The sequence below is a fragment of the Mesorhizobium sp. BR115XR7A genome, assembly GCF_020165315.1.
Classification (GTDB): Bacteria; Pseudomonadota; Alphaproteobacteria; order Rhizobiales; family Rhizobiaceae; genus Mesorhizobium; species Mesorhizobium australicum.
The window spans coordinates 403,701-461,371 of record NZ_JAIUHW010000002.1 but is presented as its reverse complement, the minus strand read 5'-3'; the positions used below and the strand labels follow the sequence as shown (position 1 = coordinate 461,371).

The following is a 57,671-nucleotide window of genomic DNA, read 5'->3' as shown; positions in this document are numbered from 1 at the left end:
CCGGCGACCAGCCACCGGCCGTGCTGAGGTACAGAGTGTCGGGACGAAGCTGTTCCAGCGCAGCGAGACTTAGGGCGTCGATGGCCGCCTCGGTGACGCAGAGGCGGGACGCCTCCGGGCGGCCGAAGCGGAACAGTACCTTGGCACCGGCGGTGGCAAAGCCGCGCCAGTGCAGTCCACGTTCTTCCCAGCCGGTGACGGAGCCATCTGCATCAGTGTGCGCCGCCCACATGCTGCCATGCGGCCCCTCGCGCAGGAGACCGGCCATAACCGCGGCGCGCAGAATCGGCTCGGGGAGATGGCGACCGTCTCGCAGGTAGCGCCAAGTCGCCGATCCGAGCCATGGCTTGCGCCGGGCCTGCCAGCGAGCCGCTATCGACAGTTCGGGCTGCCGCTGACGGAAGCTGCGCTGCCACACCGGCGCGGTAACCGCGATACCAACGAGGTCCGCGACTTCGTTGATCGCCGTGACGAAGGGAATGCCCTCGAGATGCTCAAGCAGCCCGAAGACATCTCCCTTGGCATCCGAGAGCGGGTCGAACCAGCCCTTGCCCTCGTGGATAACAATGATTATTGATGCGTCGCGGCGATATTTCATCGCCTTGCGCGTGCTTTCCTTGAGATCGAGGGCGAAGCCCGCGTGCTCAAGCACGGCGGCGCAGGGCACCTTGTCCTTCAGCTCTTCAAGCTTTACTTTTTCCATCTTCGCTCGCGCACCTTGTCGCGCTCCCTGTTTCGAGTCCGCCCAATATTCTCTGGACAGGGACCGGAGGCCGCGAAGAGCAAGGCAGGCAAGGGCGCGGGCGTGATGCGCATTTGTGCCGGGTTTGCGAGGCAGACGAGACCGCGGCGCCGCTTCCCTTGCCGGGCGCAGCACGCAAGCGGCAGCGATGACCAATGATTTCGGCAGCACTTCTCGTCAGCAACGCACACAGTGTGGATATGTCCGTTTTCGTCGAGGCGCGATCCGTGGCTCCTGGAGCGGTCACCTTGGCGCAGCGCGGCAACCCGGCCGCTGCCGGTGCCGGCCGGCAGCGCTACCTGTAACTGGCGCGCGCCATTAGGCCCCGACGCGGGTGCCCGGCATATTCTTGATTCCTAATGGAACAAAGAGCGCCAAGTCAGATTTGAAAAGGTCCGCTGGCTTTGGAGCCGCGGGTGGCGGCCCTCCGCCAGGCCGGCCTGCGCTGTCAGGCGCAGGCCACACGACGACAGGATTACACCCATGAAACGTCTCCCCCTTTTTCTGCTCAGTTTGGGCGCCATGATGATCCCCACAACACTGCTGGGTGCGGCGCAATGGGAGGGCTTTGGCATCAAGCATCTCGGGTTCGTATTCGACGTTCCCCCGGGGTTTGTACTTGCCCAACGCACCGATCAAGGGGCAGCCTTCGAAGGCCGACACAAAGCATTTCTTGCCGTCTGGGGGGCGCAACTCGGCAAGGCAAGCTTTCGCACCGAGATCGAGCATCGCATTGCCGTGAACGAGAACGACGGCTGGAAGGTGACCTATAAGCGAGTGACGCCGCAATGGGCCAGCTATTCAGGAGTGAAGGAGGGCCAGATCCTTTATGTCCGGGCTATCAAGATTTGCCGGAACAGAGCTGCATTGTTTACCGTCAACTATGCTCGCACCGAGAAGGTCCCTTATGATCCGCTTATCATTCGCATGGTCAAATCACTGAAGGTCCAGGGCTGCTGAGGGTCGGTTACATGGCGGCCAGCCGAATTGCGTTTTTAGAGACAGGCGGCTCGCTCTGTGTCGAACCATGCAGAACGTCAGCAACCTCGTTGTCCCGTCGCCAATGCGCAGCACCGACTCCTCGGCCGCTCCTCAAGTTCAACGGATCGGCTACGCGCTGCCAGCGGCGTCCAGCGAGGTCGGTCACCTCGGGCTCGCCAGCGGCCAACTGATGCAAGGGGCAGCCGTAGGAGCGTCAGCCCTTGCGGCGCCGCAGGCGCGACGCGGGACCGACTGCAACGACGAGACCGGTTAAAAGGGTAGCCTAAGGAGCGTCAGCATGGCGCCGCCGCAGGCGGGACGCGGGACAGACTACCCCCGGCCAGGAGTGCCGTATCGATTGCCGGAACGCTGCGCTGCGCGTTGGTCAGCCTTCTATGGCTCGGCCCGGCTGGGCTTCCTATGCAGAGGCGCGCGCTGACACGACCCCGAGAAGCTCTTGAAGCTCCCCCTTGGGCAGTGGCCTCGACAGTAGAAAGCCTTGGAGCTGGTCACAGCCGAGCTCGCGCAGGTAATCGCATTGGCTTTCGGTCTCGACCCCTTCGGCAGTTGTACTAAGTCCCGTCGCACGGGCCAGGTTGATAATCGCCTGAACGATGGCCTCGTCACCGTTGGAACGACCAAAGCCCTGCACGAAGCTTCGGTCGATCTTGATCCTGTCGACTTCCAGCGTCTGCAGTCTTCCCAAGGAGGAGAAGCCGGTGCCGAAATCGTCGAGTGCAAAGCGCACCCCGATGCTGCGCAGAGCCTCGATGTTGTTTCGGCATTCGCTCCGGCGCTCCGACAGAGCGCTTTCGGTAACTTCGATTTCGAGCCGCCGCGGGTCCATGTGCGTCTCCAACAAGATACTGGTCACCCGCATGGCGAAACTGGGATTATTCAGCTGCAGGGCCGACACATTCACCGCCAAGGTCTCGATGGGCCAGTCCGCCGCGTCAAGGCACGCCTGCCTGAGAACCAGTTCGCCAAGCTTTTCAATCAGACCGGTTTCCTCCGATAGCGGTATGAACAAATCCGGTGCAACCCAGCCCCGCTCCGGATCAGACCAGCGGGCCAGCGCTTCGACACCCGTCATCCGGTTTGTGTCAGCGTCGTATAGGGGCTGATAGTGGACCTGGATCCGACCGGTTGCATCCAGCGCGTTGCGCAGGTCTTGTTCCATGCCTTTGCGCATCGCCAGCGTCCGATCCATCTCATGCCCAAAGAAGGCGTAGCTGCTGCGGCCCCCCGCTTTGGCATGGTAGAGCGCCACGTCGGCTTTCCGCACCAACTCGACCGTGTCCAACCCGTCCTTGGGTGCAACCGCCACGCCGACACTCACGCCGACAAAGACTTGGATCCCGGCGACCTGAAACGGCCGACGGGCGGACTCGATCAAGTGCTCGCACAGCGCCTTGACCTCATCCTCGCCGCCGACCGAACGCTGAATGATGACGAATTCATCGCCGCTCAGACGCGCCACCGTGTCTCCTTCAGTCGTCAGCCGCCTTAGCCGGTCGGCGAATTCCCTGAGCAATTCGTCACCCGCTGGATGGCCAAAGCTGTCGTTGACCTGCTTGAAGCGGTCGAGGTCGAGGTAAAGAACCGCGAGCTGCTCGCCCGTCGACGGCAGGCGCGCCAATGCATCTGCCAGACGCTCGTTGAACTGACCGCGATTGGGCAGCGCGGTAAGCAGATCGTTATGAGCGAGGTGGTAGATCCGATCCTCGGTTTCGATCAGCTTTAGTGTCCGCCTGCGAAAGCCGACGAGGGCCATGATGACGCCCGCCAGCACCAGGCCGAACAAGGGGACGAGAACGGGCACGAGTTGAAAGAGGACAAATGCTCCGGGCCGGTACGGCCGCCAAACGAAGAAGCCGATAGTTCCAGATCGGTCGACAACGGGATAGGAAGCCTCTCCGGACGCAAGCTTATCGGCCCAGGAGAACCGCGCGCCATCGAGCAGATAGTCTTGGCGCAAGGCGGTGAGAAAACTGCCGTCGAGATAGCGAACGGCCACATGCAGGAATTCCTGGCCTGGCACCTGCGCGATGCGGCCACTGTCGGAAACCACGGGCTTGATGCTGACGACCGCGGGATGGCCGGCGACAACGGCCAGATCGGAGGCGCCTATGGTGAGCACCTGTTCCGTCACACCTTCGGTATCGCCTCGTTTCAACCTTGCCCTCAAAGTCTGGACCAGGGGCGTGGTGGTCGCGCGTATGGCGCGGTAGCTGCCCGGGTCAGCTGTCGACCCATCGGTGAACGCGTAGACCGGCGCATCATTGGCATCGAGAATATAAGCCTGGTCGTGACCGAAATAGGTGTGCATCCAGCTGCCGAGATTGGTATCGAGCCATTTCGCATCGCCGCTGCGCAGTGCGTTGACCGCGTCGTCCCAAACCGTGACGCTCTCCTGGTCGTGCGCTACTGCGCTCTCCAGCTTGGACGTGATCAGTCCAACCAGACTTTTCTGCCGCGCCGCGGCAACGTGGTCAGTCTGGATCGTGGACCAAAGCAATAGACCTGTCGCGGCTGCTGCAATGAGCAGTGTCAGCCCAATGACGGGCAAAGCCGTTCGCATCAGGAAGAGACGACCGGTCGGTTCGGCAAAATGTCGCAGCAGTTTCATGAGATCGCTATAAGCGATGAACACTTCTGGACCGTTAAAAGGCCCTGCGCGACAAGGGGCCGCGCGTGCCCTGCCCGGCAGGCTTGTTCGGGGTCGCTACATCGCCGCGGAGCCGACGCGCCAGTCCGGCGACGAATAGGATGAAAACCGGCGAGAGCTGGACGAGGCGGCGGCAGCCACGGCATCTGAGACCACAACGTCAACAGCTTTTCAGATCAACTGATCCGCTTCTGGGATGGTCTACCAGGACCTATCGCACGGTACAAAGCGCCTTGGGTTAAACTGTGAGGATAGGGATAGACGCGCGACGTGTCTGTCAGCAGGCACATCGCCATCCCGGATATATGCAATTTCGCTAAAATTATCGGAACTCATCGCGGTCCCACGTTTTGACTCCGATTCCAGGAGTTCGCGTGCGCATGAGCAAGACCGAATACCGCCTGTCATTCATCGAGTTCCAATCGCCAACGCTGGTCGAGAAAGCTCCTGACGGCGGCAGCTGGTTTCACGAGATCAAGTATGACGGCTACCGGACCCAACTCATTGTGGAGGGTGCAACAGCGCGAGCCTTCACGCGCCGGGGTTACGATTGGTCACATCGGTATAAGCGAATCGTTGAGACCGCCGCGAGCCTACCGGCAAAGTCCGCGATCATTGATGGCGAGGCTGTCGTTCTTGGCGAGACCGGGCTCCCTGACTACCAGGCCTTGGAACGGGAGCTAGGCAATCCGGCCTCGCCGAGGCTCATCTTCTATGCGTTCGACCTGCTTCATCTCAACGGCAGCGATCTTCGGCAGCAGCCGCTTTTGAAGCGCAAGGCGGCCTTGGAGAAGCTGCTCATGGGTTCAGCGCCGACGCTAACCTATGCAGAACATCTCGAGGTGAGCGGCATGGATATGTTCGCCCACGCCTGCCGTATGGGCTTGGAAGGCATAGTGTCAAAGCTTGCCGATTCCCCCTATCGCTCCGGCGTTCAGACAAGCTGGGTCAAGGTCAAATGCATCAAGAGCGACACCTTTCCTGTCGTGGCTTTCGTCGAGAAGCTTGGCGCTCAACCGCGCCGGATCGCCTCGCTCTACATCGGCAGGCGTGAAGGCGACCGGCTGCTTTATGCCGGCAAAGCCCAGAGCGGCTACAGCTTGAGCATCGCGCGACAGCTCCGGGAGCGACTGGACTCGCTGATTGTCGACAAGCCGCCATTGTCGGAGCCGATCGACAAGCCCAAGGCCACCTGGGTTAGGCCGGACGTTCTGGCCGAGGTGCAGTTCAGCGGCGTCACCGACCGCGGCATCTTGCGCGAAGCAGTATTCAAAGGCCTTCGCGAAGATCTCGTCACGATGCCCGCAAAGCCGCTCGCCCCGTCGAAGCGGCGGAACAGGGCCGAGGGAGACGCAGTTCCCCGTGAGAACGTTCTTCAGCTGCTGCCGGACGCGATCTCGCCTTCCAAAGAAGCCCTTATGCACTACTGGGGACAGGTTGCCGAGCAAGCGCTGGTCCATCTCGGCCACCGACCACTGAAGCTGGTCCGCCACGCGCGCGGGACCACGTTCTATCACAAGGGTCCCTTGCCCGATGTGCCGGGCGCCGTGCATCAGCTGCGCGTCCAGAAGCGCGAGGGTGGGGAGGGCGTGCGGGTGTGGGTGGATGATCTCGCCGGTTTACTCGGGCTGGTCGAGATGGATGCTATCGAACTTCATCCGTGGAACGCCACCATCGACGACATCGAGCGGGCCGACCGCGTCGTGCTGGACCTCGACCCTGGCGAGGGCGTCGAGTGGGAGCAGGTGATCGAAGCGGCGCTGGCGCTACGTGACATCCTAGAGGCTTCAGGTCTGAAGAGTTGGGCCAAGGTCACCGGTGGCAAGGGCATCCATTTGATGGCCCCTCTTGAGACAAAGATGACCCACGACAACGCCCGGCAACTCGCCAAATCGCTTGCCCGGTGCCTCGCTGATGCTCATCCCCACCGCTACCTCCTGTCTGCTGCCCCGGCGGCAAGAACGGGACGTATTTTCATCGATTACCTTCGCAACGGGAGAGGCAACACGGCCGTGGGCGCGTTCTCTCCACGAGCACGCCTCGGATTTCCCATCGCACACCCTGTGACATGGGGCCAGGTTGAACGGGGGGTGCGTCCAGACGCCTTCACCATGGATCACCCGTTCAAGGCAGTCATCAGGAAAGCAGCCTGAGGTGAAGCCAGTGCGGCGTGCTTTGGCAGTGCTGTCCAATTTTGCTGCCCTTGCCGCCTCGATTCCGGCGGTAAGGGATCGTGCCGCTTCGGTCACGCATGAGGTCGCCGGGAGCCGAGCACTGCCGGAGCGGCCTCAACGCGGCAATTGTCATTGGCCCGATCCGCGCGCCTGCAAGGCTGGTGCAAGCGATCCCCTGCCGGAGCGGTCGGCGATTACTCCCGACGTGCATTGGCCCGATGGCTTCCGCAGCCGCGCTCGGCTGGAAACGACCATCATCTTCCTTGTCTGCGACTGGATACCACCATTTGTTATGGGGGGCATACGGGAAAAATGGCAACCAAAGACTGTGCAGAACTCGATTAGCCAACCCCTGCCTGCCTGATACGGATGCCTTCGGAAAAACCCGTCGTCCTCATCCTGGAAGATGAGGCCCTTATCGCTTTCGATATCGAGGCCGCGCTGAATGACGGTGGCTTCAACGCGGTTGTGCTGGCGTCATGTGCGGAAGGTGAAACCTTTTTGGCGGCAGCCCGACCAGACGCCGCCGTGCTGGATGTCTCGTTGAAGGACGGAGAATGCTCCGCCTTGGCAAAGACGCTCGTAGCTCGCGGCGTGCCGTTCGTTGTCCACACCGGCAGTGACCCCGTGGCCCAGGATGACGTATTCAGTCGCGGCATTGCGTTCGGCAAGCCATCCAACCCGGGCTGCCATCGCGGTCAGCTCCAATGACGGGGGCGCGCCCGATGCGCTTGCAGCCAACTTCGCCAAGTCGCCGATTAAGACAGGTTGATTGCGACGTTGCGCAGCAGCGCAACGGATTTTCGCATACCTTCCATCGGGGTCAGCATCATGTCCTCGTGCTCAATTGACAAGACGTCGTCGTAGCCAACCTGCTTGAGCGCGGTACAGAACTGCCGCCACCAGGTCTCACCGTGACCGTATCCTAGTGTGATGTAATTCCACGCTCGTTCGGCATAGAGGTGTGGTGGGCGCGGGTCCAGCGTGCCGTCGATGGCTGCGACGATGGGCTCGACCCGGGTATCCTTGGCGTGGACATAGTAGATGGCCGAGCCGAGCGTGCGAATGCCGGCAATCGGATCCGCCCCCATCCACAGCGGGTGACTGGGATCATAGTTGGCCCCGACCGTCTCTCCGACAGCGTCACGCAGCTTGAACAATGTCTGGACATTGTACACGGCCTGATGGCCATGCAGTTCCAGGCATAGCTTGTGAATGCCAAGGTTCTTTGAAAACGCCACGAGGTCGCGCCAGTAGGGAATGATCCGCTCCTCCCACTGATAGCGCTGGATCTTGAGGCATTCCGGCGGCCAATCGGTGATGATCCAGTTCGGGTTGGCGTCGCCCGGTCCGCCCGGCAAGCCTGACATCATGACGACACGGTCGATCTCCATCAGGCCGGCCAAGCGAATGGTGTCCTGTGTCACACCATGATGGAGTTTCCCCTGGGGGCCCGGGTGCAGTGGGTTGCCCGAGCAATTGAGCGCTGCAATCGTCAGCCCGTGATCCCGGATCTTGGCGACGAACTCCTTGCGCGCGGCAGCGCTCGCGAGCATGGCTTGCAGGTCGATATGGGGCGCCGACGACCAGTTTCCGCACGCGAACTCCAATGTCTGAAGCCCAAGCTCGGCGGAGGCGGCTAACATCTCGTCGAATGAGAGGTCGCCGAGGCTGTCCGTAATCATGCCGATCTTCATCGGAAGCTCCTCATTTCGGTTGATCTAAAACCTGACGGTCTCGAACCGGCCCGACTTGGCGGAGGCAAGCGCTGCCTCGCATAGGATCATCGCTTTGCGGCCGTCGCTTGCCGTGACGTCAGGCCGTCGCCCCGTTTCAACGCAGGTAATGAAATGATCGATCTCGGCCGCGTAGGACTCGGCATAGCGCTCGACGAAGAAGTAGTAGGGCTTGTCGCGCGATATCGCCTTTGCGCCTGACATTTCGACCGATGTCGGCACCCTGTTGCCGGCCCTCAGCATCCCGTCCGCGCCATGCACCTCGACGCGCTGGTCGTAGCCGTAGGCGGCCCTGACGCTGTTATTGATGTGACATTGCCGGCCCGACGCCGTGCGCAGCACGAACATCGCGGTATCGTAGTCCCCCAGCTTGGCATATTGCGGCGCGACAAGCGACGACCCGGTCGCGAAGAGCTCGACCGGCTCCTCGCCCAACAGGTTTCGTGCCATGTCGAAGTCGTGAATGGTCATCTCCCGGAAGACCCCCCCTCCTCCCGCCAGCGCTTCCTCGGTTTCCGGCTCCGGATCCCGGCTGGTGATGATGACCTGTTCGACGGCACCGATCTCGCCTTGCGCAAGTCGCGCCTTCAGCGCCCGAAAGCTCGGGTCGAACCGACGGTTGAATCCGATCTGAAAGGGCACAGCTGACTTCTCGACAGCCGCCAGACATTGATCGGTGCGCTGGAGATCGAGATCGATCGGCTTTTCACAGAAGATCGCCTTGCCGCTGGCGGCCGCGGCCATGGCCAGGTCGGCATGCGTTCTCGTCGCCGAAGCAATGAACACCATGCCGATTGATGGGTCGTTCATCACAGTCTGGGTGTCGGCGATCTCGGCCCCTGTCAGGGCCGAAACCTTCGATGCAGCCTCGGGGTTCGGATCGACGATGTAGCGCAGGCGCACGCGGGGGTGGCGCGCGAGGTTGGCCGCATGTACCTGGCCGATAAGGCCCGCTCCGAACAGACAGACATCGATCATCTCTTTGATTTTCCTAAAAGGCAGCATGGTGCCGGGGCGGCCGTCAGCCTGGCCGGGACAGCGACTGATTGACGTGAGCGGCTGCCCAGCCGGGTCGTCATTTCACGGCTCCCATGGTGAGTCCGCGAACCAGGTGGCGCTGCATCAGCAGCGCGAAGACGACGATCGGCAACGCGCCGATAACGCCGGCGGCCGACATCGAGGCCCAGTCGGTGTCGATGCGGCCGATCAGCGTGGCGGTGCCGCGCGGCATCGTCATCGCGCGGGGCGTGGCCGTCAGCGCCAGAGCGAACAGGAATTCGTTGAAAGTGACAAGCACGGCAAAGATGGCGGTCGCCGCGAGGCCGGGAGCTGCCAGCGGCAGCGTGATGCGCCGGAACGCTCCGAAGCGGGAATCGCCATCGACCATGGCGGCTTCCTCGAGATCCACGGGGATCTCCCGAAAGAAGCACTCCATCATCCAGACGCAGAAAGTGATGTTGAAGGCGGTGTAGGTGGCGATCAAACCCAACCAGCTGTCGAGCAGGCCGAGCTTGAGCATCAGCAGATAGACCGGGATCAGGATCACGACCGGGGGCACGATGCGCAGCGTCAGCAGGAACAGCCCGACCTTGCGCTCCATCATGAAAGGCAGGCGGAAGCGGGCGATCGCATAGGCGCCAAGGGTGCCGCCGAGCAAGGCGATCGTCACGGAGAAGAACGTCACCACCAGCGAGTTGGTCAGATAGGCGCCGAACTGCTTATCGGTGAACAACCTGATATAATTGTCCAGCGTCGGACCGTGTGGATAGAGTGTGCCTTCCTGGGTGATCTCGCGATTGGACTTAAGCGATGTCGAGACAAGCCAGTAGACGGGCAAGAGCACGATGGCCAATACGGCACTCATCAACCCGATCCGCGCCAGACGATTGTTCATGACGCATCGACCCTGCGCAGAAGCCGCACGGCGCTCAGGGCCAGCGCAAGCACGACGAGCCCGATAGTGACGAACAGCGCGGCCGCATAGCCCGTCTGCTGGAATTTGAAGGCGGTGTCGTAGCCATAGATCGAAACCAGCCGCGTCGCCTCGCCCGGCCCGCCCCGGGTGAGCACGAACACCTGGTCGAACGTGCCGAAGGCGTCAATCGTTCGCAGCACGATGGCGATCGCCAGCACGGGCCGCATCATAGGAAAGGTAAGATCGGCAAACACCCGCCACGCGCCAGCGCCGTCGACGCGAGCGGCCTCGAAGGGTTCATGCGGCAGCGACTGCAGGCCGGCCAAAAGAATCAGGAACATCAGCGGCGTCCATTCCCAGACGTCGAGCACGACAAGGCCGATGAACGCCTTGACGGGATCTCCGAGAATTTGCACCTGGCCGCCGCCCATCCACTCGGAGACTGCCGTCAGCATGCCCGCGTCGCTGGCATAGATCAGCCGGAAGACGATGGCGACCACGACCGGCGTTATCACCATCGGGATAATCAGGATGGTTCTCAGCAGGCGAATGCCGCGAAATTCGCGCAGGCAAAACAGCGCCAGGGCAAAGCCCAGAATTGCCTCGAAGGTGACCGCCAGGGCGACGAATTTGACCGTCACCAAAAGCGAATTCAAAAACTGGGGATCGCTCCACAGTTTTATATAGTTCCCCATGCCGGCATCGGCGACCACCGAGCCATAACGATAGGCCTTGGTGCTGGCGCGCAGGCCGTCCCACAAGGGATAGACGAGCACGCCGAGCACGATCAGCACGCCTGGCGCGAGCATGAGATAAGGGAGGGCAAGGTCGAACCCCGCCCCCTGCAGACGGTACTTGCGGTTCTGCGCCCCGCGATTTGGCATCAGTAATAGCCGACTGACGACAGGTAATCCTTGACCTGCTTGGCGGCGGTGTCCAATGCGGCCCCGCCTCCCGAGCCAGCCTGCAGCGCCTTGTTGAGCTCGATGCCGAGCAGTTCCTCAACCTTGGCCCAATCTGGCGTGCGCGGCCTCGGCAGCGCGCCAGCGTCGAGCTGCTGCAAGGCGACGGGGATCAGCCGGTTGCCGGGCTTGGCGACGCCGAAGGCGCTCCGCTTGACCGGGATGGAACCTGCTTCGGACAGCTTGGCCTGGACGTCGGCGCTGACATACCATTTCAGGAACTCGATCGAGTTGGCTTTGTTGGGCGCCGATTTCGGAATGCCGGCAATGAAGATGCCCATCTGAGCGATCGCCGCCGTCTGTTTCGGCACTACGCCGAAATCGAGCTTGCCAGCCACCTTTGTCTGCGTTGGATCGTCGGCCTTCAGCGCATTGCCGGAGTATTGGATGATTGCACCTGCTTCGCCGCCGAGGATCGCCGCGCCTTCCTGGTCCGAGTCGAACTCGACGACACCGCTTGGCGCGTTTTGCTTCATGGTGCCGACGAAGAATTCGGCCGAGGCTTTGCCTTGGGCGGAATTGAAGACCGGGTTCCACTTGTCGTCGAAGAAGGAACCGCCAAACGACAGAAAGACCGGGTACCAGCTGGTCACGATCGGATTGCCTGATACGCCGCGGAAGACGACCGGATATTTGATCTTGCCCGCCGCCACGCCTGCCTTGCCTTTGGCGATGACCTCGTCCCAGGTTTTCGGCGCACCGCCTGTGTAGACATCGTTGCGGTAAGTCAGCGTCTGCAGATCGCCGACGAACGGCACGCAGATGAGCGCCGGCGCGGCGGTTTCAAAACCCTTCACGCGCGGGCCTTTCTGAGGCGGCCAGTAGCCCATGTCGATCATCGAGCCGATCCAGTCCTTGTCGCCGCCATCGATGCCGGCCCCTCCAAGATCCTCGAGCACATTGGCGGCGCCGAACTGCGGCACCCATGGATCGTCGAGAAGATAGAGGTCGTACTGGCCGGCGCTGTTCTTGGCGTCGGCGAACCACTTCTCGAGCGTTACGCCGTATTCATCCTCGAGGAATTCGATGTCGAAGCCAGCATCCTTGGCCAGTGGGATGATCTTCTGTTTGAACGGCGTCAGGCCGCCATCGGCGAAGGCGCCAATGATCACCTTCTTGCCAGCGGCGCTCGCCGGGACAGGCAGGCCGAGGGCGGTAAGGGCCGTCGTGGCAAGTGCAAGGCCAATTCCCCCCTTGAGCACGGAACGGCGAGTAAGTCTGCTAATGCTGGACTGCGTCATTTCACTCTCCATCACTGTTGACCCTGTGGACGGCCGTCAGGCCGGCGGAATTGAAGAAGCATGCATTCGACACATCGAAAGTGAGCCCGATGTTGGCGCCCACCGCCCCCCGGAAGTCGCGGCCGGCACGAACCGAGACATTGCCGCTGCCGATGCGGACATTGACCAAGGTCTCGTTGCCCATCGGTTCGACGACATAGATCTCGCCGGGTAGAGCGGCCCGCGTGCCGGGTGCTGCAACACTCATGTCTTCGGGCCGCAGCCCGATCTCGACCGCCCGGGAAGCGCGGCATGTCGCCAGCCGGGGCGCCTGTATCGGAACCATTACTCCGCCGACTGCGATGCATTGTTCAGCAAGCGCGACCGGCAGAATGTTCATCGGCGGGTTGCCGACGAAGGTGGCAACGAAACGGTTGGCCGGGCGGTCGTAGATATCGGCCGGCGGCGCCATCTGCTGCAGTTCACCGGCGTGCATGACCGCGACGAAGTCGGCCATGGTCAAGGCCTCGACCTGATCGTGCGTGACGTAGAGGGTTGTTGCGCCAAGCCGCTGGCAAAGCCGCTTGATCTCGCCGCGCATGGTCAGGCGCAGGCGTGCGTCAAGGTTCGACAGCGGCTCGTCCATCAGGAATGCGGCCGGATCGCGAACGATGGCCCGCGCAAGCGCCACGCGCTGCCTCTGCCCGCCCGAAAGCTGGCGCGGCCGGCGATCGAGCAGGTGGCCGATCTCAAGGACCGCGGCGACCTCGTCAATCTTGGCGCGGCGCGAGGCATCCGGCATGCCGCGAATCCATAGAGGATAGCCGATGTTCTCAGCGACGGTCATCTGCGGATAGAGCGCATAGCTCTGGAAGACCATGGCGATGTCGCGGTCGCGCGGCTGCAGCCGGGTTACGTCACGCTCACCGATGAAGAGCTTGCCGGCGCTCGGCATGTCGAGACCGGCAAGGATGCGCAACGCCGTCGTCTTGCCGCAACCCGAAGGACCGAGCAGGGCCAGGAACATGTGGTCGGGGACTGCGAGGTCAAGCGAGCGCAAGACGTTCAGCGCGCCGTAGTTCTTGACCACACTTTGGTACAGGACAGAACTCATTGCCGCTACCCAGCGCGCCCTAAGCGTATCAGTTCTCCCGTTCCTCGACCTCGAAACCGGCTCTGAGGGCCAGGTCGTGCAGGTTGCGATAGCCCATCGTCGCATAGGTAAGGGGATGGGCCTTACTCGGATCCTGTTCGGCCTCGACCACCAGCCAGCCGGCATAGCCATTGTCAGCCAGCACCCCTAAAAGCGTCGGATAGTCGATGGACCCATCGCCGGGCACGGTGAAGATGCCTTCCATCACCGCGCCCATGAAACTCATATCCAGGGCGCGAGCGCGCTTCAGCACATCGGGCCGCACATCCTTGCAATGCACGTGAACGACGCGACCGATGTGATGCCGCAGCAACGTCTCGGCATCGCCGCCGGAAAACAGGCAATGGCCGGTGTCATAGAGGAGGCCAACGGCTTGCCCTGAACCGGCCATCAGCCTGCCGATCTCGTGATCCGTCTCGACGATTGTCCCCATGTGGTGGTGAAAGGCCATGCCAACGCCAAAATCGGCGAACCGTTCAGCCAGTCGCGTTATCTTCTTGCCGTAGGATCTCCACTCGTCGTCGGCGAGCTTGGGACGCTGCGAGATCGGATCGTGAATGGCGCCATGGCGGCCACGCGACGTATCGGCGTAGACGACGTGCTTGGCGCCGAGGTCGCGCAGCAGCGTCAGATGCGGCAGGATGGCGTCGAATTCCTCCTCGACCTCCTTTTCGCAGATCCGGCCATCGTACCAGCCGGAGACCAGTCTAAGACCATGGGTCGCGAGAGCCACGGCGAGGTCCTTGCTGGCACGCGGGAACTTGCCGCCGAGTTCCGTTCCCGCGTAGCCGGCTTCGGCCGTTTCGGAAAGGCAGACCTCGAGTGGGGTATCCCCGCCCAGCTCGGGCACGTCGTCATTGCTCCAGGTAATCGGATTTATGCCTATGCAGACAGCCATCATCGTTCCTCATCGGACAGGCCGGGCCATTTGCTGGCGGTGCCTCATCAAAACCAATCAGGTCGATGAAGGCGTCGGCTCGTGGTGTCTGGGCCCGTTGTTCCCTCTTCCTTTCATTTAAGCGCCGATCTGTCTCCATCGCGAGAGCCAGTTCGGTGAGAAGTGAAGGTGCCAGTTTCACTTCGCGCGGCGCTCGTCTAAGCTCGATCCGCTCTCATCCCGCGAGGCTTTTCCAATGCAGCTATCGAGGCGTAAGCGCCAAGGCTTTCCGATGGACGCGCTGATGATCAATCGGACTGTGGATGAACCGATTCATCGCCAGCTCTACCGGCAGATTGCCGCGATGATCCGTGAGCGTCGTCTGGCACCGGGATCGGAATTGCCGTCGACGCGCGCGCTGGCTGAGGATCTGGGCCTCGCCCGCAACACTATCGTGGCTGCGTATGACCAACTGGCGACGGAAGGTTATCTTACGAACCGGCAGGGCGCGCGACCGGTGGTCATCGACCTGCCCGTGAACTCGACCGATCAAGGTGGCAAACCCACGGCCGTGGCGATCCGCCGCCCGCTTTCGAGGCGCGGCGAGAGCCTGATGCAGCAACCCTTCCATCATGGAGCGCCAGGGCGCTTCGCCTTTCATCCGGGCATGCCGGACCCACAAAACTTCCCGTTTGGCGTCTGGGGCAGGCTGCTCGCACGCCGGGCAACGTTTGGCGCCGACATGTTGTTCGGCACCTATCATGTGACCGGCCTGCCGGCGCTCAAGGAGGCGATTGCCGGCTACCTGACCTCGGCCAGAGGGGTGCGATGTTCTCCCGAACAGATCGTCGTAACGACGGGGGCGCAGGCGGCGTTCGATCTGCTGGCGCGTCTGCTGCTCGATCCGGGCGACACAGTCTGGCTGGAGGAACCGGGCTACTACGCGGCCAAGGCAACCTTCACCGTCGCTGGCGCCAACATTGTGCCGCTTGTTGTCGACCGCGATGGATGGCAAATGAGCCAGCCCGAGATTTCACCGCGCCTGATCTATGTGACGCCCGCCTGCCAGCACCCCTTGGGAATCACGATGCGCATGGACCAGCGGCTGCGGCTGTTCGAAATCGCCGAGCGCAACAATTCCTGGATCATTGAAGATGATTTCGACGGTGAGTACAGATTTCAAGGAAGGCCGGTGCCCGCCATACAGAGCATGGATTGCGCGGACCGGGTCATCTATGTCGGCACCTTTGCCAAGTTGCTGTTTCCGGCGCTCAGGCTGGGGTTCATGGTCCTGCCCGCCGCCTTGTGCGAGGGCATTCCGCATGCGCTGAGCACGACTGGGCAGTTCGCGCCCCTCCTGCTGCAGGCAGCACTGGCCGATTTCATCGATGAAGGCCACATGACCCGCCATCTGAAGCGCATGCGGCGCATCTACGCCGAGCGCCGCAAGCTTTTCTACGAATTGTGCCAGACCGAACTGGCCGATCACATGACCCTTTCGGCGGCGGAAGCCGGAATCCAGGTCGTTGCTTCGCTTCACGGAAGTTGCGACGATCGGGCGGTCGTGCAATGCGCCGACAAACTCGGTGTCAACGCATCGCCGCTTTCGAAATATTACTGGTCATCCTCCGGGAATGGCCTCGTGCTTGGCTATGCCGCCTGCAACAAGGCCGACAGCGAAGCGGGAATCCGACGTCTGCGCCAGGCCATCGAGCAGGTACGGACTTTGTCATAAACCCGTCGGCCTGCCAGGAAGCGGGAGCCGGCATCACCTCGAAATCCTTCGCCATGACTTGCCGAACACCTGGCTGCTGACCTCACTTGGCGGGGACGGGCGCTGAACGGTCTCGGGTCGGCGTCCGACGTCGGAGTTGTCCCGATTCAGTTCGATCTGGCCCTTGCGCAAATCGTAACATCGCATTGGCCCAGGACCTGATTGGCTCACAATGGCCAAGCAAATCCCGACCAGATACCCAGTCAACCGCCTCGCATGTGCCCCCCTGTGCAGGCATAGCGGTGTCTCTGTTCATCCGCCACAGATGCGTGGCGCATTAACATACCATCGAGCGAGCCTACCGCGCCTTCTCAATAATTGCCGTTGTAGTACCGGTCATCGCACGGCGCGGTGTAAATTCGGCCGTAGCGGTCCTGGTACCGGCAGAGCTGATCCTCACGACGCTGCGGGGTGGTGGCGGAGCCGACCACTGCTCCTAGCAACGCGCCGCCGGCCGCGCCGATCACGGTGCTCTTCGTGTTGCCGCCAATAGCCTGGCCGACCAGGGCGCCGCCGGCGCCGCCCAGCAGAGCGCCCGTAGTTGCCCGCTGCTGGCCTTCCGTCTGCGTTTCGCAGCCTGCCAGAGCTGCCGTCATCAGGACAGCCAAAACCGCTTTGTTGAGTCTCATCTGAGGAACCTCCTTGAGGCCGCGAGGGCCGATCGCGCCAAGTGCTGCGGCATTGCGGCGGAACGGCGGCGGGCTGTCTCACGAAGTGAGACATGGTTTCTCGCTGGTTGAACGTTGATCTAAAACGGGCCCTAATCAGCCAGATTGTTAGGCACGACGTTCCCGTGGCGGTGCTGACAGTTTCCCTGATTGGCGCCGGTCCGGCCATTTTCCCAGCAGCGGCGTTGCATTGCTCTCAATCACCGACGTGCCGAATATTGGGATGAGCGACGGCTCTTCAGCCTTTTTCCTACCTCCAGTTTTCAGCGCTGCGATTTCTTCATCGCGCCTCGTGATGCGGCTTTCCAAGTTCGCGATGCGCTCGGTTAGAAAGTAGCGGCCGGCGACGAATCCTCCGCTCCCGAACAGAACTGAAAAGGTGGCAAACGCTATGGGGTTGCCGATGACCAATGCGGCATTCGTTTGGAAGAAGGCGATCAGGTCGTGCATGTTGAACATCCTCTTGGGTTCCGGAGGGTGGAGTTCCGGTCCGAACGACCACGTCCTTCGAACTAGCCTCGCCGCCGCCGTTTTTTGGCGCCCGGCACAAGCCTCTCCTGCTCATCTGCTTTCAGGAATAAGGAATATATTCCTGTCTCGTCAAGGCCAATTCTTGACCTTTTGTTCTTATTTTGTTCACTGCTGGCCCATGACAGGAAGGCGAACGATGAGACTTCAGCTGGAGATCGAAGGAGGTTCCTCAACAGAGGAGCAGCGCGCCATCGAGGCTACTAAGGCTGTGTTTGCGGCGGCGCGCATCTCGTCCGAGCAGGCAGTAGATGGGATGTCCGCGGTTGAAACTTGGGGCGATGCAGGCTGTCACGACGATCAAGCTCCCGTGCAGGACGAGGATATGGATGGATGCCAACAAGGCGGCGATCGAGTTGTTGGATTGATGTGGGACTGCGATCCGCCTTCTCAGAAAGAGCCGAACTCATCGTCGTCGTGGCATTCGACCGCGGCCTAGATAGAGAACTGTTCACGGGTTACGGCCCGACTGATCGGCAAAGCGAGGAGCGGGTGATTAGGATCGCCAAGGCGCTCGCCTCGAAGCATGTCGGCGTGATTGCCTGAAGCCGAGATGCGGACGCTGCATTGGGCGACTACGGCCCACAACCCTCTTCGTCATCGCCGATGCCAGACATGGAATAAGCCCAGTCACTTTTGCGCCGCGCCTCCCGGGCGGAGTTGGCACGGCAGGATCCGGTCCCATCAAAATATCGCTGGGGGCGCGTATGACTGGAGCCGGACGAATATCGTGCCGCGGCAGACCCGGTTCCGTAGGTGGCCTGCGAGGTTCTACGGCAACAGAGCAGATCGGCTTCGCGCGTTACGCAGCATCCCTACCCGATTTTCGGCCCTTGGATTTGGTGCCGCCCTTGATGCCTTCCTTGGCAAGGCTCTTGCGAAGCACCGAGGCCAGGTCGATGACGTTTTCTTTTGGCGCCGGCGCCGGCTTGGGCGGTGCTTTGCCCTTGCGCTTCGCGTCGATCATGGCAATCAACGCATCCTCGTACGTGTCTTCGAACTTCGACGGATCGAACTTGGTGAATTTCTTGTCGATCAACAGCCCGGCTATTTCAAGAAGGTCTTCATCGTATTTAGGGCTTTCCAAGCCATTGAACACGGTCTTTTCCGACGTCATCTCGTCGTGAGTGCGCAGCTCGGTCAGCAGCATCCCCTTCTGGAAGGGCTGGATCAGCACCTCGCGCCCGCGCTGGTAGAGCACCACGCAAGAGCGCGCGGCCACGCGCTTGTTCGCCATCGCGTCACGAAGAACCGAAAAGGCTTCGAGCGAGGCGCCGTCCGCCGGGATCAGATAATAGGGCTTTTCCAGATATCGAGTGTCGACATCCTCAATTGCGACAAATGAATCCACCTCAAGTGTGTGGGCCGATGTCAGCTTGAGCTTCTTGATCTCATCGGGCTCGATCTTGATGAAATGGTCCTTGTCTACCTCGTAACCCTTGACCTGATCCTCGCCCTCGACGACATCGCCAGTCTCTTCGTCGACATAAGCGCTTTTGACGGGCAGCCCATCTTTCCGGTTCAGTATCTTGAAATGGATCTTCGAGGCCTCGTGGTTGCACCGACCATCTTCACGCCGCACGAAACCGACCCGATCTTCAGGAAGCCTTTCCAAACCGCGCGGGGTGCCGCCATGACATCGCTCCTTGTCTGCCGTCAGTAAGAACACACGAAGTCGCCACCTGTTCCGTCGGCGCGCCCCGGCTCCGCTACTCGGTCGCCGCCATCGGGCTGGTAATTAAGACAGCGCGGACATTCCCGGGGAATGCTGTGGACCGGTAGACGACCGCGTTCGCGCATGCGCGGCCGCGACCGGCGCTGCCGGTGATGTGCCCACCGTGCAACCTCATTTAAGTCAGCTCGAGCCAAGCGTAAGCCGGCCTCTCCGCGCCTGTACATGGCGCATCGACTGACCATGTCCCCAGTCGGGTTTCCCTTGCAGCATGCGAAGGGCCACCGCCTATATACAGATCCGCTTTCAACGCTCTAACCGGAGGTGTTAGAGACGTGGATTAGCTGAAACGCGAATTTCTCCTGCTAGCGTCCTTGCCTCTCCGATCGGTTGGCAAATGGCGGGGTTCAGAAGTCCTAATGCCGGCAGTGTCTTGACGCCAGCAAGGTGTTCGAGTTGCATCAAAACGGCGTCCACCAGGAGTGCAACGGCTCCAGATGACCTGCTCAGTGTCGCGGAAGCAGCCGCCTTAAGGGCGATCCCTGTCCGAAGAGATCGGTGGAAACGCGGCGGGCGAGTGCCAGGTCGTGTGCGGCCCGATTTTTCGGAGGCGCTAACATTGGTGATTCCGCTGGAGCAGCTTTCCGTGTTTGTTCGCAAACGGAAAATAGGCCGCCGTAGCGGAGCCTCAAAATGATGGACCGCATACGCCGGGTCGGAGGAAGTTTCGAGGCCGCAATGATCTTGATCATGGCCCTAGCAGCAATCGGAATCGTCTTGGTCATCACCACCGACATTTTGTGAGTTCTCAGACCTCATGGCCCTGGGCAGCGTTCGCTCGCTCGTCGAGTTGCGTTCCCAAACTGGTGGCTCGCAGACCTGATCTTGTCAGCACCGAAACTGGCAAAATGTCGACACCCGGCAGCTACGCCTCGCCGTATCACTCCGGCGGACGCGCCGGCGTGATCGCCCTCCATGGGGTTCTCCGACGCCATTGCACCGCACTGGGCTAACTCGACAGGAACAATCAACCGATCTTCTTGTTTGACGGCGATCGCGGTTGACCATCTGCCCTTTGCGCTGCGGCGGAACAAAATCCACAGGTGGCCGAGCCTGGAGACGGTCACCGCGCGGGGCGAAACTTCTGATCGTTCAGGTTTCGTAATCGGTAGCGGGAAAAAGAGATGCTGGACAAGACCTGGCGAATTACGAAATCGAGTGTGGCCGGCTTCATCGGCGACAGCGCTTTCAGTCATGGCGCCGCAATGGCGTTCTTCGCCGTGACCTCTCTGGGACCCATTCTGTTGTTGGTCGTGGCCGTAGCAGGCCTGGTATTTGGCCAAAGCGCCGCGCGCGATGCCGTCGCGGGACAATTGACGGGCCTGATGGGCGGTCAAAGCGCGGATGTCATACAAAGCGTACTGCAAAGTGCCTCCAACCGGTCGTCTGGTGCCATCGCCACGATTGTAGGCCTGGTGACATTGTTGCTGACAGCGTCGGGCGTGTTCGGTGAGATGCAGACCGCCTTGAATGAGATCTGGAAAGCAAAGCCCCAGGGGGGCTCCGTCTCTCGCTTAATCCGTGCACGGACGGCCAGCTTGGGACTGGTGATCGCCCTTGGCTTCTTGCTGATCGTTTCGCTTGCTGTGAGCGCCGCCATTACCGCGCTAGGCGACACGATAAATCGGCTTTTGCCGTTCGGATCACTCTTGATCGAAGGGCTGAATGTCTTGATTTCCTACCTGCTGATAGCAGTGCTCTTCGCCGCCATCTACAAGGTCCTGCCGGACCGCCATCTGGAGTGGCGCGACGTGTGGTTCGGAGCGTTTGTGACGGCCGCGCTGTTCACGGCTGGCAAGAGCCTGATCGGCTTGTACTTGGGTAGCAGCGCGATGGGATCGTCATTCGGAGCCGCCAGCGCGTTGATCATTGTGCTGCTCTGGATCTACTACTCCTCGCTAATTTTTCTTCTTGGTGCCGAATTCACTCACGCCTACTCTTTTGAACATGGAAGCCGGCGACCCTTGGGTGAGGCTTCATCGGGTTGAGCCACGGCCGCAGAGCGGCCGGATACGGGGCGAAGACGCGATTGGCAAAAGTGCGGGATTGTTGTTCCTGGAGCGAAGACGGATCGCCAGGGCTACGAACCATCGACTTCGCCATGGGCGACCCAGGAACCACCCGTCGTTTTCGGACCCGTCGCCAGCGGTCCCCCCGCGATACTGACACGGGTTCGAGACGACGCATGGCACAGCGGGCCTTCGTCACTTACTCTCCTATGACCCCATCGAACATGTTGCCCTACGCCTCAACGCTCAGCCTCCGGAAAAGCCGAACTGGAACCTAAACGCACAGGGCTGGTTTGATGGCAAGAAAGGAGACCTCCATGATACGCTTACTCGTTCAATTCGGCGCTCTCTGTCTGGCGTACAATTTCGGCAAACAAATTGGCCGTGAGCAGGGCCGTCTTTCACCAACGGGCCAACCGCGGCGCCGCTCCTTTTCGGAGGCGGGTGCCGCGCAGACTGGTGAGCGCAACGAACAAGGTTAGCCGCTTGCAGACTGCGGCCACCTGCGAACCGCGCAGCGCTTCTGAGGGACCACGCGACGTCGGGCCTCATGCTGGACGAGAAACCTTAGCGGCATGGCGCTCCGCGAGATTGCCCGGCAACTCATCGGGCGGGCATTGGGCAGGCTTTGCACGAGTGTCAGCGCGACGAGGGCCAACGGTGCCTCCTCAACCTGGTAATTGCAGAGCGTCCGACAGTAATTACACCCCCACAGTCAATCCGCACTGTCAGCTTGTCGGCTTTGCGATCGATACGGATGATATCCCCGACGAGAACGACCTCATCTCCAGCGCGGGTTTTGGGTGGCGGGTCAACCGAATAGGGTTGACCATAAGACGGAATGTTTACTTGGGCACGTCCGCTGGGCAGTATTGAGGCGACGGTGCCCTTCAAGGCGACCTCGTCACCGATCTCAAATTCCCGGGGCACGCTATAATGTAGCATGAGCCTCCTCCGGCGCTTCAAGATATCAATGCCGGCAAACTGACTTGGTTGCGTGAAATCGTAAGTCTCTCTCATCGCCCCGGTGAGGCCGAGCACCCTCTCCCCGGAGGGGCACAATGCGCGCGGTTAGGAACTCCAACGCTCCTGATTGACCGCCCGCGATCCAGGAACTCACAAGCGCGCGCGGTAATCGCCCGGGCGCCGTGGACGTCGTACATGTCACCCCGAGCACCGCGTTTTCTTTCCAACTCGTCTTTTCGCGGCAGCTACATGCCACTTCCTGCGAACAAACGCGGTTTCGATCCTAGCAGCCAGGCTGCCATTGCCGCGTTAGGCGCTTTGCGCCAGATAGGCCACGGTCGCAGTCCCACAGCAGAGCCGTGGTGAGGTCATTCAAGTGATCTTCTCTGAATGTGGCAGCGAAGCGACCGTTACATTCTCTTCGCCGCAAGGGCTTCGCCGTGCCGACGATCACGTCTTGACGGATTGGGTTGGCGGCCGCTGCATGCCTTCGCCGCCGGCCCGGCGGGTTCCTGACCACAACGGGGCCACGGAGTCTGTAAGGGTTTATGAAAGCAGTGGATAGTTGCCGAGCAGAGGTGTTCCGGCACGGACTGTTGTTTTAGTCTGCCTCGCCGGATAATACCAAGGCGGCCATGCTCGAACGGTTTAGCCCATGTCAGTTTCTGCCTTTCCTGTCAGCCGAGAGCGTGCATCGGTTATGATCGTCGCCGACGCAATAGCTCGGCTTCCGAATGACGAAGCGGCCGAGCTTTGGTTGGAAACGGCTACGCATCTGTTGTCAGTCGCGATTGAACGCGGAGATGACACAGACCAGGCGCGCACTGAGGTCGTTCGGTTCTTCGATGCGGTTCAACGGATGCGAACCACGGTTTCATCAAAATAGATGGAGACGACAATCGTAGGCTGTGAAAAGCCTACAACTATGAACAGTCTCGTTTCGCACATAGTTGGCGTTTACCGGTGCCCAGGTATCCCAGCATTTGTCTGCGTGAGAGAGGGAACCAGGTGCAGTTACCTATCGCAGGACGTTTACAGAGCGTCTGGATACCAGCCCGAATTCGAGGGGCTGCCTTGGGAATCGGAATACCGGACCGCCAGAAACCCGACAATCTTAGCAACCGATGATACGAAGCGGTAAGTGCCTAACCATACCATCATGGAACCAAGCCCAATCCGGCAGGTTCACCAACGTTATGCCGCTATACTTCTTCGACACGATTGAGAATGGACAGATCACCCGCGATGATCTGGGTGTCGAGATGAGTCCATGCGACATGCGCGAGGAAGCGAAGCGGCTTCTGCCTGCAATCGTGGCAGACCACCCGCTGCCGGCAGACCTCAACGATTTTGCGGTATGGGTCCGCGACAAGTCCGGGTGCTGTGTCTATGAGGCGAGCTTAACGCTAATCACAAGGACGCTGCTTGCGCCAGCGTAGGCCGCCCAGGCTTTTTGGCCGAACCGTGGTGTCACCTGTAGGTCGTCCAAGCGTTGCATGACGCAGCTTTTCTCGCGCTCGGACCTTTCCACGCCTGACAAGGTTTAGCCGTTAGCGTTGTCATTCGGACTGGTCCGCCGAGCTTTCCTTGCATGGTTTTCGCAAGCGCTTTTGTTTGCCAGCCTTGAAAGCGCCGAAGGCGCGCCGGGCGCAGCAGTCCGTCGCCATGAGCACCATGGCAGGCCTGCCGGACTCGCGCTGCACTCCATCGGTCGCGTTTTGATTATCCGGCAGTTCATCTTTGGCCCAGTGCGATAGGGGCTGGTGCGACGCTTGGCGACCATGCCTTGGTTGACGAGGTGAAAGACAAGTCCACCTCCAGTGCGGCGAAACACACAGCCCCGCGTTCCTCCGAGGCATCGGAGCCGACCAGGGAGAGCACTCATGGGTCGACATGGAATGGTTCAGCCTTCAGCTTCAGGCACTCAGCCGCCAGCATCGACGCACGTCTATGGTGATGATCAACTCCAGCAGAGCCGGGCCCGGCCGCCCACCGGTCCCGACAACGTCCGGGCAACTATTTTTGCGCTTTGGCCATTTTCGGGCGGTGCGTTCTACGGGGCTCCGTTCGACTATGGCGGCCGCTATTGCGGCCCGCGCTACCACAGTGACTATCCTGGTTATATGGCTCGGTATCCGCACCGCTACTCTAGGCATCACCACCGCCATTGCCGGGTCAAGCTGTTGCACCGGGACCATTACCAACTGGGTGTTGGAACGCGTGCAAATTTGCCCTTACTGACGGCCCGCCTCGGCTTCACTGATTTCTCTCGGTTAACTGGCCCTCGTTACTTTGGTCGCGCCGATCACCGCCAAGCGACGTGTTCGACGTGCGAAGTCCATCGACAGGCGGCAATTGTGTAAAACGGTGGCCGCCACGGCACAATGAGCGCAAGTGACATGAGCGGAGGATGGGAATGATCATCTTGGCTGGCCAGCCGCCCGGCTGAGACGAGGGTCCCCGAAACACTACGGGCAAGTTGCTATTCCTATCCGAATCTGCTCTCCTCTTCCAAGGACCAGTCGCAACGCAGTTTGCTGAATCCATGGTCCCTGTCCTTGATGGCGACCGACGTTTCCCCCGCTCCCCAACCGGCGTCGGTCGCCCTGCTCTTTGGGCAGTTCAATCGCCGATGGCCATGGTTTCCGAGAACGCGGCAGACCTCCCCGCGAGAGCCGCCGGACCGGCACAGGCAATCCATCTGAAGGCAGCATTCTCTGCGCCATCGCGGTGCTCATGGACAAAGGACATGGAGAAAATGTCCAGCTTCGTCGGAACTGCTCGCCACCGCCATCAACATTGTGGAAAGAACAAGCCGAGCGCGTCAGATGGCCCGAGATTCGACAGCCTATCCGATTAGACCGTCGGGTTTGTTGGAGCAGCCTTGAGCATTACCCGTGCGCTTTCTAACCCGGACTTTGGTCCCGGTTGCTTCCGACCGAAGACCAGCATCGGGAACCTTCGATTCTGCGTGAAGTTGGGTCGGAGCTCAAAATTTGTCCGGTGTGAGGCTGGTGGAAGATGGCACTCTCTCGACGACTGCTGATGTGCAACATGACGTTCGAATGTCCTCATTGCGGTTTCGCTCTGAAACGGGCAGGCAGTTGGTTTCAGGTCGTTTCCTCGCGCCGCTGCGAGGGATGTCAAAGCCAGTTTCGAATCACTTATCCCGACAAACTCACCCTCTTCGCCAAGCATGAGCAGGAGGCAGTGCTTGAGGCTCACAGCGCTAACCGCCAGATTGCATCGTAGTGATGCCTGTTCAAGTCACGGCATTCGAGATTACAACTCCGCCCTCCCCCCGCCGCCAGCCAAAGGATATGGAACGATGCTAAGTGGAGCTGTCACATCCCCCGTGCCTTGGGGATGCGCGTCGCCAGCCTTCGAGCCCGAATGCAGGCGGCCGAGATCACTGAAGACGAATTAATGGCCTTCCAGAAAGTCGTCGCGATCATGGAAAACGGACTAGGCCGTATCGATGGCGACGATCTTATCGCGGCCTCCTTCGTCGACGATCTTTCGCCGGAGAACGTAGCCGACCACGCCGACATTCAGCCGACTCTTTGACTCCCGTGCCGAAGCAGCGACAAAGTCGCAGGCGAACTTGTGGCAGCGGAATCGCCCACGTACAGATCGCCGTCATGGGACCCGACCGCGACGAGTTGCTGGCTAGGGGGGCGCTCCAGCTGCCATTCTTGCGGCGGTGTTCAGGCCCGCTTGGACCTTTCGGGATTGACGCTCAGAGTGCGGGTTCTCGTCGACAGCACTTGCTAGGTGGCTTGCGCCAGCATTGCTGGCGGGCTGATCGGATTAATGTGAGCTGCGACGTTGAAGTCTCGCAGGCGGCGTCTCTGCTCCTTGCGACCTCATGCAGCGCCGAAGTTCGATGTTCCTCGTATGCAATGCTGGCCGAAAACTGGCGCACAGTGGTTTATTTTTTGAGCCGTGACAGAGGCACACGTTTGAGATTGCCAACCCACCGGCCGCCCAGTCGCGCGAAATTGTGCCGTCGAGCCCAGCAATGGTTGCTTGCTCAAGCTGGGTACCGAAGCCCGAGCTGCGAGCAGGTCCATAAATCTCCGGACCTCCGGTTTCGCTCCAGATCAGAAGAAGGCTTTTGGCATCAATCATACTCAGAACATCCAATTTCCCTCCAGCGCTTGCAAAACAACCGTGTTTGGCCGCATTGGTCGCGAACTCGCTGATAATCAGCGCCAGCGATGTCATGGCACTGCTTCCGAGGGGGACATCTACCCCCTTGATGCTTGTCCCGATCTGGGGCGCATTTTTGTACGGCGCAAGAACCGCGTTGAGCAGTGCCAAGAGGGTCGTCTCGCGTTGAATTTCGGCGTCGTCCCGGAGGTCTGCCAAAATAAGATCATGGGCACGGGCCAGTGAGGCCAGCCGGTCTCGCATGTCGCCTGCCAACTCGGCCGCACTGCTCGCTGACCGCTCACTCACCGACACCAAAGCCGACGCGACAGAAAAAAGATTCTTCACTCGGTGATTCATTTCCCTCAGCAGCAGCTTTCGCCGTTTCTCGTTTCGCCTCCTCTCGGAAATATCCCTCGCGATCTTGGATGCGCCCAGAATTGTGCCACCATTCCCCAGAACAGGCGAGACAGTCACCGAAACCTCGACCAGGCTGCCGTCTTTGCGCTTCCGAATGGTGTCAAAATGTTCGACGCGCTCGCCCCGACGTATCCTCTCCAGAATGGCATCTTCCTCTTGCCGTCGATCTTCGGGAATCAGGATGAGTATCGATTGCCCGACGGCTTCTTCGGCCGAAAAACCGAAGATACGTTCGGCGCCGGTATTCCAACTGGTGATGATGCCTTCAATCGTCTTACTCAGGATCGCGTCGGTAGAGCTCTCGACGATGGAAGCAAGCCAAGCGCGTGCGTCTTCACTGCCCTTAGCGCCGATTTCTTCATCGGGCGGAGGCGGCACCAAATAGAGAGGCACAGCGGCTGGACCAATGTCACCCTGACCGAAACGCAAAAATCCATTCCTCTTGGCAGGCAAATGAACGGGCATCCGATTTCCTTGCTTCCAGAAAAATGGAAGCGTCGAACCGCGATAGCAAGTCTGCAGAGCGTCCCCAAAGCGAAAACTTGCAGTTAATTGTCGTGGAGAACGATCATGAAGGCCGCCAAGGTGACGGCGGATCAAAGGGACTCACCCGAAGGAACTACAGGATCATTGGTTCGGGGTGGTCGGTGAAGAGCAGGCTGCGGTCAGCAAATACAGTTTGGTCGGCCGGGATGGGCGTTCCGAGCACCCTTTCACATAGCTGCCGGTCGCTTCGATCTCGGTACTGCTGACCCCGATCGCCTTGGCCGCGGAGAAAAGATTGTGGATTGCGGCGGCCACCGAGATCACGTCTGGACTGGCCAAGCCTGACAAATTGCTGCTCACTCACTTGTCCACAAAATTGACGCCGGGAGTGCTCATGCAGCCCTCAGGCGACGAACGTAAGCGAAGCTTCGTTATTTCGGTGACACGCAGCCAGTTTTTTACCTTGTGCCTCAATGTGACCGGCCGGCTGAGGTGTGCTTCTGCCGCTTTGAATGGCACCTGGGCCATGACCTGCGAAGACACAACCGACCCGCCGGCCATGATCTCAACTCGATACTCGGCCACTCACGCCCCCGCGATTGTTACCCCACCGCGATATAATTAGTTCGAGCTAAAATGGTTCCGGAACTTCGGCGGAGCCAGATGTTGCAGCCCGCGTGGAAAGGCCCATTTGACCAGGGCGGCTCGGTGGCTTGATCTCGCAGGGCAAACCGCCGAGCCTAACTGGCAACGGTTGCCAGCTTATGTGAAATTAGCATCGTGGCCATTGGCCGGCGTCGTTCAAACACACGAGCAAAGAAGACAACGCGGCGTTAGGTTCCAGTGTCGCGCGTAGCGGCACCCACCCTGAAAATTTCAAGCTTCTCGCTGTAAGAGAGCCTTACCCTTTCGCCGCATCGCTTGCAGGTGAACGTCGTTACGGACTTGACCCAGGAGCCTTTCCTGACCAGTGGGTTTTTGCAGCTCGGACACTGGAAGGTCAGGTTTTTGTCAAGCAGCTGATTGGATAGAGCCATCTCATCTTCTCCCAAGATGGAGTGGCCGTGCAAGACTGGTGCCAAAAATGTGCGTATTAGAACGACACAATTGGCGGCGGATCGGGAGTCTTGCCAGGAGTCAATGTGAGGCTGGGCACTCTCGGCAGTCGAATCACTGCCTGGCCATCCCAGTTGGTAGCGGCCGCACCGGTCTCGGCGCAACCAGGCGCGCGTGCGCGAAGCTCCTGGGATCGTCTCCCGATAGATTTCACTACTTCGTCCGACACGTCACCTTTGGAGGGCCGCCTACACTATTGTTCCGGCTGAGCCTACTGGCGTGTGTCTCTGGGGCATTCTTTGAACTCGCAGGCTGGACTGGAACCAAACCGGAAAATAAGTCTTTCCCAAGGGAAGGGCTACAACGGACCCGACACAATGGATGGACATTTCGAACTGGAACTAGCCAAGGCCAGACTGAGTGTGAGCCAAGCAGAGTCGGAACTGAAACGTGTCGAGCGGACAAGCGCTAGGCGTGGGCATCGATCTCGCCCTCTGCGACACGATAAGAGGCGCCCAGCGCCGCGTCAATGAAGCAAGAGAGCACCTGGCGAGGATCAAGGTCGGCGATTCACCTGAGGTTTGCCCACGCGGGCACGGAGGCTAGTTCGTCAGGATAAGCGGTTCGGTGGATTGATCGCGCATCGGCAGGAAGACCGAGCTTAACCGGCAACCGCATCGCTTATCATCTTTCCCAGCTGAGCCTCAGATGTGCGCCATCTGCCCCCAAAGGCGCAATTGGAAGCAATTCGGATGCGACGGCTCCGTCAACTCTGGATCACAATGGCACTTCGAGTTTTGCCGCAAAATTGCCGCCGACGGCAAAGCCCGACTGCGGCGTGTAGCCGGCGGATCAACTACTAATCGGTTGCCGGCAACCCGTGAAGCGCCCTATCATCGGCACGGGGTTGGGAATGTGATGGCGCCGAGGTTCATAGCAAAACAGCTTTCTTGGCCGGCTGGGTTCGGCGGATGGCTCGTCCGAGCCGGTATGAACCGGGGCAACGCCCGCCTGAACAGCTACGCTCTCGACCAATTGCAGTTGGTTCCTGAAGACCGAGTGCTGGAAGTCGGATTCGGCGGCGGCGCAGCACTGCCGCGACTCGTTCTTGGCGCATCATTCGTCTGCGGTGTTGACCGCTCTCAGGATGTGACGAGCGCAGCCGCTCGCAAATTTGCCGATGCGGTGCGCGCCGGACGAGCCGAGTTTCACGTCGGGGCGGTTGAAAAACTGCCGTTGCGGGATGCGACATTCGACAAAGCCCTCAGCGTTCACACCGTATACTTCTGGGAAAGCCTCAAGGCCGGATCTTCGGAATTGGCACGAGTACTCACGCCTGGCGGGCGAATCGTGTTGGGCTTCCTTCCCAAGGCACGTATGGATCGGATGAACATGCCAGCAGATATCTTCACCCCACGTGAGCCTGACGAGATCATCGCTGCTTTGCAAGGAGTGGGGTTCAACGAGACGGAGCTTCGAAAACCGAACACGGAAACGGCATGGGCCGTCGCGACAGGTGTGCGAAGCTGAGCTGTCCGCGCCGATCCAGCGCGGCAAGAAAAAAGTTCGCAGGCGTGAGCCAGCGGCCTACGAGCATCTTTGCCGAAACATCGGGGTGCCGGTGGCGGCGGGATTAGCTGCAAATTGGTTTCCGTCGAGCAAGCAGGCCCGTGAGCCAGTCTGGATCCATCTGCGGCACCGAGGAGAGAAGCAGTTCGGTGTAGGCTGCGTGGGGTGGCGCGAGTACCTCGGTTTTCCAACCCTGCTCCACCACCTGCCCCTGGTGCATAACCACGACCTCGTCGGCAATTGCTCTTACCGTTGCGATATCGTGCGTAATGAAGATGTAGCTAATGCCGAGTTCGTGCTGCAAGCGCATCAGGAGCTTCAAGATCTCTTCCTGCACAATCTGATCGAGTGCCGAGGTCACCTCGTCACAAATAATAAGTTCTGGGTTCGCGGCGAGCGCGCGGGCGATGCAGATCCGCTGCTTCTGGCCACCCGACAATTCACCGGGCAGCCGGTCGAGGAAGCTTTCGTCCATCTCGATCATGTGCATGAGCTCGCCGACCCGCCGGTCGCGCTGCTGCCCCTTAACGCCCAAATAGAACTCAAGCGGGCGTGCGATTATCTCCTCGACCGTCTGGCGGGGGTTAAGCGCGCTATCCGGCGACTGATAGATCATCTGGATACGGCGCAGCAGGTCTTTCGAGCGGCGTTTCAACGAGAGGGTGAGCGGCTTGCCATCAAAGGACATCGATCCAGACAAGGCAGGCAAGAGACCCGTGACGACGCGGGCGAGGGTCGATTTCCCCGACCCTGATTCGCCGACCACTGCGACCGTTCGGCCGCGCGGAACCTTGATCGACACATCCACCAGCACCTTGACCCTTCCGGCATAAGCGGCGGTAACATTGTCGATGGTCAGTAAATGGTCCTCGGTCCGAATCTCGGGCTTCGCAAGCTTGCGCACTGCCCAAAGCGTCCGAGTGTATTCCTGGGTGGGAGCCGTAAGTATCTGCCGCGTATCGGCTTCCTCAACCGTTTGTCCGTGCCGCAAGACCATAATCCGGTCCGCCATCTGCGCCACCACGGCCAGATCGTGAGTCACATATATCGCTGCTGTGTTAAATTCCTCAACAATCCTGCGGATCGACGCAAGGACCTCGACTTGGGTGGTCACATCCAGCGCAGTTGTCGGTTCATCGAACACGATCAGGTCGGGGCGGCAGGCCATGGCCATTGCCGTCATGGCTCGCTGTAGCTGGCCGCCTGATACCTGATGCGGATACCGAAAACCAATGGTCTCAGGCTGTGGGAGTTGGAGGCGCCGATAAAGCTCCACGGCATCGCGATTAGCTTTCTCTCGGCTGGCGATCCCGTGCGCAACTGCCGTTTCAACCGTCTGGTCGAGGAGCCGGTGAGCAGGGTTGAACCAGGCGGCGGCGCTTTGCGCAACATAAGCAATGCGGGAGCCCCGAAGCCGCCGACGACGGGCTTCGCTCATTGACAAAAGATCGGCACCGTCGAAAAGCACCGCGCCTCGGCTAATACGGCAGCCCGGCTTTGCATACCCCATTGCGGCAAGGCCTATGGTCGATTTTCCGGCGCCGGATTCGCCAATCAGCCCGAGCACTTCTCCGCGTTTAAGCGAGAGATCCACGCCGCGCACGATCGGGTGCCAGCGCTCGTCGGAGAAGCCTTCAACGTGAAGATCCCGGACCTCGAGCAGATCTGTTCCCTTTTCGCGCAGGGCGGCACGGCTAGTTTTCATCACGCAGTCCGCTCGTCGAATGCAAAAACCAGTCCACGACAAAGTTCACCGCTACTGTGAGGAGCGCAATGGCGCCGGCCGGCAGTAGCGGAGTGACATCACCATAAGTGATCAGCGTGGCGTTTTCCCGCACCATCGACCCCCAATCAGCCGACGGCGGCTGTATGCCCACCCCCAGGAACGACAAGGCTGCAATCGTCAGAAACACAAAGCAGAATCGCAGACCAAATTCCGCGATGAGCGGCGGCAGAATGTTGGGCAGGATTTCCTTGCGCAGGAGCCATGCTGCACCTTCGCCGCGCAATCGCGCGACCTCAACATACTCCATCACCGCCACGTTGAGCCCGACGGCTCGCGCCAAACGGAACACGCGGGTGGAATCGAGCAGCGCTATGATCAATATAAGGCTGGGTATCGACGAACCGAATATGGAGAGGAGCATCAGCGCGAAAATCAGGCTGGGGATCGACATCAACACATCCACAGCGCGCGACAAGATCTGATCTAGCCACCCTCGGTACATTGCCGCCAGAAGCCCGAGTGTCACACCGGCTGCAAAGGATATGACGGTTGTCGCGAAGGCGATGCCGATCGTGTTGCGGGCTCCGTAGATCAGTCGAGTGAGCATGTCGCGACCGAGTTGGTCGGTGCCGAACATGAACTCGTGACTCCAGGGCGCGAACGCCTCGCTAAAGACCTGCGTTTCCCGGTACGGTGCGATCAGTGGCGCAAAAAGGGCGACGAGAACGTAGCAGAGGGTTACCCCCATACCGAACCAGGCACTGAGCGGGGCCTTCTTCAGCGATGTCGTCATGCGAGATCGGCGTGTGCGCCTTATCCTGGGCGCCCTGGGGGGCTGGATGACGGGCTCCGCGCTTGTCATCGCGGGTGCAACAGCCTCGGGTTGGTAGCGATCGAAATGATGTCGGCGATCAGGTTGAGCAAGATGTAGGTTGCGGCGAAGACGAGGGCGCAGGCCTGCACGACGGGTACGTCTCTTGATTTCACGGCATCGACCATCAGTTGGCCGACGCCAGGGTAGACGAATACAACCTCGACAACCACGACGCCGACGATGAGATAGGCAAGATTGAAGGCGACAACGGTCACGATCGGAGCCCAGGCGTTTGGCAAAGCGTGCCGAAGCACGACCACCATTGGCGTCATTCCCTTCAACCGAGCCATGTCGATATAGGGGCTTGAAAGCATGTTGATGATCGCCGCGCGCGTCATGCGCATCATGTGAGCGACGATGACGAGTGTAAGCGTGATCGACGGCAGGGCTGCGCGCCAGACGTGCTCCCAAAACGGCGTCTGATCGTTTATATTCGCCAAGGTCGGGAACTTCGGTACGACGTTCAAGGTCCAGTTGATCGAAGCCGCAAGCCATAAGGGCAGCGACTGCGCGAACTGCGTGCCCGCGAACGTATCGCGGGAGATGATCAGGAAAGCGAGCATGTAGGCGACGAAGAACTCAGGGAACGAAATTGTCGTGAGTGTCACCGTGTTTACAAGCCGATCGAACCAGCTGTTGCGGTAGAGGGCCGCAAGAATACCCAATCCCAATGCCAGCGGCACCGCGATGAGCGCCGTCATGACGGCCAGAAACATGGTGTTGTATAAACGCGGTGCGATAATCTCCACGACCGTGCGTCGGTAGCCGGTTCGACTGGCGAAGGACGACCCGAGATCCCCTCGTGCCATCTTGCCCATCCAGCTGAAGTAGCGTTCGACCGGCGGGCGATCGAGGCCCACCTCGTGCTGAAAAGCCGCTACGGTTTCGGGTGTAGCTGATTGACCAAGCATCGCCTTCGCAAAGTCGCCGGGCAGCATCGTGATCGCCGAAAAGATAATAATCGAGACGATGAACAGCGTAATCAGGCCGAGACCCAACCGTTGCAGAACCGTTTTTAAAACCGGATTCATACGCATGCTGCGCGCTTTCCCAAAAGCCCGCCGTCCATTGCGGACGGCGTGCTTGGCGAACATCTTATGCCTGTGCCATCCACCAGCGCTCGGCCATCTTCAGTCCGTCATTCTCCCAATTCGGCGCCACGTCGCCATGGGCTAGTTTCTTCGATTTGGCGCTGACGAAGTTGTTGAACACCAGCACTATGCTGCCACCATCGTCATGGGTCAGCTGCTGCATTTCGGCGTACATGGCGGCACGCTTGGCTTCGTCGGTTTCAGCTCGTGCCTTTACGAGCAACTCATTGAAGCGCGGGTTTTTCCAGAACGACTCGTTCCAACTGGATTCCGCTGCGAAGGCCTGCGTGAACATCCAGTCGGCCGTCGCGCGACCACTCCAGTAGGATGCGCACCAAGGCTTCTTCAGCCAGATGTTGTCCCAATAGGCGTCTTCGGCCTCGCGCACCACGTTGACGTCGATGCCGCACTGTGCGGCCGTCTCGCGAATGAGTGCGGCCGCGTCTACCGCACCTGCGAAAGCGGCATCTGCGACCGAAAGATCGATTTTCAGCTTCTCCATCCCCGCCTTCTTCAGATAATGGCGCGATTTCTCGGGATCGAAACTGTGTTGCGGCTCCGGGTTCTTGTAGAACTTGATCGCCGGCGCGATGGGACTGTCATTGGCAACGGTGGCATGCCCAAGGAAAATCTTGTCGGCGATCTCTTGACGGTTGATCGCCCATTTCAACGCCGTGCGCACATCCGGATTATCGAAAGGCGCCATGGTGACGTTCATCGGCAGCGTATAATGCCCGTAGCCGGTGATCTCGATGATGTCGATTTTGGGATTTCGCTTCAACATGCCGAGTGTCTTCAGATCGGCGCGGCCGATATAGTCCACCTCCCCGGTCGAGAGCGCAGCCATGCGTGCGGCCAAGTCGGTGATTGCGATGAACTCCACCTCGTCCAGGTAGGGCCTTCCGTTCTTGAAGTAGTTTGGATTGCGCTTGAGCTTGGCCGAAACGCCCGGTTGGAAGTTCTCGAGCACGAATGCGCCCGTGCGTGCGCCCGAAGCCCAATCCGCTTTCCCGTCAACGCTCGGCATGATCACGAGATGATAATCGCTCATGATGTAGGGGAAATCGGCGTTGCCGCTGTCGAGCGTGAAGACAACCGTTTGTGGGCCGTCGGCCCTGACGTCCTTGACGGAGGCAAGCAGAGACTTCGCGGCCGATTTGGTGTCGGCACCCATGTGATACCGCATGGAGGCCACGACATCGTCTGCCGTCACGCTTTTGCCATTGTGGAAGGTCGTGCCCTTGCGCAGCTTAAAGACCCAGGTCTTGGCGCCGTTGGATGCTTCGAAGCTTTCTGCAAGATCCGGCTGTACGCCACCCTTAGCGTCGACCTCCGTGAGGCCGTTGGACATCGCACCCGAAAAAGCAGTTTGGGAGAAGGTATCGGGATAGCCGGCCGGATCTACGGAATCAGTAGTCGCCCCGTGGGCCATGCCGAGCTTTGCGAAGCCTCCTTTTTGCGTTTCTGCTCGTGCCGCAGTGACAAAGAGCTGATCTGCGGCTGCGATGGCCAGACCTGCCGCCAATCCTAGATGGATGAACTCACGCCGCGAAACCTTGCCGCTCCCGACAAGACCTTTCGCGATGCGCAGTTTGTACTCTGATTCCGACATTGCCGTTCTCCCATTTGCGGATTTTCCGCGTTCTTTTTCCAACCGTCGTCGAGCACGCAATGCGTAAGTGCCCTGTCTTCGTCTTTTGTGTTCCTTCCTGTGCCTTCCGCTCTTGCCCGATCAGGCAGTCACATAGATGTTGCCGTCCTCGACCATGACGGGGAACGTTCGTGCACGCACGGTGGAATCGACCAGCGCCGAACCCGTTTTGATGTCAAACTCCCAGCCATGCCAGGCGCAGCGTACGATCTCGTTTTCCCGGTGATAGACGAAGCGCGCTTCGTCGACCGGCGCAGTGGTTCCGCATTGCGGGCCCTCACACAGCGGCGCCCCGCGATGCGGACAGATATTGAGTAGCGCGTGGAAAGTCTCTCCGATGCGAAACACGCCCACCGAAAGGCTGCGGACCTTTGCGATTACGGGTGTGCCCGTTTCGATCTCGTCGACGCGACAGATGAAGATTTTCTCGGCCATGTTCTGCTCCGTCAGGCAGCATTCGCGGTCAGGATGGGGGAAATGCGCTTGTAAACGTCGAGTGCATTTTGACCCATCACCTTCGTCCTCCAAGCGGGAGGAATGTGCAGCGTGTTGGCGTCGTCGTAGTCCCAATGCGGATAGTCTGACGCAAACATAAGCGTGTTTTCACCGTCCATTGCTTCCAGAATGGACCAGAGATGCTGCACATTCGCCGGCTGCTCCAGGGGCTGTGTGGAAAACCGAATATTTCGGCGGCAGTACTCGGACGGCAGCATCTTCAGCCAAGGCGTCTCCTTGCGAAGCGCCTTGTAATCGGCGTCGAGGCGCCACAGCACCGTCGGCACCCAGGCCACGCCGCATTCGACCACAACGAAATAGAGTTCCGGCCATTTTTCGAAGACTCCATGCGCAATCATGCTGGCGACATGGCTGATCGCCGACATGTGCAGGATGGCGTGTGTCTCCCAGAAGAATGTCGTGGGGGCAGGCGCGATGGCGTTCCAGTTGATTCCCCCATGGCCGCCGAGGTGGATGGCGAAGGGCAATCCCATTTCCGCGCAGGCTTCGTAGATCGGGTGGTAGAAGGGATCGCCGTACGGCCGCACAGAGCCTTGGGAGGCCAGAACCTGGACCATGCGCGGGTGGCTGCCGAGCCGACGGATCTCGGCCGCCGCCTGCTTCGGATCCTGAGGCGCGATGATAATCGAACCCATGAAGCGGTTGTCCTTCGGCAACCACTCCGCGACCTGATAGTCATTGTAAGCACTGACCAGCGCACTGGCATAATAGGGGTTGGCCAGCGTCGAGGCTTCAATCGGCTCGTCACCGGTGAGAATCGCCACGCCGACATTGTATTTGTCGAGATGCTTTTCTTTCATGATCCGGTAGTTGTCGGCTTCGGTCTCGGGCCGCACGTCCTTTCGCGAGAAATCTTGCGGATGGAACCAGGGCCGATGGCCATGCGGGAAGGATCCTCTAGGGCCGGTCTTTTCGCCCTCTATGAACATGTCCTTCCAAACGCCCGAGAGGTAGGGCTCGAGCACCGTGGCGCTGGACCAGTAGTTGTGGCAATCGCAGTCAACGATGAACACTTTAGCTTCGCTCCCTCTTTGCAGACCGCGTTCTGCTGGCCGTTAGTCTCTTTAGCTTCCGCCTTGACAAATGCCGGATCAAGCCAATGATCTCTGGGTAATGATCGGGTTTTTCGATTGAGGGTTAGTGCGTGCAGCTGGACCACATTGAGACGTTCCTCGACATCATCGAATCGCGGAACTTCAACCGGACTGCCGACCGGCTGAACATTACGCAGTCGACCGTCAGCAGCCGGATCAAGAGTCTCGAAAGCGCTGTAGGGTCGGAGCTTTTCCATCGTGGTCGCGCCGGTGCTGAACCGACAGCGGCGGGGCGACGTTTCGAAGCCTACGCGCGGGCGATGCTGTCGACTTGGTCGCAAGCGCGCCATGACGTGCGGGCCTTCAACCGGTTCGAAGGAACCCTGCGCGTGGCAGCGCAGGTTGGCATGACACGCTCAGTGCTGCCTGGGTGGGTGGAGGCGCTCTGTCGGGCCCTTCCCACAGCCTCGATCCATGTGGAATCCGACTATTCCAACCAGATGGTGACAGATCTGAGCATGGGGAATCTGGATATAGCCGTGCTCTACGCACCCCGCTATCTTCCCGAGATTGCTTACGAGCATCTGATGGTCGAGGAATATGTGATGGTGTCGACCTTCGCCAGGACAATGTCGCAGGTCAATCCCGACAGCTACATTCGGCCGGGCTACACCGTCGTACTCGAGAAAACGCATTCCGAGCTTATCCCCTCCCTCGCAATCTCGCGTCTCTCCATGGGATCCGAAAGCCTGGCAGAAGCGATGCTGCGGCGAACTGGGGGGAGTTGTTACATGCGCAACGACGATGCCCGCAGGTTTACGGCCGAGTGCCCTTCCTTCCTGGTCGAGGACGCACCGACGCTTTATCAGCCTGTCCACACGGCTATGCTCGCGCGGCGCAAACACGAACCGATTATTCGAAAGGGGCTTCGTGCGCTCCAGCTCGCGGTGATGTCGCTCGAGAGCTAAATCGAAATTCCCGATTGAAGACAGGGGTTCAACCCACTGTTCCCGAAACGGTCCCGCTGCCATGTTGGGGGCTCACTGAAGAGCCCGACCATGAACGCACACACTTCCTTTTCGGCTTCCGACTTCGCAACGATGCGGCAGCGGCAATGGGCCGACGATTCGTCACAGGCGATCCTCTGCCGCAGGGTCATCGACGAGACGCACGACGTGAAGACATTTGTCTTCACGTCTGCATCAGACCACATGTTCTGCTTCAACGCGGGGCAATACATTGTCCTTCACCTCACAATCGGGGGCGTTGCGGTGACCCGTTCCTATTCCGTTTCGTCGCCACCTACTCGACCGCTCGATTTGCACATCACGGTCAAGCGGACACCAGGCGGGCTCGTTTCCAATTGGCTCCACGAGAACCTGCGAGCGGGCGACGAAGTCAACGTCGAAGGCCCACTGGGGTCGTTCAAACTCGACGGCTTGAACAGCGACAAGCCTCTCTTTCTTGCGGGAGGCAGCGGGATCACGCCTCTTATGTCGATGCTGCGCACCTTGACGGACAGAGCGTCCGATCTCGACCTGCGCCTCATCTACAGCGCGCGCTCGCCGCGAGATCTCATCTTCAGGTTGGAACTCGATGCACTCGCTGCCCGGTTTCGTAACCTACGGGTGACATGCGTCTGTTCCCGGGCAGACCCCTCATGGGCAGGACCGACGGGCCGCATAGACGGCCCCATGCTCCGGCGCCTGGTCCCCGATCTTGGCGAGCGCACGGTCTACGCGTGCGGCCCCGAACAGTATATGAACGCGTTGCGAGACGGTCTTGGCCAGGCGGGTGTTGATCCACGGGGGTATCATGAGGAGAGCTTCGGGCGCAGCCTGGGCGGTGTTACTGCGGACGTAGCATCTGCTGTCTCGTCCTCGGTCCACTTCGCACGTTCGAGATTGGACCATCGTTGCGCTCCCGGGGAGACCCTGCTGGAGGCGGCGCGCAACTGTGGCGTCTATGTTCCCAGCGGCTGCCAACAGGGAATTTGCGGCACGTGCCGAATAGCCAAGCTCTCTGGCGAAGTCACCATGCAGGATCTCGGCGGACTCACCTCCGAAGAAATCTCAGCGGGCTTGGTTCTGGCCTGCTGCAGCCGCGCGAAAGGCCCTGTTACACTCGATCTTTGACTTCGGCTAAGGTTCCGAACGGGTCCTAGCTGGCTGCAAGCAGGCGGTTTGCGATTTGCTTAGCTGTGCTAGCAGCTCGCACGTGCTCCACCTCTGCCGCATTGGGCACGTCTATCAAAACCTCGAGGCCCCCAAAGATATCCAATTCACCCTCACATGCGACAGCAAATGAATGCTGTGCCACCCCCCGAATGTCCAGGGAAAGTATAAGAAAGTGAGTGTCTCGGACACACCAACTCGCCGGCTGCGGCTTGGGCAAAGTTTGTGTCAGTGCTTTCAAAAGCTGGCTCGGAAACGCCCAGGATGAAGAACACCGCGAGCTTGATCCGCGTATGCTGGGGATTCCCGAAGAAGCTGTCCGGCTCGCCTTGCTCGACGATCAGGCCGCATCCGAGTTCCATACGCCGACGACCGAGCATGGAGATGAACTGTTGCCGGCCGGCGGAAGAGCCAATAAAGAGAACGGCGGCTAGCTATCGGCTGGGCTGGGCGGCTTCGCAGGGCTATCGATCCACGTCGCCCAAAACAATGTCCAATGAACCTAGTATGGCGGTGACGTCGGCTAACATATGGCCACGGCAGAGCAGGTCCATTGCCTGCAGATGAGCGAAGCTCGGAGGACGCAGCTTGCATCGGTACGGCTTGTTCGTGCCGTCGGCCACGAGGTAGACGCCAAACTCCCCCTTCGGCGCTTCCACCGCCGCGTAGACCTCGCCGGCAGGCACACGAAAGCCCTCAGTATAGAGCTTGAAATGATGAATCAAAGCCTCCATCGAACGCTTCATGGCCGCACGTCTGGGCGGGACGACCTTGCCGTCGGTATTCGAAACCGGCCCAGGTCCCTCGCTTACCAGCAGGTCGACACACTGCCGCATGATCTTGGCCGACTGGCGCATCTCCTCCATACGCACCAGATACCGGTCGAAACAATCGCCGTTCCTGCCGACGGGTATATCGAAGTCCATCTCGGCATAGCACTCGTATGGCTGGGACTTTCGCAAGTCCCAGGCGGCACCTGATCCCCGCACCATCACCCCTGAAAAACCCCACGCCCAGGCGTCACTTTGCGAGATCTGACCGATGTCCACGTTACGAAGTTTGAAGATGGGGTTGTCCGTTAGCAGCCTGTCCAGGTCGTCCACGGTTTTGCGGAACGGGTCGATCCAATTGCCGATGTCCGTGATCAAGTCTGGCGGCAGATCCTGATGCACGCCGCCGGGACGAAAATACGCGGCATGCATACGAGAGCCGCTGGCCCGCTCGTAGAAGACCATCAGTTTCTCGCGTTCGACAAACCCCCACAAGGGCGGGGTCAGTGCTCCCACGTCCATGGCTTGGGTGGTGACGTTGAGCAGATGAGAAAGGATCCGCGAGATCTCGCTGAACAGAACCCTGATCAGCTGGCCACGCCGCGGCACGGCTAGACCCATTAGTTTCTCGATTGCAAGGCACCAGGCATGTTCCTGGCTCATCGGTGCCACGTAATCCAGACGATCGAAATATGGCAGCGCCTGGAGATAAGTCTTGGTTTCGATCAGTTTCTCGGTGCCGCGATGAAGCAGGCCGATATGAGGGTCGACACGATCGACGACCTCGCCGTCGAGCTCGAGAACCAGCCGTAGCACGCCGTGCGCCGCAGGATGCTGGGGACCGAAATTGATGTTGAAATTTCGGACGGAATTCTCTGCCATCTAGCGGCTCCTTCGAGAAGGCCCGCCTAACTTCCTTCCGAGCCCGACGTTCCATCCGTGCGCCCGGTCGGCATTGTTCCACCAGAATTCGCCAGTCCAAACTCCGGCTCATGCCCAACCGCTTCGGCCAATTGACTGAGGAAATTCACCAGAGCAGCTTGCGGATCATCGAGTTCGCCGACGACCACTGAAATACCCCAACGCCCAAGCACCGCCTCCTCCACAGGGTTTCGGCTGGTCATGAAGATGAAAGAAGGAGGGCGATCTTTTTCATACCCGGATCGATGCCAGGTTTGCCACAGGCGATGCAACAGCAACCGGATGTTCGGGTCGGAGAGGCTATAGCCTATGAAGAGGATCGTGCTGCCAAGTGCATCGGAACGAAACCGCACATCGAGTGGGGAATTGAAGGAAAGCCGGTCGAGATAATCCGTTTCGGTCAGGACAAGAGAAGAATCCTCATCGAAGTCGCCATGGAACTTGACGATGTGGGTAACCCCCTGGCGGGCTTGCGCTACATCGCGTGCATTGGCCACCTTGACGTATCGCCGACCGTATATTTCGAACGCTAGTTCCAGGTTCCGGTCGTAATTCGTGGTATAGATGATGGGAAAATTGAGCATCACGATGAGGCGATGCAACTCCGATTTTTCGATCCGGTCCTTGGCGACCGACCAGTTTCTGTCCATCCAACTGCGCAGCGGTCCGATGCTGCCATGCCGTATCCGATAGTACTCGGCTAGAGTTTGAAAACGTTCGCGTCGCATCGAAAACTCGTCGTCGATCCCAAGTTCTTTTGCCATCTGCTCGATCAGTTTCTCCCAAGACGGAAGCCCAACGCTGATCGAGACACCCGCCCCGACGAATAGGATCGCACTACCGCGGCCGATAGCTTTTGCCAGTGATGCGAGACCATCGCTCATGGACAGGTGCCGGTGCTGGATGAGGCGCTCCAAACAGTTGCGGCCATCGCAAAGGGCATTGAGGTTCTCTCACGCGTCACTGGCAATCGTTGGCGACCAAACCAAGAGAGCCACGCTGTGTTCCAGCGACGCGGTCCGAAACTTGCCGTGAGTGCCGTCGCGTTTGATGACCACTTGAGAGACCAGGGCGGCCGTTCCCCGACAACCACCTACCGAAGGGGACAACGGAAGCAGCCGGGACGTGAGGCTTCCGTCAGACGATCGGCCTTTTTCTTGGCCAGCACCTGGGCTGAATTGTCCTTGACCAAAACAAATTGGCGGCCTTTAACAAATCTAAGTGCGGGCGAGCCTCATTCCTGTACATTCACCAAGGATGGAGGCCGAGATGAGCCAAAAGCGCCGCGATCTGGACTACCTTGTTCAGCACTATATTGACTGCAGGAGAGGCAAACCTTGGCCGCTGTCAGTATCGGCGGCCGTGGTGGCGATAAGGACAGTTTTCCGCGAAAACCTCGTTTCTGATCGTGAATTGGCAACGCTTATCGCCAGAGCTGCGATCGACCGAGGACAGGTTGTCGAGTTCGACCTCAATGAGCCTGCACAGGCGGCATAGTGCCGATAGACGCAGGTAGCTCGACCACCACGGCAGGGACTCAACAGGCTGTAACTGGGGCCCGGCACGGATAGCTCTTCACGACGACCCTGGACTGCTCGTCACACTACGTGGCCGTTCGCAAACTCGGTCAGTCGCGCAGTTGCCTATTGCCGTGGCGCTCTGCAGCGCAACGCTGGCGGATCAAGTCAAAGGCAGTGGCACGACCTGATCAGCAACAACACGCCGATTGCGTAAGGGACGAACAAAAACACCATAGCCACCCAGTAGCCAGGTTGCGCCAGCGCCGCCAAATCTGATCCAAGCTGTTCCATTGGCTGTCCAACGCAGGAGGGTCCAGCTTGTTCCCGGGTTACGACCTTAGAGCCCCCGGCGGGCATCCGGGTCTTACCATGATGGAGCTGCAGGCTCGGGCATTAGCCTCATCAGGTCTGATTATGCTTTCGCAGATCGTTGCGAAGTAACATTTGTGCGCCGTCAGCCCAAGAGTTGACAGTCGATAGCATATTCGACGCTTCCTCACCCGAACCGGGTTGGGCGGAATTTGGCCAACAAGGGATGTTCGTTTCCCGTGGCAATCTCGCCTGCAAGCAGTTCGCCCGCGATCAGCCCGAGCGTCGCGCCGCTGTGACTGAAGGCAACGTAATATCCCTCAGAGTCCTTCAGCCGACCAAATACCGGCTCCCCATCGCCCGGGATCGGCTTGGGACCGACCCCGTAGCTCTCCAACTCCAGCTTCGGATTGCCCTCGAGCACCTTCGAGGCTTCGTCGAGAAGCCCCTGGAGGGTCGAAGCCTTGACGCCATACGTGCCGTCGGAATTTACGAGTACCTCTTCTTCGGACCATGCGGAATCAAGAACGAGAGCTCCGTCCGGCGTCGGGCGAACAGCGACCCGCGGCGTGTTGAGCACCGCCCGAAGTGGAAGGGCGACAGGCTTGGTCCTGACCAGTAAAGCGATCGGCGTTGCGTCCGCGATATGCTGCCCGGTTTGCGCCACCGAGCGCGGCACGTCACTCCCCGTTGCCAAGAGAACCGCATCGGCAGCAAAAGTGGCGCCCATCTCCGTCGCGACGCCATTGGCGCGCCCGGCGGCGAGCGTCACGGTTGCGCGCCCCGCGTCGGTAACGAGCTGACCGCCCCGCTCCACGAATTCCCCAACCAGCAATTTGATCAACGACGGAAGATCGACCCAGCCTTCGCCCGGATTGAAGATCGCACCCTGGCGCGTGACCGCGCTTGCCGCGATGCCCGGTGTAGCCGAAGGAATGTCGCCTGCGAGCAAATGGCGTGCGTCATATCCAAGGCTCTTTTCATGTGCCAAAGCTTCCATGATCTCGTTCGAGGCGTCGTCCGCATCCCAGGTCAAACCACCGTCGAAGCGCAGCCAGGCAGCATCCGGGTACTTTGCCGACAAGGTTCTGTACCGGTCGATGCCGATCATGCGCAGCTGATGATATTCAGCCGAGCGCTTGCGTGCGGAGTTGAGCCAGGAAAGCGAGCGTCCGGACGCCCCACTGGCCAGCGGTCCGTCGTTGATGAGGATAGTTTCGAGGCCGAGCCGCGACAGATGAACGGCGGACGAGACACCAAAAATGCCGCCCCCGACAACAACAACTTTTGAGACCGCGTGTGTAGCCATGGAATGTTCTTTCGCTGTAGATAATGAATCGTGTGAGCGGAATCGGGTCGTCCTGGTCTCTTCGGCTTCGGATCAAAGCACTTCGGCCAGGAAGCGCTTTAGACGCGTGCTCTTGGGGGTGTCGAAAATCGCTGCGGGTGTGCCGGACTCAATGACGCGGCCTTCGTCCATGAAAACGACCTGGTCCGCAACTTTGCGGGCAAAGCCCATTTCATGAGTGACTACGACCATCGTCATGCCGCGCTGGCCGAGGTCCGCCATCAGATCGAGGACGCCTTTGACCAGCTCTGGATCGAGGGCGCTGGTCACTTCGTCAAACAGAATAACCTCCGGATCCATCGCAAGGGCGCGGGCGATTGCCACACGCTGCTGCTGACCACCCGAAAGACTGCCAGGGCGATGGTGTTTGCGTGCGGCAAGGCCGACATCGGCAAGACGCGCCTCGGCGATGCGCGAGGCTTCCTGCATCGGGATGCCCTTGACCTTGGTCAAAGACAGCATGACGTTTTCAAGGGCGGTATGATCCGGAAAGAGATTGAACTGCTGAAACACCATGCCGACGCGCCGCCGCAGCTTCTCGGGTTTCATCGCCAAAATGCTCGCTCCGTCGAGCAACACGTCGCCGCCCTTGGGTTCGACCAGACGATTGAGGCAACGCAACAGGGTCGACTTGCCCGAACCCGAGGGTCCGATGATGCAGGTGACCGTACCCGCCTTGACCATCAGGCTAACGCTCCTGAGGACGTCGAGCTCGCCATAGGCCATATCCAGCTTGCTGACGGCGAGACTGCCGCCCTTGAACCGAGGATGCGCCGAATGAGAGTCGGAACCTACCTCCGGCGATGGGTTGCAGGTGGCGCTCTCCAGTTCGCTCACCTCGGCCAGGCCGCTTGTGACCACGCCAGCTTTTTGCTTTCCAGTTCTTAGCCGGTTGTCGATGTGATTGACCACATGGGTCAAGGGCACGGTGATGACGAGATAAAATACGCCCGCCAGCAGCAAAGGCGACAGATTTCCGGTCACTACCGCCTGGTCCTGGCCGACACGGAAAATTTCGCGCTCCGATGTGAGCAGGCCGAGGAAATAAACCAGGCTCGAATCTTTGACATTGCCTATGAACTGGTTGACCAGGGCCGGCAGGACGCGGCGGATGCCTTGCGGGACCACGATCAGGCGCATGCCTTGGCCGTAGCTCATGCTGAGCGCCCTGCAGGCTTCCATCTGGCCGCGTTCGACGCTCTGTATGCCCGACCGGAAGATCTCGCCGATATAGGCGCCGGCGATCAGGCTGAGTGCAAGAATGCCAAGCGGATAAGGCGAAGGCCCGAAGATTTCACGGCCTATGCGGGCGAAGCCCTGGCCGATCAGCAGGATTGTGACGATCGCCGGAAGCCCGCGGAAGACATCCGTATAGATCCGGGCGGGAATGCGCAGCCAACGCGATTGGGAAATGCCCATGATCGCCAGGACCATGCCTATTGCGACGCCGAGCACCGTCGAAGCGGCCGCAAGCACCAATGTGTTTTTCAGTCCGATGGTGATCATGCTGGGCAGCACGTCGGCCATGGCTTGCCAGTCGAGAAAACTGCGACGCAGATTTTCAAGCCAGTTCATTCGGTCCCCTTCTCATTGCGCGGGTGCGAGCTCATCGAAGTGCGGCCAGCGAGGTTTCCAGCCGCGGCCCTTGGCCGCCGGCTGGGGTGTTCACATCTTGGGGAGATATTGATCGGGCATCGGCGAACCGGGGAACCACTTTTCATAGAGAGTCTTCCAGGTGCCGTCCTGCATGGCTGCATGCAGGGCAGTGTTCAGTGCAGTACGCAGCTTGTCGTTGCCCTTGCGAATGACGAAGCCCGCAGGCGCATCGAACGACGGAACATTGACCGCAATCTTCAGCTCCGGGTAGCGCTTGCCATAGTCCTTGGCCGCCTCATAATCGAGAAAATGAGCGTCGACGGTGCCGTTGTTGAGCGCTGAGACGGCCGAGTTGTTGTCCGGAAATTTGACCAGATCAGTTCCAGCAAAATTTTTTGCTGCGTATATTTCCTGCAGCGTGCCCTGCACGACGCCAAGACGCTTGCCCTTGAGCCCGTCAGCCGATGTGATCGTCTTGTCCGCAGTCAGCACCGACAGGTACCCGGCGAGATAGCCGTCCGAAAAATCGACCGTCTTCTTACGCGCTTCCGTGGTGCCGATTGCGGCCACCGCGACGTCGAAGCGCCCATTGGCGACCGACGGCATCAGGGCCGAGAATTCCTGACCGGTGAAGATCACCTGATCGGACTTGAAACCTAGCCGGCTCGCGACATTCCGGAACAGTTCAATGTCGAAACCTGTGAAAGTGCCATCGGCCTGGGTAAAGGCGTAAGGCTTCGCATCACCCATTGTGCCGACGCTGATGACCTTGGCGTCGATAAGCCCGTAGGGATTGTCTTGCGCCGCACTGGCCTGCGAAACGAAAGCGGCAGCGACGCACGCAATTGCAAGAGCCACTCCGCCAGCCCGGACCGGCGCTATTAGCCATTTCATAATTCCAAACCTGCTCACGTCTTCTCTCCACTCTGAAGGTCAGTTGTTCTTGGTATTGACTTGGGCCGCCTCTCGGCCGACTCGTCATCCGCGGCTGCGAGGTCCCTGCGGACGTACCGCAAAAGAGACCGGTTTCTATGTTATGAGACCGGTCTCAATCGTAAAGCTATCGCCCGATTGACCTCCCGTCAAGATTTCTTGTAGTCGTTCGTACGATGACGAAGGTCCCATTTAGAGCCAGACCCAAAACGGTCGCCGATGTAGCGCGAGCGGCAAATGTCTCAAAAGCGACGGCCGCGCGCGTGCTGGGCGGGTATGGGGTGGTCAGCGACACGGTCCGTGAGAGCGTCACGGCGGCCGCCAAGGCCCTGGATTATCGGCCGAACGAACTCGCCCGCAGCATGACGACCGGAAGATCGGGCATCATCGGGGTGGTCGTCGGCGACATCGAAAATCCGTTCTTCAGTCTGGCCGTGCGAGGCATCAGCGATGCGGCCAAAGGCGCCGGTTTCAACGTCATTTTGGCGAACTCCGGCGAGAAGATCGAAGCGGAAAAGGCGGCTGTACGGCTATTGATCGGCAAGCGCGTCGACGGGCTGATCGTGACACCCTCGGAGTCACGCGACATCACCCATCTGCGCGACATCCATCGTTCCGGTCGGCCGCTTGCCCTGCTTGACCGAGCCCTGCCCGACCTGGATGTCGACACGGTCACGGTTGACGACCGCAACGCCGCCATGCAGGCGACGCGAGTGCTCATAGACGCCGGTCATCGCAATATCGCCTATGTCACTGCGGTCGATGCCAAGGGCAACGAATATATTGACCTTCGGCAAATCTACACGTCGTCGGTCCGCGAGCGCATTGATGGCTTCCTCACTATGTGCAGAGGGGCCGGCGTCGATCGACCTGAGCGCCACGTCCGGCTCGGCGCGACGAGCTCCGAAGCGACACTCAGGATCACTGGCGAACTGCTCTCCCAGCCGGACCGGCCCACCGCGATCCTTGCCTCAGACAGTGTCATTGCGCTGGAAATCCTGCGGACTATCCGCCAACGCGGCATGAAGATCCCCGACGACATTTCGCTGATCACCTTTCACGATGCGGACTGGACCGGTGTCACAACTCCGCCGATCACCGTCGTTGACCAGCCGGTCTATGCACTTGGCCATAGCGTCGCGGAACTGCTCATTCGCCGCCTGAAAGGCGATATCCAACCGCCGGAAAGGCTGGTCCTGCGGACCGCGATCATCGCGCGAGGCTCGGTGGGTCCACCACATCCGTGAGCCCACCACAGTTGACACAGCGCCATATCTTCACCTCGAATGGAACCAAGGAGACGACGACCACCGATGGCTAAGAGCCCTAGAGGCCTCACCGGACGTTCGCTTGTGGCGTAGCGACCTCGCATGGAAGTCGTTGGTGCAAAAGAGGTGACGAGCAAAGCCGCACCAAGCAATTCACGTGGCGGGCAAATCCCCAACCAGAAGTGACTTGGCCCAGTGCAGTCGGAGCGCACATCAGGCGGCCATGTCCGCCCATCTCAGTTCCGAGAGGCTGTTGTCGCACAAGGATGGCGAGACTGGCAGTACGCAACCCGTGCGCCTCCCGTTAACCCGCAAGCGGCACCGCTCTTGAAGCTAGCCCTTCGCGATCGCCCTATGCAGCACTGAAGGAAATCGTCTCGACGATGTCCGGGCGTGGAGACCTGCCCTCTGGCCACCCTTGGACCGGAACTGACTGGTTCCGCCGCTTCGGAACAAAGGCGAGCGTTCATCATTCCTTGCTGGAAGGGATGAGGTTTCAGGAGGCAGGGATATGGACACGAAAAATTTGATCCTGGGAACCTTGGCGCTTTGCCTTGCGGCTCCAACCATCTCTTCGGCCGCCGAGGCTGACGTGGTGATCTCCGCCCATCACCGGCATCACCATAACGGCATCAGATACAATGATGAGGGAGTTCGTCTTCATTACCGACCTCTCCGCCAAATTGCGTTCTATGACAGCGGTGATCATGAATGGCGCCACCGCCACGACCGCCGCGACACCGTCACCGTGACGAATTCCGTCCACCGTCATAACCAAAACCGTCCCGTGGTCATTCAGCAGGACGGCGGCGACAACGACTAACTGCCTGCCGACCCCCGGCTCCATGCCTCAAGGAAGGAGCCGGGTCAATCATGCTGGTGGTAGGCGGACCACTGGAGCGGCGTTTTGGAGATGCCAGAGGTGGCAGTTCTAGTGCTTATCAACGATGGAGCTGGAGCGGTCGCCGCACTCGACGACATTGCCACGACCGTACATGTCGGCTTGCTGAAGCGCGGAATCGAAGCAGAGGTAAGACTGGTCGCGGGCGGCCAGATCAGCGAAGCCGCCTCGCAATTCGTAAGCCAACAGACGAGGTCAGGTGAAAACATTCTGGTCGCCGGCGGCGGGGATGGCACACTCAGCTCTGCCGCGGCCGTCCTCGCCGAGACTGAGGTGGCCTTGGGTGTTCTCCCGCTTGGCACCCTCAATCACTTTGCAAAGGACCTCGGCGTGCCACTGGAACTTGAAGCGGCGATGGATGTAATCGCGGCGAGACGCCCGGTGCTCGTCGACGTCGCGGAGGTGAACGGTCGCGTTTTCCTGAACAACTCGTCGATCGGCCTCTATCCATTCTTTGTCGCGGAACGCTCTGCAGAACAGAAGCGACGTGGAGCGGGGAAACTAGCGGCAATCGGTCCCGCTCTTGTCAGGACGTTCAGGGCGGTATCTTGGCAGCTCGTGCGTATCAGCGCCGACAGCGGTGCGGACCAGGTGCTGACACCGTGCGTTTTCGTCGGCAACAATTTCTACGATGCCGGCGATTTTGGGCGCCGCAAAAGCCTGTCTTCGCGAGAACTGTGCGTTTATGTCGTCACGCAGCGAACGTGGCTGGGACTGGCATTGCTCCCGTTCAAGATCGCTCTCGGCCTGATCGATACGCATCGCGACTTGGAACTGCTTCGGCCGTCCCGAATCGAGATCACCTCGAACAGAAGAGAGACCCTCGTTTCGGTGGACGGCGAGGCAACAAGGATGAAGATGCCGCTTCACTTTCAAACTCGAGCAGCGGCACTAAAGGTCCTCTCATTCCGCGACCCGGATACGAAGTAACCCCAAGGTGGGAGATTGTGTTTGCAAACACTTGTGCACCTGTCCGACCTACATTTTGGCACCACGGACACCCGCATAGTAGATGCGATTGGCGCCGAGGTCTGGGCATGCGAACCAGATTTGGTAGTTATATCCGGTGATCTGACCCAACGAGCTCGCCGGGCGGAATTCCGTCAAGCACGAGAATTCCTCAATGCGCTTCCCACCCCACAAATTGTGGTGCCTGGCAATCACGACGTACCGCTCTTCAACGTCTTCGCGCGAACGCTCACGCCTCTTGCTCGATACAAGCACTATATCGAGGCAGATACGGATCCTTTTTATATTGATGACGAACTCGCAGTGGTCGGTATCAACACTGCACGGTCCTTTACAATCAAGGACGGCAGGATCAATGCCGGCCAGCTTGCTGCCATGACTGCCCGGTTTGGAGGCCTGGCTGACGAGACCACCAGGGTAGTCGTCACCCATCACCCGTTCGAAGGGCGAACAATCGGCCACGGAACCGGAGTCGTCGGACGAGCCAAAATGGCCATGGAGGCGTTCTCGAAAAGCCGCGTCGACATAATCTTGTCGGGCCATCATCACCTCCAACAAGCCAATCTCAGTACCGTTCGTTATGCGAAAGCGCGATATGCAGCGTTGCTCATACAGGCAGGGACCGCCGTCTCAACGCGCCGTCGCGACGCAGCCAACTCGTTCAACGTAATCCGCGTCGAACGTCCACGGATACGCCTTGAATGTCGTGCTTGGCAGCCGCAGGCGGGACAGTTCTCCACTTCGGCGAAGTATTCGTTCGGTCTGGGTCAAGATGGATGGGCGCTGGACGAAGCGTGACCCAGCAGCGGCCCAACCTGTTCGGACTTGACTTGATGGCGCCTCGGCAGCGAGCGGGGTACAAGGATTGACGAGACTTATCGGTTCGCTAGCTTGAACGGATGGAAATCAACCCGCCCTCTTCGTCAAACGACTTTCTGCGAGGCTTTCGCAGCGACGCTATTTGGCTGATCGCCTCATTGCTTGTGGCTGGCGGCCTTGTCCTCGGATTCAGCCTCCTGGCCGAGGAGGTTATCGAGGGTGACACGAGCACATTCGACCGCGCCGTTCTTATGGCGTTTCGGAGCGCCGATGATCCAACGAATCTGATTGGCCCGCCGTGGCTGGAAGAAATGGGCCGCGACGTCACGGCCCTCGGCAGCGTTGCGTTCCTGGGTTTTGTCTCGCTGGCGGCCATAGGTTACCTGCTGATAACGCAAAAGCGCAGATACGTCTGGCTGGTCGCCGCCGCCGTGGCTGGTGGTGAGGCCCTGAGCACAGTTCTCAAGGTCGCGTTTGATCGCCAGAGGCCCGACATTTTCCACACCACCAGAGTATTTACCGCCAGCTTTCCGAGCGGCCACGCGATGTTGTCCGCTGTCACTTTCCTTACGCTTGGAGCTTTGCTGGCCAGGGCAAGTCCTGATCGCCGGGTGAAAGGGTATTTCGTTGGCCTGGCGGTGTTCCTGACCATCATGGTCGGATTGAGCCGGATCTATCTCGGCGTCCACTACCCCACGGATGTACTTGCAGGATGGTGCGAGGGATCAGCTTGGGCAATCCTTTGCTGGTCGGCGGCCCATTTTATCGAACAGCGGCGCGCGTTCTGATCCCCTCACCTACCCTGTAGTCACGAAAAAATGCCAACGCCCGTTAACTCAGTGAGAGCCAGACGTCTATCCCGTGGCCGGCCATCTGCGAGATTGCGCGAAGCATTCTAAAGCCTTGGCGTCCATCGGTCGGCCGAGCGCGTAGCCCTGCAGCAGGTCGCAGCCGAGCTCTTTCAAGATGCGCGCATGCTCCATCGTCTCGACGCCCTCGGCCACCACTTCGATTCCGAGCGATTTCCCGATCTCGATGATGGATGACACCAAACGGCGTTGCGGCAGCGAGCTGGTGATGGGTGTGATCAGCTGGCGATCGATCTTCAGTCGCCGCGGCTGAAGCTTGAGCAGACTGACGATCGAGGCGTAGCCGGTGCCGAAATCGTCGATCTCAATGTCGATACCGAGGTCCTTAATGTGCTCGATGTTCCAGGCCACGAGGTCGTCATTCTCATCGAGGAAGATGGACTCGACAAGTTCGAAGGAGACCGTACCTTCGCGGATGTTGAGCTTGCGTAGGCCATCGATCAGGTCCTTGTCCTCAAGCCGGCGTGCCGAAACGTTGACCGAAACGTGTGGAATGTCGAGGTGTTGAAGCTGCCAGCGCTCAAAGTCGGCCAACGCCCTTTTGAGGACCGTTCGGTCGATCAGCGCGACGACGTTCAGTTCCTCCGCTACCCTCAGAAAGACGTCGGGACCCAGGATCCCGCGCGTCGGGTGCTGCCAGCGTGCTAAGGCTTCCACGCCGACAATGTCCAACGTGTCGGCGTCAAACTGCGGCTGGTAGAAAACGATGAATTCGTTGCGCTCGAGGCCACCCAGGATCTCGTCGGCGGTCCGCTTGGTCTGCACGATTTCACTTTGCAGCTCGTCGTTGAAGAACTCGTAGCGGTTTCGGCCCCGGCTCTTCGCCCGGTAGAGGGCGAGATCGGCATTGACCAGGAGCTGCCGTGCGTCGAACCCCTCGCCCGTGTTCGCCGCAATACCGATGCTGACGCCGAACCGGCATTGGTGGCCACGAAAATCGACGGGTTGCCGCATCTCATCGATGATGCGGTCGGCCAGCGCGGCGAGCTCGGCGTCGTCGCGCCCGGCGCAAATCACCACGAACTCGTCGCCGCCAATGCGTGCCACGAAGTCGGCTGGTCCCGCATTAGCCGTGATGACCTTCGAGGCATGCATCAACATGGCGTCACCGGCCGCGTGTCCGAGCGTGTCGTTGATCTGCTTGAATCGGTCGAGATCCAGATGCAGGAGCGCAGTTCGTTCTCCCCGACGCGTGCTCGTCGCCAGCATGTCGTCGAGATAGCGGCGGTTCGGCAGCCCGGTGAGCGAATCGTGGAGCGCCACATGTTCGATGCGCCCCTTGGCCACTTCAAGCTCGGCGTTCCTGAGTTCCGACAGATGCCTTTCTCGCACAAGGTTTTCATTGAGCTCGACGTCGCTTGTCACGTCCCATTCGGCGCCGATCATCCTGGGCGTCTCGTTGCGCTCCTGGAAATAGGTCGCGCGCGTGCGCACATGCCGGATCTCGCCATTCGGATGGACAATCCGGTATTGCGAGGAATAGGGGCCCTTCACCGCCGCCGCGGCATCGAAATCCTGCTGCGCCCGTTCGATGTCCTGCGGATGAATCACTGACGCCCAGTCATCATAGCCGCGCGGCTTCCGGTCAGCCGGCTTGCCGTAGATTTCGTTGACTCGGTCGTCCCACACCAGCTCGTTGGTGGCGATGTTGTGCTCCCAGACACCGATCCCCGACGCATCCAGCGCGAGTTCCAGGCGACCGGACAATCGCCTGAGCTCGGCGAAGTTTTTCTGCCTTTCGCCGAACAGCCGCCCCGCAACGAGAATGGGCAGCACGACAAGCGCACCGGCCAATAGCATGATGGCCCGCAAGATCCAGGCATTCTTCGCCGATGAGGCCCAGCCACCTTTTGGGATTGCGGCGATCTGCCAGGAACCGGAGGGCAGGTGCACCGTCTCGGTCACTGGCTTGGCGCGCGTTATACTCTCGCCACCGAAAAAGCGATCACCAGTCCCGCCAAGACCGTCCTTGCCGGTCAGGGCGATCTCGATATCGAGATCGGCGTCCAAAAGGCCGCTTGCTTTATAGAGGCGCTCGACATCAACGACGGCCGAGACGATGCCCCAGAAGCGCTCACCACCGCCCGCCGTCTTCACGAAGACCGGAAAGCGGCCAATGAAGCCATGGCCGCCCTGCGCCAGGTCGACCGGACCGGCCAGCACGGGCGCCCGCAGGTCGCGCGCCCTGAGGGCGGCGGTGCGTTGGGCATCGTTCTTGCGGTAATCCAGGCCGATGGCCTTTTCGTTGCCAACCATTGGATACATGAGCGAGATAATGAGGTCCGGCGCGCCAGCGATGTTGCGCAGTTGAGATTCCTGCTCAAGCAGGTTGCTTGCCAGCGCCGCAAACCTCTGTTGCCCCATATAGGGCTCGGTCACGATTGCCGAAACGAGGCCGCGCGTAAGCTGGAGATTGCCGTTGATGTTGCCTTCCAGCTTGGTCCTTATGATGTTCACTTTGGCCAAGACGTCGGCGCGCGCCAATTGGTCTGAAACGATCCTGTTTTCCCGGTCCGCCAAAACAGCGCAGACTACAAGCACCACAAAAGCGATCGCCGCCGGCACGTTTGCCGAAGAAAAAAACGAGTGTCTCAACCGGCTGAGACTGGATGCGGTGCTGGCCAATTGACCCAAATACCTTTCCCGGGACTAACCCTCGGCCGACCCTAGTAGAAAGTACTTAAATTTGGTTTTCCATGATGCCGGGCAATTTCAGCATTGGGTGGCGATAGCAAGGAGGTCACGTCCGGCGTGGGATCTCAGACAGCGGCACTCTTGGAAGCAGCGCTCCCGACGAGCATCCCGACCTGCCCGGACGAGCAAGACGCCGCGCCTGGCTGGGTGCATCGGAAGGGCAATTTGACGTGCCTGCAGGTTGGGAGCGGGACGGCGGCCCCCGGCGCTCTCACTTTCGATATCGCGCCATAATAGCGCTGAGCCAGTTGAACAGACTGATTTCCTCAGGTCGCCCCTCCGCCTCCTGAATGGCGGTGCGGAGCGTGAGCTCCACCAGATCATCTGCAGCCTCGACGGATTGCGCTCGATAGGAGCGGGCGACCAATCTGAGCGCGGCAATCAGGCGTGGATCTGTTGCGTCGGAAAGTTCATCTGCCGCAACCTGGAGAATTTTTCGGCTATCGGTTTGGTCTTGAAGCATGACATCCATCCCTGTTCTGGGGGGCGGTTCGTCACCGGAGTCGCGCTGACCATCGACGGATGGCGCAAACGCGTAAAACACCAGAGTCAACTTTGAAGCGTCCGCAGGCCGGACTGATGGAGCCGTTTACAGACTAAGCCGGGTATCGGGCCGAGCAAGCTCAAATGATAAGTGAAGGGGAGTTGGTACCAATCCGACAATCGAAATGCTGCCGGCTTGCTTTGAAGCGTCTTCACTTGGACTTTCTCGCTGCTTTTGAGCCTTGTGCGCTTGCAGCAGATGTTTTGGCATCTTTTGAATGGGCCGCGACTGGCGCCAGCACCGGTCGCCTTCCTCGAAACCTGGTCTCTGTAGCGACGTCTCGACCCCCGCTGTGTCGCGTACCGGCTGGGTCATCTCTCCGCAATTTCCAGCAGCAATGAAACAATGGGCTAAGCCTTGTCCTGACGTTCAGCAAATCACGGCTCGGCCGTCGGAGCACTAGGACGGCTCGATAGCAGCATTTGAAGAGAGAGGCTCAGCCTGACCAGCTTCTTGTCATTCTCGTCCCGGATTTCAATCGCCAATTGATGCCCGTCGACGTCCTTCAGGGAGTCTCGAGTCAAGTCGATCAGACCTGCTAGCGCCTCGTTTCGTGCGGCTTCGATCCCCCCACATTCGATGCCTGTCTCATCTTTGATGACCGCATCGCTTTCGTAGGTGTCAAAGAAATATCTCGCCATAGAACCCACCTCCACCTCACAAGCTCGTCGCGTTCCTTTGGTGCAGGTAGGCGGTCTCAAAGTCTCCGGCTCGAACGAGGCCAGGCCAGTCAACAGCGTGAAATCGGGAGCCCTCGGTAACAATCAGTCCGTCGCCTCGAAGATCCTGCAGCGTTCGGTTCACGTGCACGGTCGACAAGCCCAAGGCGTCGGCAAGTTCCGCCTGCGTAATCGGAAGCTCCGCCACATGGTCCTTGATGAGCCCCATAGCGCGAAGGCGGACGATGAGTTCGCACAGAATATGCGCCATGCGGGCATACGCGTCGCGCCTTCCAACGTTGGTGACCCACTCTCGATATATAGCCGCGTCGATCAGCGTCGAGCGCCAAAACACCGTCGCAATCGAAGGATGTTGGTCGCAAATGGCCCGCAACGCATCATGCCGCATGAAGCCAACGCTGACGCGCGTGAGTGGTGAGAAGGTACAATCCAAAACAGACAGGTGCATTCCGTGGAGATCAGGAATGTCGCCCGGAACAAAGAACGATGTGATCTGCCGTTTACCCTCCCCAGTCAATTTTGTGGACCCCACCAGACCCTCCAGGATCACAAATGAATGGGTGGGGCGATCTCCTTCGCGCACAATGTCCTGATCGGCCTGAAAGTCCCGCTTCTGGAATTCGATCCCCTCTAAAATGCCGATATCTGACTGCGTCAGATCACAGATTGTCTGAAGCTTACGGATCAAAACGTTCGGGGAAGTGGCCTGTGTCAATTTTCGTGACCGGATTGCGTTACGTGCCGAACTTGGGCTGGGCGCTAATGTTCCTTGCACCCGGTCTGGGAAGGACCTGTTAAAGGGCCCGAGGCGTTTGCCAACTCAACGGCTGCAGTTCCGGGGCGCCTGGACCCTTGGCCAGAGCTTTCGCCTCTCGGACGAGGATGCGCAATTCGTCCCGAGCAGCGAAATGAACTCCAGTGCTTGTGCCGCCGTCACTCCGGTCCCTTTCACGAGCTTTTGGACAATGCCGCGCACAGGCTCGAGCGTCATAGGAGGGAATCCTGGGGGCGTCCTGACTGTAGACATTTGACGTACATTCCAGGTTCGTTTCTCTCCCCTCGGGAAGCCGACGGCGTCGAAGTGCGTAGCGAGGAATGCTGAGCAGTTTCCGCTCACGCTTTTCTTTATACTGCGGCCGTCACGGGCATCGAGCCGGAACAAATTGGGTTGATTTCGATTCGGAGAACCTGATCGAGGGATCTCATGACCTCCACCTTCAATTCGCCAATGCGTCCAATTTTCATCTCCGGGCCCCGATGCGCACGAGACGTAGAACCCCAGCCCTCTCGCTCGACGTCTCGCAGCGGCAGACACCTCCTCCTCGGGGAGGCTTAGAACTGGTTAGGAACCGGCAGACCTGGCTCGCGCAGATATATGGGCGGCCGTGATGTCGCCGTCGTCGCGGTTGGCCGCGCTGAGACGCATCCTGGGGAGCAGCCTGGGCCGTCCGATGCATCAAATGGGCTCGGGCTCGATGGCGAGAAGAGAGTTCGGTGACTGATCTGACGCCGGAGCAATCGCGGATAGCGCGAGGTCTGCTGAATTGGCCGCAGGTGCGGCTCGCCGTGAAGTCAGGCCTCAGCGAAGGTGCGATACGAGATTTCGAAAGCGGTCGGCGAGTGCCTGGCCCTCGGAAACTTTCGGCGATTCGAAATGCATTGAAGCGGGCGGCATTCGGTTCTCCACAGGTGGCCCGATCAAAGTACAACGTGAAGCAGGAGCACTGGAACAGTGTCACCCGAGAAGGCGGCTAGGGAAATGCAGGCCGCCCCTCTGAAACCCAAGCAGGCCAAATGCTGCCTATTTTCACAGGTGCGCTTGCGGTAGCACAGGGCAGGAACGACGCCTTTGCCAGCCATGTGCGCTGCAGGCGCTGGAGCGCGGGCCGCTGGCGGCAGTGCCGGAGCAGAAGTTCGGGAAAGCCAAGAAAGCCGCGGGATGAACCGGGAGCGAGCCGGCGGCCGCGGGTTGACATCGGCATGGACGCAGTGATCGACATGGTTCCGACCTCTGCCACAGCGAAGGAGAACCTCATGCCTTCATCCACAACCGGATCAGCCGTGCAGAGCCCGATCTGGCCCTTTCAGCAGAGCTATGCCCAGTTACCGGATCATTTCTTCGCGCGTGCCCCTCTCCACCCGGTTTCAAACCCAAGGCTAATCCGGCTGAACGAGCCGCTAGCTCTGGAGTTAGGACTTGATCCCGATCAGCTCGGGAGCCCTGCTGGGATCGCCGTGCTTGCCGGGAACAATTTTCCAGATGGACTGCACCCTATAGCCTTAGCCTACGCTGGCCACCAATTCGGCAACTTCGTCCCGCAACTGGGCGACGGACGCGCAGCACTGCTGGGCGAGGTCGTCGATGTGCACGGGGTGCCTCGGGATGTCCAGCTGAAGGGTTCAGGACCGACCCGATTTTCGCGCAACGGCGATGGCCGTGCTGCGCTTGGTCCGGTGCTTCGTGAATACGTGGTCAGCGAAGCAATGGCTGCGCTCGGCATACCGACCACTCGAAGCCTTGCGGCGGTGCTTACCGGGGACCCAGTCTACCGGGAGCGTCGGGTGCCAGGGGCTGTGCTGACCAGGGTGGCGGCGAGTCATATCCGTATCGGCACTTTCCAATACTTTGCCGCCCGAAACGACATAGAAGCGCTGAAGCTCCTTGCCGATTATGCC

At 59.9% G+C, this 57,671-nt stretch carries 51 protein-coding genes (2 of these 51 cut by a window edge); 22 read left to right on the top strand and 29 right to left on the bottom strand.

The genetic code is table 11. The annotated features are described in order from the left end of the window. A protein-coding gene (locus LB557_RS06280; RefSeq protein ID WP_140716091.1) for a DUF3991 and toprim domain-containing protein crosses the window boundary here: on the bottom strand, window positions 1-703 show its 5' portion. 182 nt of this gene lie to the left of the window's left edge; the window shows 703 of its 885 coding nt (coding positions 1-703); it begins with the start codon at window positions 701-703; its stop codon lies beyond the left edge, outside the window. Between the two features lie 522 nt (window positions 704-1,225). Between LB557_RS06280 and LB557_RS06275 the strand changes: the two genes are divergently transcribed. Further along, window positions 1,226-1,702: a hypothetical protein gene (locus LB557_RS06275; protein ID WP_140620442.1), complete on the top strand. Its 477-nt coding sequence runs from the start codon at window positions 1,226-1,228 to the stop codon at window positions 1,700-1,702. A gap of 439 nt (window positions 1,703-2,141) precedes the next feature. Here LB557_RS06275 and LB557_RS06270 read toward each other — a convergent pair whose 3' ends face one another. Continuing rightward, window positions 2,142-4,352, bottom strand: a complete 2,211-nt coding sequence (locus LB557_RS06270; RefSeq protein ID WP_140661270.1) for a putative bifunctional diguanylate cyclase/phosphodiesterase — start codon at window positions 4,350-4,352, stop codon at window positions 2,142-2,144. Between the two features lie 419 nt (window positions 4,353-4,771). On the opposite strand from LB557_RS06270, the gene ligD reads away from it, so the two are divergent. Both ligD and LB557_RS06260 read left to right on the top strand, forming a co-directional pair. After that, complete coding sequence (ligD, locus tag LB557_RS06265; protein WP_224643188.1) at window positions 4,772-6,544, top strand: DNA ligase D; 1,773 nt, start codon at window positions 4,772-4,774, stop codon at window positions 6,542-6,544. Window positions 6,545-6,934: 390 nt separating this feature from the next. Further along, entirely contained in the window at window positions 6,935-7,276 is a 342-nt protein-coding gene (locus tag LB557_RS06260) for a response regulator (protein ID WP_224643187.1), read from the top strand. 47 nt (window positions 7,277-7,323) lie between these two features. Here the strand turns inward: LB557_RS06260 and LB557_RS06255 are convergent, their stop codons facing one another. The 7 genes from LB557_RS06255 to iolE all read right to left on the bottom strand — a co-directional run bounded on the left by LB557_RS06255 (window position 7,324) and on the right by iolE (window position 14,449). Continuing rightward, complete coding sequence (locus tag LB557_RS06255) at window positions 7,324-8,262, bottom strand: sugar phosphate isomerase/epimerase family protein (RefSeq protein WP_140620450.1); 939 nt, start codon at window positions 8,260-8,262, stop codon at window positions 7,324-7,326. Window positions 8,263-8,286: 24 nt separating this feature from the next. Then, window positions 8,287-9,279, bottom strand: a complete 993-nt coding sequence (gene iolG, locus LB557_RS06250; protein WP_140620452.1) for an inositol 2-dehydrogenase — start codon at window positions 9,277-9,279, stop codon at window positions 8,287-8,289. Between the two features lie 97 nt (window positions 9,280-9,376). Beyond that, the gene (locus LB557_RS06245) at window positions 9,377-10,195 is read right to left on the bottom strand and encodes a carbohydrate ABC transporter permease (RefSeq protein ID WP_224713029.1); all 819 of its coding nucleotides are present in this window, start codon (window positions 10,193-10,195) and stop codon (window positions 9,377-9,379) included. Next, entirely contained in the window at window positions 10,192-11,100 is a 909-nt protein-coding gene (locus LB557_RS06240; RefSeq protein WP_224643185.1) for a carbohydrate ABC transporter permease, read from the bottom strand. The genes LB557_RS06245 and LB557_RS06240 overlap by 4 nt, the downstream gene beginning before the upstream one ends. After that, window positions 11,100-12,419 carry an extracellular solute-binding protein gene (locus LB557_RS06235; protein ID WP_181174557.1) on the bottom strand — a complete coding sequence of 440 codons (1,320 nt, stop codon included), beginning with the start codon at window positions 12,417-12,419 and terminating at the stop codon, window positions 11,100-11,102. The genes LB557_RS06240 and LB557_RS06235 overlap by 1 nt, the downstream gene beginning before the upstream one ends. A 1-nt stretch (window position 12,420) precedes the next feature. Continuing rightward, window positions 12,421-13,512, bottom strand: a complete 1,092-nt coding sequence (locus LB557_RS06230; RefSeq protein WP_224643184.1) for an ABC transporter ATP-binding protein — start codon at window positions 13,510-13,512, stop codon at window positions 12,421-12,423. 28 nt (window positions 13,513-13,540) lie between these two features. Continuing rightward, window positions 13,541-14,449: a myo-inosose-2 dehydratase gene (gene iolE, locus LB557_RS06225; protein ID WP_140620461.1), complete on the bottom strand. Its 909-nt coding sequence runs from the start codon at window positions 14,447-14,449 to the stop codon at window positions 13,541-13,543. Window positions 14,450-14,732: 283 nt separating this feature from the next. On the opposite strand from iolE, the gene LB557_RS06220 reads away from it, so the two are divergent. Then, window positions 14,733-16,163 (top strand): PLP-dependent aminotransferase family protein, encoded by a 1,431-nt coding sequence (locus LB557_RS06220; protein ID WP_224643183.1) that lies wholly within the window; start codon window positions 14,733-14,735, stop codon window positions 16,161-16,163. Between the two features lie 350 nt (window positions 16,164-16,513). Here the strand turns inward: LB557_RS06220 and LB557_RS06215 are convergent, their stop codons facing one another. Next, entirely contained in the window at window positions 16,514-16,831 is a 318-nt protein-coding gene (locus LB557_RS06215; RefSeq protein WP_015316698.1) for a YMGG-like glycine zipper-containing protein, read from the bottom strand. 147 nt (window positions 16,832-16,978) lie between these two features. Next, on the bottom strand, window positions 16,979-17,320 hold the full coding sequence (locus LB557_RS06210) for a hypothetical protein (protein WP_140620465.1): 342 nt from the start codon (window positions 17,318-17,320) through the stop codon (window positions 16,979-16,981). Window positions 17,321-17,537: 217 nt separating this feature from the next. Between LB557_RS06210 and LB557_RS06205 the strand changes: the two genes are divergently transcribed. After that, on the top strand, window positions 17,538-17,837 hold the full coding sequence (locus LB557_RS06205) for a hypothetical protein (protein ID WP_224643182.1): 300 nt from the start codon (window positions 17,538-17,540) through the stop codon (window positions 17,835-17,837). A gap of 363 nt (window positions 17,838-18,200) precedes the next feature. On the opposite strand, the gene LB557_RS06200 is transcribed toward LB557_RS06205, so the two are convergent. Then, window positions 18,201-18,980 (bottom strand): Ku protein, encoded by a 780-nt coding sequence (locus LB557_RS06200; protein ID WP_318013338.1) that lies wholly within the window; start codon window positions 18,978-18,980, stop codon window positions 18,201-18,203. 1,274 nt (window positions 18,981-20,254) lie between these two features. Here LB557_RS06200 and LB557_RS06195 point away from each other — a divergent pair. The 4 genes from LB557_RS06195 (at window position 20,255) to LB557_RS06185 (ending at window position 25,672) form a co-directional block, all read left to right on the top strand. Then, window positions 20,255-21,118 carry a YihY/virulence factor BrkB family protein gene (locus tag LB557_RS06195; protein ID WP_224643181.1) on the top strand — a complete coding sequence of 288 codons (864 nt, stop codon included), beginning with the start codon at window positions 20,255-20,257 and terminating at the stop codon, window positions 21,116-21,118. Between the two features lie 1,642 nt (window positions 21,119-22,760). After that, window positions 22,761-22,991 carry a DUF6074 family protein gene (locus LB557_RS06190; protein ID WP_140661279.1) on the top strand — a complete coding sequence of 77 codons (231 nt, stop codon included), beginning with the start codon at window positions 22,761-22,763 and terminating at the stop codon, window positions 22,989-22,991. A gap of 238 nt (window positions 22,992-23,229) precedes the next feature. Then, complete coding sequence (locus LB557_RS31845; RefSeq protein ID WP_411970524.1) at window positions 23,230-23,544, top strand: DUF6894 family protein; 315 nt, start codon at window positions 23,230-23,232, stop codon at window positions 23,542-23,544. A gap of 1,954 nt (window positions 23,545-25,498) precedes the next feature. After that, complete coding sequence (locus LB557_RS06185; RefSeq protein ID WP_318013337.1) at window positions 25,499-25,672, top strand: hypothetical protein; 174 nt, start codon at window positions 25,499-25,501, stop codon at window positions 25,670-25,672. A gap of 243 nt (window positions 25,673-25,915) precedes the next feature. Here LB557_RS06185 and LB557_RS06180 read toward each other — a convergent pair whose 3' ends face one another. Together LB557_RS06180 and LB557_RS06175 are read right to left on the bottom strand one after the other, a co-directional pair. Next, window positions 25,916-27,142: a sensor histidine kinase gene (locus LB557_RS06180; protein WP_224643180.1), complete on the bottom strand. Its 1,227-nt coding sequence runs from the start codon at window positions 27,140-27,142 to the stop codon at window positions 25,916-25,918. Between the two features lie 162 nt (window positions 27,143-27,304). Beyond that, window positions 27,305-27,523 carry a DUF768 domain-containing protein gene (locus tag LB557_RS06175; protein ID WP_140661282.1) on the bottom strand — a complete coding sequence of 73 codons (219 nt, stop codon included), beginning with the start codon at window positions 27,521-27,523 and terminating at the stop codon, window positions 27,305-27,307. 1,686 nt (window positions 27,524-29,209) lie between these two features. On the opposite strand from LB557_RS06175, the gene LB557_RS06170 reads away from it, so the two are divergent. Next, complete coding sequence (locus LB557_RS06170; protein WP_181172994.1) at window positions 29,210-29,749, top strand: class I SAM-dependent methyltransferase; 540 nt, start codon at window positions 29,210-29,212, stop codon at window positions 29,747-29,749. A 103-nt stretch (window positions 29,750-29,852) separates the two neighbouring features. Here the strand turns inward: LB557_RS06170 and LB557_RS06165 are convergent, their stop codons facing one another. The 6 genes from LB557_RS06165 to LB557_RS06140 all read right to left on the bottom strand — a co-directional run bounded on the left by LB557_RS06165 (window position 29,853) and on the right by LB557_RS06140 (window position 36,659). Further along, window positions 29,853-31,493, bottom strand: a complete 1,641-nt coding sequence (locus tag LB557_RS06165; RefSeq protein WP_140620485.1) for an ABC transporter ATP-binding protein — start codon at window positions 31,491-31,493, stop codon at window positions 29,853-29,855. After that, window positions 31,483-32,307, bottom strand: coding sequence for an ABC transporter permease (locus LB557_RS06160; RefSeq protein WP_181166434.1), 825 nt, complete (start codon window positions 32,305-32,307; stop codon window positions 31,483-31,485). The genes LB557_RS06165 and LB557_RS06160 overlap by 11 nt, the downstream gene beginning before the upstream one ends. Before the next feature lie 65 nt (window positions 32,308-32,372). Continuing rightward, a complete protein-coding gene (locus LB557_RS06155; protein ID WP_140661386.1) occupies window positions 32,373-33,419 on the bottom strand; it encodes an ABC transporter permease in 1,047 nt (348 codons plus the stop codon). Window positions 33,420-33,483: 64 nt separating this feature from the next. Next, window positions 33,484-35,133, bottom strand: coding sequence for an ABC transporter substrate-binding protein (locus tag LB557_RS06150; RefSeq protein ID WP_224713028.1), 1,650 nt, complete (start codon window positions 35,131-35,133; stop codon window positions 33,484-33,486). Between the two features lie 78 nt (window positions 35,134-35,211). Further along, window positions 35,212-35,565, bottom strand: a complete 354-nt coding sequence (locus LB557_RS06145; RefSeq protein WP_140620490.1) for a Rieske (2Fe-2S) protein — start codon at window positions 35,563-35,565, stop codon at window positions 35,212-35,214. An 11-nt stretch (window positions 35,566-35,576) separates the two neighbouring features. After that, window positions 35,577-36,659 (bottom strand): amidohydrolase family protein, encoded by a 1,083-nt coding sequence (locus tag LB557_RS06140; RefSeq protein WP_140661285.1) that lies wholly within the window; start codon window positions 36,657-36,659, stop codon window positions 35,577-35,579. 131 nt (window positions 36,660-36,790) lie between these two features. On the opposite strand from LB557_RS06140, the gene LB557_RS06135 reads away from it, so the two are divergent. The 3 genes from LB557_RS06135 to LB557_RS06125 all read left to right on the top strand — a co-directional run bounded on the left by LB557_RS06135 (window position 36,791) and on the right by LB557_RS06125 (window position 39,288). Next, window positions 36,791-37,648 (top strand): LysR family transcriptional regulator, encoded by an 858-nt coding sequence (locus LB557_RS06135; protein ID WP_140620494.1) that lies wholly within the window; start codon window positions 36,791-36,793, stop codon window positions 37,646-37,648. 90 nt (window positions 37,649-37,738) lie between these two features. Beyond that, a complete protein-coding gene (locus tag LB557_RS06130; RefSeq protein ID WP_140661286.1) occupies window positions 37,739-38,815 on the top strand; it encodes a hybrid-cluster NAD(P)-dependent oxidoreductase in 1,077 nt (358 codons plus the stop codon). A 251-nt stretch (window positions 38,816-39,066) separates the two neighbouring features. Then, entirely contained in the window at window positions 39,067-39,288 is a 222-nt protein-coding gene (locus LB557_RS06125) for a hypothetical protein (RefSeq protein WP_140620498.1), read from the top strand. A gap of 30 nt (window positions 39,289-39,318) precedes the next feature. Here LB557_RS06125 and LB557_RS06120 read toward each other — a convergent pair whose 3' ends face one another. Next, complete coding sequence (locus tag LB557_RS06120; RefSeq protein WP_224643709.1) at window positions 39,319-40,506, bottom strand: NADH-quinone oxidoreductase subunit D; 1,188 nt, start codon at window positions 40,504-40,506, stop codon at window positions 39,319-39,321. Between the two features lie 26 nt (window positions 40,507-40,532). Then, a complete protein-coding gene (locus tag LB557_RS06115; RefSeq protein WP_224643708.1) occupies window positions 40,533-41,429 on the bottom strand; it encodes an SIR2 family NAD-dependent protein deacylase in 897 nt (298 codons plus the stop codon). A 385-nt stretch (window positions 41,430-41,814) separates the two neighbouring features. On the opposite strand from LB557_RS06115, the gene LB557_RS06110 reads away from it, so the two are divergent. After that, a complete protein-coding gene (locus LB557_RS06110) occupies window positions 41,815-42,042 on the top strand; it encodes a hypothetical protein (protein ID WP_140620502.1) in 228 nt (75 codons plus the stop codon). Between the two features lie 519 nt (window positions 42,043-42,561). On the opposite strand, the gene LB557_RS06105 is transcribed toward LB557_RS06110, so the two are convergent. From LB557_RS06105 to LB557_RS06090, 3 genes are all read right to left on the bottom strand, one after another. Next, window positions 42,562-43,683, bottom strand: a complete 1,122-nt coding sequence (locus tag LB557_RS06105) for an NAD(P)/FAD-dependent oxidoreductase (protein ID WP_224643707.1) — start codon at window positions 43,681-43,683, stop codon at window positions 42,562-42,564. 72 nt (window positions 43,684-43,755) lie between these two features. Then, window positions 43,756-45,297 carry an amino acid ABC transporter permease/ATP-binding protein gene (locus LB557_RS31730; protein WP_318013336.1) on the bottom strand — a complete coding sequence of 514 codons (1,542 nt, stop codon included), beginning with the start codon at window positions 45,295-45,297 and terminating at the stop codon, window positions 43,756-43,758. Between the two features lie 90 nt (window positions 45,298-45,387). Further along, window positions 45,388-46,212: an ABC transporter substrate-binding protein gene (locus LB557_RS06090; RefSeq protein WP_140620537.1), complete on the bottom strand. Its 825-nt coding sequence runs from the start codon at window positions 46,210-46,212 to the stop codon at window positions 45,388-45,390. Window positions 46,213-46,427: 215 nt separating this feature from the next. Here LB557_RS06090 and LB557_RS06085 point away from each other — a divergent pair, with 215 nt between their 5' ends. From LB557_RS06085 to LB557_RS06065, 5 genes are all read left to right on the top strand, one after another. Further along, entirely contained in the window at window positions 46,428-47,498 is a 1,071-nt protein-coding gene (locus LB557_RS06085; RefSeq protein WP_224643706.1) for a LacI family DNA-binding transcriptional regulator, read from the top strand. 532 nt (window positions 47,499-48,030) lie between these two features. After that, window positions 48,031-48,342, top strand: coding sequence for a hypothetical protein (locus LB557_RS06080; RefSeq protein ID WP_140661288.1), 312 nt, complete (start codon window positions 48,031-48,033; stop codon window positions 48,340-48,342). Window positions 48,343-48,432: 90 nt separating this feature from the next. Continuing rightward, complete coding sequence (locus tag LB557_RS06075) at window positions 48,433-49,350, top strand: diacylglycerol/lipid kinase family protein (protein WP_140661388.1); 918 nt, start codon at window positions 48,433-48,435, stop codon at window positions 49,348-49,350. 21 nt (window positions 49,351-49,371) lie between these two features. Beyond that, a complete protein-coding gene (locus tag LB557_RS06070) occupies window positions 49,372-50,187 on the top strand; it encodes a metallophosphoesterase family protein (protein ID WP_140620513.1) in 816 nt (271 codons plus the stop codon). 101 nt (window positions 50,188-50,288) lie between these two features. Beyond that, window positions 50,289-50,996: a phosphatase PAP2 family protein gene (locus LB557_RS06065; protein WP_140661289.1), complete on the top strand. Its 708-nt coding sequence runs from the start codon at window positions 50,289-50,291 to the stop codon at window positions 50,994-50,996. Window positions 50,997-51,062: 66 nt separating this feature from the next. Here the strand turns inward: LB557_RS06065 and LB557_RS06060 are convergent, their stop codons facing one another. Further along, on the bottom strand, window positions 51,063-53,618 hold the full coding sequence (locus LB557_RS06060; RefSeq protein WP_224643705.1) for an EAL domain-containing protein: 2,556 nt from the start codon (window positions 53,616-53,618) through the stop codon (window positions 51,063-51,065). Here LB557_RS06060 and LB557_RS06055 point away from each other — a divergent pair. Further along, entirely contained in the window at window positions 53,536-53,706 is a 171-nt protein-coding gene (locus LB557_RS06055) for a hypothetical protein (RefSeq protein WP_224643713.1), read from the top strand. The two genes, LB557_RS06060 and LB557_RS06055, sit on opposite strands and share 83 nt — an antisense overlap. A gap of 276 nt (window positions 53,707-53,982) precedes the next feature. On the opposite strand, the gene LB557_RS06050 is transcribed toward LB557_RS06055, so the two are convergent. The 3 genes from LB557_RS06050 to LB557_RS06040 form a co-directional block, all read right to left on the bottom strand. Continuing rightward, complete coding sequence (locus LB557_RS06050; RefSeq protein WP_140620519.1) at window positions 53,983-54,324, bottom strand: hypothetical protein; 342 nt, start codon at window positions 54,322-54,324, stop codon at window positions 53,983-53,985. A gap of 368 nt (window positions 54,325-54,692) precedes the next feature. Then, complete coding sequence (locus LB557_RS06045; protein ID WP_140620521.1) at window positions 54,693-54,956, bottom strand: DUF6894 family protein; 264 nt, start codon at window positions 54,954-54,956, stop codon at window positions 54,693-54,695. Between the two features lie 16 nt (window positions 54,957-54,972). After that, complete coding sequence (locus LB557_RS06040) at window positions 54,973-55,710, bottom strand: Crp/Fnr family transcriptional regulator (RefSeq protein WP_140620522.1); 738 nt, start codon at window positions 55,708-55,710, stop codon at window positions 54,973-54,975. A 779-nt stretch (window positions 55,711-56,489) separates the two neighbouring features. On the opposite strand from LB557_RS06040, the gene LB557_RS06035 reads away from it, so the two are divergent. Together LB557_RS06035 and LB557_RS06030 are read left to right on the top strand one after the other, a co-directional pair. After that, window positions 56,490-56,750, top strand: a complete 261-nt coding sequence (locus LB557_RS06035) for a multiprotein-bridging factor 1 family protein (RefSeq protein ID WP_224643704.1) — start codon at window positions 56,490-56,492, stop codon at window positions 56,748-56,750. A gap of 279 nt (window positions 56,751-57,029) precedes the next feature. After that, window positions 57,030-57,671: the start of a protein adenylyltransferase SelO gene (locus tag LB557_RS06030; protein WP_224643711.1), read on the top strand. Its footprint extends 867 nt past the window's final position; the window shows 642 of its 1,509 coding nt (coding positions 1-642); the start codon lies at window positions 57,030-57,032; the stop codon falls past the right edge of the window.

What these genes read in the sequence shown, in the direction of transcription:
- LB557_RS06275 (WP_140620442.1), top strand. Translation starts at nt 1,226, where the DNA reads ATGAAACGTCTCCCCCTTTTTCTGCTCAGTTTGGGCGCCATGATGATC.
- LB557_RS06270 (WP_140661270.1), bottom strand. Translation starts at nt 4,352, where the DNA reads ATGAAACTGCTGCGACATTTTGCCGAACCGACCGGTCGTCTCTTCCTG.
- ligD (WP_224643188.1), top strand. Translation starts at nt 4,772, where the DNA reads ATGAGCAAGACCGAATACCGCCTGTCATTCATCGAGTTCCAATCGCCA.
- LB557_RS06260 (WP_224643187.1), top strand. Translation starts at nt 6,935, where the DNA reads ATGCCTTCGGAAAAACCCGTCGTCCTCATCCTGGAAGATGAGGCCCTT.
- LB557_RS06255 (WP_140620450.1), bottom strand. Translation starts at nt 8,262, where the DNA reads ATGAAGATCGGCATGATTACGGACAGCCTCGGCGACCTCTCATTCGAC.
- iolG (WP_140620452.1), bottom strand. Translation starts at nt 9,279, where the DNA reads ATGATCGATGTCTGTCTGTTCGGAGCGGGCCTTATCGGCCAGGTACAT.
- LB557_RS06245 (WP_224713029.1), bottom strand. Translation starts at nt 10,195, where the DNA reads ATGAACAATCGTCTGGCGCGGATCGGGTTGATGAGTGCCGTATTGGCC.
- LB557_RS06240 (WP_224643185.1), bottom strand. Translation starts at nt 11,100, where the DNA reads ATGCCAAATCGCGGGGCGCAGAACCGCAAGTACCGTCTGCAGGGGGCG.
- LB557_RS06235 (WP_181174557.1), bottom strand. Translation starts at nt 12,419, where the DNA reads ATGACGCAGTCCAGCATTAGCAGACTTACTCGCCGTTCCGTGCTCAAG.
- LB557_RS06230 (WP_224643184.1), bottom strand. Translation starts at nt 13,512, where the DNA reads ATGAGTTCTGTCCTGTACCAAAGTGTGGTCAAGAACTACGGCGCGCTG.
- iolE (WP_140620461.1), bottom strand. Translation starts at nt 14,449, where the DNA reads ATGGCTGTCTGCATAGGCATAAATCCGATTACCTGGAGCAATGACGAC.
- LB557_RS06220 (WP_224643183.1), top strand. Translation starts at nt 14,733, where the DNA reads ATGATCAATCGGACTGTGGATGAACCGATTCATCGCCAGCTCTACCGG.
- LB557_RS06215 (WP_015316698.1), bottom strand. Translation starts at nt 16,831, where the DNA reads ATGAGACTCAACAAAGCGGTTTTGGCTGTCCTGATGACGGCAGCTCTG.
- LB557_RS06210 (WP_140620465.1), bottom strand. Translation starts at nt 17,320, where the DNA reads ATGCACGACCTGATCGCCTTCTTCCAAACGAATGCCGCATTGGTCATC.
- LB557_RS06205 (WP_224643182.1), top strand. Translation starts at nt 17,538, where the DNA reads ATGAGACTTCAGCTGGAGATCGAAGGAGGTTCCTCAACAGAGGAGCAG.
- LB557_RS06195 (WP_224643181.1), top strand. Translation starts at nt 20,255, where the DNA reads ATGCTGGACAAGACCTGGCGAATTACGAAATCGAGTGTGGCCGGCTTC.
- LB557_RS06190 (WP_140661279.1), top strand. Translation starts at nt 22,761, where the DNA reads ATGTCAGTTTCTGCCTTTCCTGTCAGCCGAGAGCGTGCATCGGTTATG.
- LB557_RS31845 (WP_411970524.1), top strand. Translation starts at nt 23,230, where the DNA reads ATGATACGAAGCGGTAAGTGCCTAACCATACCATCATGGAACCAAGCC.
- LB557_RS06185 (WP_318013337.1), top strand. Translation starts at nt 25,499, where the DNA reads ATGCAGGCGGCCGAGATCACTGAAGACGAATTAATGGCCTTCCAGAAA.
- LB557_RS06180 (WP_224643180.1), bottom strand. Translation starts at nt 27,142, where the DNA reads ATGCCCGTTCATTTGCCTGCCAAGAGGAATGGATTTTTGCGTTTCGGT.
- LB557_RS06170 (WP_181172994.1), top strand. Translation starts at nt 29,210, where the DNA reads ATGAACCGGGGCAACGCCCGCCTGAACAGCTACGCTCTCGACCAATTG.
- LB557_RS06165 (WP_140620485.1), bottom strand. Translation starts at nt 31,493, where the DNA reads ATGAAAACTAGCCGTGCCGCCCTGCGCGAAAAGGGAACAGATCTGCTC.
- LB557_RS06160 (WP_181166434.1), bottom strand. Translation starts at nt 32,307, where the DNA reads ATGACGACATCGCTGAAGAAGGCCCCGCTCAGTGCCTGGTTCGGTATG.
- LB557_RS06155 (WP_140661386.1), bottom strand. Translation starts at nt 33,419, where the DNA reads ATGAATCCGGTTTTAAAAACGGTTCTGCAACGGTTGGGTCTCGGCCTG.
- LB557_RS06145 (WP_140620490.1), bottom strand. Translation starts at nt 35,565, where the DNA reads ATGGCCGAGAAAATCTTCATCTGTCGCGTCGACGAGATCGAAACGGGC.
- LB557_RS06130 (WP_140661286.1), top strand. Translation starts at nt 37,739, where the DNA reads ATGAACGCACACACTTCCTTTTCGGCTTCCGACTTCGCAACGATGCGG.
- LB557_RS06120 (WP_224643709.1), bottom strand. Translation starts at nt 40,506, where the DNA reads ATGGCAGAGAATTCCGTCCGAAATTTCAACATCAATTTCGGTCCCCAG.
- LB557_RS06115 (WP_224643708.1), bottom strand. Translation starts at nt 41,429, where the DNA reads ATGAGCGATGGTCTCGCATCACTGGCAAAAGCTATCGGCCGCGGTAGT.
- LB557_RS06110 (WP_140620502.1), top strand. Translation starts at nt 41,815, where the DNA reads ATGAGCCAAAAGCGCCGCGATCTGGACTACCTTGTTCAGCACTATATT.
- LB557_RS06105 (WP_224643707.1), bottom strand. Translation starts at nt 43,683, where the DNA reads ATGGCTACACACGCGGTCTCAAAAGTTGTTGTTGTCGGGGGCGGCATT.
- LB557_RS31730 (WP_318013336.1), bottom strand. Translation starts at nt 45,297, where the DNA reads ATGAACTGGCTTGAAAATCTGCGTCGCAGTTTTCTCGACTGGCAAGCC.
- LB557_RS06090 (WP_140620537.1), bottom strand. Translation starts at nt 46,212, where the DNA reads ATGAAATGGCTAATAGCGCCGGTCCGGGCTGGCGGAGTGGCTCTTGCA.
- LB557_RS06085 (WP_224643706.1), top strand. Translation starts at nt 46,428, where the DNA reads ATGACGAAGGTCCCATTTAGAGCCAGACCCAAAACGGTCGCCGATGTA.
- LB557_RS06080 (WP_140661288.1), top strand. Translation starts at nt 48,031, where the DNA reads ATGGACACGAAAAATTTGATCCTGGGAACCTTGGCGCTTTGCCTTGCG.
- LB557_RS06075 (WP_140661388.1), top strand. Translation starts at nt 48,433, where the DNA reads ATGCCAGAGGTGGCAGTTCTAGTGCTTATCAACGATGGAGCTGGAGCG.
- LB557_RS06065 (WP_140661289.1), top strand. Translation starts at nt 50,289, where the DNA reads ATGGAAATCAACCCGCCCTCTTCGTCAAACGACTTTCTGCGAGGCTTT.
- LB557_RS06045 (WP_140620521.1), bottom strand. Translation starts at nt 54,956, where the DNA reads ATGGCGAGATATTTCTTTGACACCTACGAAAGCGATGCGGTCATCAAA.